51 protein-coding genes and 2 pseudogenes (1 of these 53 cut by a window edge) are annotated in these 57469 nt (G+C 59.6%); 29 read left to right on the top strand and 24 right to left on the bottom strand.

Translation table 11 applies throughout. The annotated features are described in order from the left end of the window. From Q674_RS22390 to gdhA, 5 genes are all read right to left on the bottom strand, one after another. Positions 1-1016 carry the beginning of a putative bifunctional diguanylate cyclase/phosphodiesterase gene (locus tag Q674_RS22390; protein WP_023007781.1) on the bottom strand. Its footprint begins 1114 nt before the window's first position, so 1016 of the gene's 2130 nt are visible here — the first part of the coding sequence; it begins with the start codon at positions 1014-1016; its stop codon lies off the left edge, out of view. A 247-nt stretch (positions 1017-1263) separates the two neighbouring features. Beyond that, positions 1264-1797: a response regulator transcription factor gene (locus Q674_RS22385; protein ID WP_022993387.1), complete on the bottom strand. Its 534-nt coding sequence runs from the start codon at positions 1795-1797 to the stop codon at positions 1264-1266. A gap of 2 nt (positions 1798-1799) precedes the next feature. Next, positions 1800-3071, bottom strand: coding sequence for a sensor histidine kinase (locus Q674_RS22380; RefSeq protein WP_022993386.1), 1272 nt, complete (start codon positions 3069-3071; stop codon positions 1800-1802). Positions 3072-3120: 49 nt separating this feature from the next. Next, a complete protein-coding gene (locus Q674_RS22375) occupies positions 3121-5709 on the bottom strand; it encodes a PEP/pyruvate-binding domain-containing protein (RefSeq protein WP_023007780.1) in 2589 nt (862 codons plus the stop codon). Positions 5710-5716: 7 nt separating this feature from the next. Then, positions 5717-7066, bottom strand: a complete 1350-nt coding sequence (gene gdhA, locus Q674_RS22370) for an NADP-specific glutamate dehydrogenase (RefSeq protein WP_011783856.1) — start codon at positions 7064-7066, stop codon at positions 5717-5719. Between the two features lie 251 nt (positions 7067-7317). Between gdhA and Q674_RS22365 the strand changes: the two genes are divergently transcribed. The 3 genes and pseudogenes from Q674_RS22365 (at position 7318) to Q674_RS41555 (ending at position 13834) form a co-directional block, all read left to right on the top strand. Then, complete coding sequence (locus Q674_RS22365) at positions 7318-9363, top strand: TonB-dependent receptor domain-containing protein (protein ID WP_023007779.1); 2046 nt, start codon at positions 7318-7320, stop codon at positions 9361-9363. A 188-nt stretch (positions 9364-9551) separates the two neighbouring features. Then, the gene (locus tag Q674_RS22360) at positions 9552-10607 is read left to right on the top strand and encodes an efflux RND transporter periplasmic adaptor subunit (RefSeq protein ID WP_023007778.1); all 1056 of its coding nucleotides are present in this window, start codon (positions 9552-9554) and stop codon (positions 10605-10607) included. After that, positions 10604-13834, top strand: a pseudogene (locus Q674_RS41555) (efflux RND transporter permease subunit). The gene Q674_RS22360 and the pseudogene Q674_RS41555 overlap by 4 nt, the downstream one beginning before the upstream one ends. 14 nt (positions 13835-13848) lie before the next feature. Here Q674_RS41555 and Q674_RS22350 read toward each other — a convergent pair. Continuing rightward, positions 13849-14295, bottom strand: a complete 447-nt coding sequence (locus Q674_RS22350; RefSeq protein WP_022993376.1) for a potassium channel family protein — start codon at positions 14293-14295, stop codon at positions 13849-13851. 114 nt (positions 14296-14409) lie between these two features. On the opposite strand from Q674_RS22350, the gene Q674_RS22345 reads away from it, so the two are divergent. The 5 genes from Q674_RS22345 to Q674_RS22325 are packed head-to-tail and all read left to right on the top strand — an operon-like array spanning position 14410 to position 22846. Beyond that, positions 14410-15651 (top strand): efflux RND transporter periplasmic adaptor subunit, encoded by a 1242-nt coding sequence (locus Q674_RS22345; protein WP_023007776.1) that lies wholly within the window; start codon positions 14410-14412, stop codon positions 15649-15651. Beyond that, positions 15648-18800 carry an efflux RND transporter permease subunit gene (locus Q674_RS22340; RefSeq protein ID WP_023007775.1) on the top strand — a complete coding sequence of 1051 codons (3153 nt, stop codon included), beginning with the start codon at positions 15648-15650 and terminating at the stop codon, positions 18798-18800. The genes Q674_RS22345 and Q674_RS22340 overlap by 4 nt, the downstream gene beginning before the upstream one ends. Positions 18801-18815: 15 nt before the next feature. After that, positions 18816-19499 carry an ABC transporter ATP-binding protein gene (locus Q674_RS22335; protein ID WP_023007774.1) on the top strand — a complete coding sequence of 228 codons (684 nt, stop codon included), beginning with the start codon at positions 18816-18818 and terminating at the stop codon, positions 19497-19499. A gap of 6 nt (positions 19500-19505) precedes the next feature. Then, entirely contained in the window at positions 19506-21767 is a 2262-nt protein-coding gene (locus Q674_RS22330) for an FtsX-like permease family protein (protein ID WP_023007773.1), read from the top strand. Continuing rightward, positions 21764-22846, top strand: coding sequence for a lipocalin-like domain-containing protein (locus Q674_RS22325; RefSeq protein WP_023007772.1), 1083 nt, complete (start codon positions 21764-21766; stop codon positions 22844-22846). Before Q674_RS22330 ends, Q674_RS22325 begins: the two co-directional genes overlap by 4 nt. Before the next feature lie 11 nt (positions 22847-22857). Here the strand turns inward: Q674_RS22325 and Q674_RS22320 are convergent, their stop codons facing one another. From Q674_RS22320 to Q674_RS22285, 8 genes are all read right to left on the bottom strand, one after another. Beyond that, complete coding sequence (locus Q674_RS22320) at positions 22858-24066, bottom strand: ammonium transporter (RefSeq protein WP_011783865.1); 1209 nt, start codon at positions 24064-24066, stop codon at positions 22858-22860. 229 nt (positions 24067-24295) lie between these two features. Further along, entirely contained in the window at positions 24296-25213 is a 918-nt protein-coding gene (locus Q674_RS22315; protein ID WP_023007771.1) for a flagellar motor protein MotB, read from the bottom strand. A 2-nt stretch (positions 25214-25215) separates the two neighbouring features. Further along, the gene (pomA, locus tag Q674_RS22310) at positions 25216-25992 is read right to left on the bottom strand and encodes a flagellar motor protein PomA (RefSeq protein WP_014420230.1); all 777 of its coding nucleotides are present in this window, start codon (positions 25990-25992) and stop codon (positions 25216-25218) included. A gap of 90 nt (positions 25993-26082) precedes the next feature. Next, positions 26083-26478 carry a YkvA family protein gene (locus Q674_RS22305; protein ID WP_023007770.1) on the bottom strand — a complete coding sequence of 132 codons (396 nt, stop codon included), beginning with the start codon at positions 26476-26478 and terminating at the stop codon, positions 26083-26085. 75 nt (positions 26479-26553) lie between these two features. Further along, the gene (locus Q674_RS22300) at positions 26554-27189 is read right to left on the bottom strand and encodes a tRNA-uridine aminocarboxypropyltransferase (RefSeq protein ID WP_023007769.1); all 636 of its coding nucleotides are present in this window, start codon (positions 27187-27189) and stop codon (positions 26554-26556) included. Positions 27190-27191: 2 nt separating this feature from the next. Continuing rightward, on the bottom strand, positions 27192-28835 hold the full coding sequence (locus tag Q674_RS22295; protein WP_023007768.1) for a phytoene desaturase family protein: 1644 nt from the start codon (positions 28833-28835) through the stop codon (positions 27192-27194). Then, on the bottom strand, positions 28826-29317 hold the full coding sequence (locus Q674_RS22290) for a DUF6231 family protein (protein ID WP_011783872.1): 492 nt from the start codon (positions 29315-29317) through the stop codon (positions 28826-28828). The genes Q674_RS22295 and Q674_RS22290 overlap by 10 nt, the downstream gene beginning before the upstream one ends. After that, positions 29314-30636 carry a DASH family cryptochrome gene (locus Q674_RS22285; protein WP_023007767.1) on the bottom strand — a complete coding sequence of 441 codons (1323 nt, stop codon included), beginning with the start codon at positions 30634-30636 and terminating at the stop codon, positions 29314-29316. Before Q674_RS22285 ends, Q674_RS22290 begins: the two co-directional genes overlap by 4 nt. A 196-nt stretch (positions 30637-30832) precedes the next feature. Between Q674_RS22285 and Q674_RS41635 the strand changes: the two are divergent. The 3 genes and pseudogenes from Q674_RS41635 to Q674_RS22275 all read left to right on the top strand — a co-directional run. Beyond that, a pseudogene (locus Q674_RS41635) lies at positions 30833-31594 on the top strand (PAS domain-containing protein); the annotation flags it as partial. Next, complete coding sequence (locus Q674_RS41630) at positions 31568-32134, top strand: methyl-accepting chemotaxis protein (protein WP_264650060.1); 567 nt, start codon at positions 31568-31570, stop codon at positions 32132-32134. The pseudogene Q674_RS41635 and the gene Q674_RS41630, both read left to right, overlap by 27 nt. Positions 32135-32221: 87 nt before the next feature. Next, a complete protein-coding gene (locus Q674_RS22275) occupies positions 32222-33334 on the top strand; it encodes an S-(hydroxymethyl)glutathione dehydrogenase/class III alcohol dehydrogenase (RefSeq protein ID WP_023007765.1) in 1113 nt (370 codons plus the stop codon). Between the two features lie 60 nt (positions 33335-33394). Here the strand turns inward: Q674_RS22275 and Q674_RS22270 are convergent, their stop codons facing one another. The 4 genes from Q674_RS22270 to Q674_RS22255 are packed head-to-tail and all read right to left on the bottom strand — an operon-like array spanning position 33395 to position 37022. Then, the gene (locus tag Q674_RS22270; protein ID WP_023007764.1) at positions 33395-34183 is read right to left on the bottom strand and encodes an alpha/beta fold hydrolase; all 789 of its coding nucleotides are present in this window, start codon (positions 34181-34183) and stop codon (positions 33395-33397) included. Positions 34184-34207: 24 nt separating this feature from the next. Beyond that, positions 34208-35410, bottom strand: coding sequence for a 3-oxoadipyl-CoA thiolase (pcaF, locus tag Q674_RS22265; RefSeq protein ID WP_023007763.1), 1203 nt, complete (start codon positions 35408-35410; stop codon positions 34208-34210). A gap of 8 nt (positions 35411-35418) precedes the next feature. Continuing rightward, a complete protein-coding gene (locus Q674_RS22260; protein ID WP_023007762.1) occupies positions 35419-36207 on the bottom strand; it encodes a CoA-transferase subunit beta in 789 nt (262 codons plus the stop codon). Further along, a complete protein-coding gene (locus Q674_RS22255; RefSeq protein WP_023007761.1) occupies positions 36207-37022 on the bottom strand; it encodes a CoA transferase subunit A in 816 nt (271 codons plus the stop codon). The genes Q674_RS22260 and Q674_RS22255 overlap by 1 nt, the downstream gene beginning before the upstream one ends. Before the next feature lie 196 nt (positions 37023-37218). Between Q674_RS22255 and Q674_RS22250 the strand changes: the two genes are divergently transcribed. Then, a complete protein-coding gene (locus Q674_RS22250) occupies positions 37219-37998 on the top strand; it encodes an IclR family transcriptional regulator C-terminal domain-containing protein (RefSeq protein WP_023007760.1) in 780 nt (259 codons plus the stop codon). On the opposite strand, the gene Q674_RS22245 is transcribed toward Q674_RS22250, so the two are convergent. Further along, complete coding sequence (locus tag Q674_RS22245; protein WP_023007759.1) at positions 37999-38901, bottom strand: LysR family transcriptional regulator; 903 nt, start codon at positions 38899-38901, stop codon at positions 37999-38001. 106 nt (positions 38902-39007) lie between these two features. Between Q674_RS22245 and Q674_RS22240 the strand changes: the two genes are divergently transcribed. The 9 genes from Q674_RS22240 to Q674_RS22200 all read left to right on the top strand — a co-directional run bounded on the left by Q674_RS22240 (position 39008) and on the right by Q674_RS22200 (position 47961). After that, positions 39008-40129 carry a muconate/chloromuconate family cycloisomerase gene (locus tag Q674_RS22240; protein ID WP_023007758.1) on the top strand — a complete coding sequence of 374 codons (1122 nt, stop codon included), beginning with the start codon at positions 39008-39010 and terminating at the stop codon, positions 40127-40129. 33 nt (positions 40130-40162) lie between these two features. Next, the gene (catC, locus tag Q674_RS22235; RefSeq protein ID WP_023007757.1) at positions 40163-40453 is read left to right on the top strand and encodes a muconolactone Delta-isomerase; all 291 of its coding nucleotides are present in this window, start codon (positions 40163-40165) and stop codon (positions 40451-40453) included. Between the two features lie 68 nt (positions 40454-40521). Next, complete coding sequence (catA, locus tag Q674_RS22230) at positions 40522-41463, top strand: catechol 1,2-dioxygenase (protein ID WP_014420246.1); 942 nt, start codon at positions 40522-40524, stop codon at positions 41461-41463. A 118-nt stretch (positions 41464-41581) separates the two neighbouring features. Then, positions 41582-42955, top strand: coding sequence for a Rieske 2Fe-2S domain-containing protein (locus Q674_RS22225; protein ID WP_014420247.1), 1374 nt, complete (start codon positions 41582-41584; stop codon positions 42953-42955). Then, positions 42952-43443: a benzoate 1,2-dioxygenase small subunit gene (benB, locus tag Q674_RS22220; RefSeq protein ID WP_023007756.1), complete on the top strand. Its 492-nt coding sequence runs from the start codon at positions 42952-42954 to the stop codon at positions 43441-43443. The genes Q674_RS22225 and benB overlap by 4 nt, the downstream gene beginning before the upstream one ends. Positions 43444-43463: 20 nt before the next feature. Next, positions 43464-44495, top strand: coding sequence for a benzoate 1,2-dioxygenase electron transfer component BenC (benC, locus tag Q674_RS22215; RefSeq protein WP_014420249.1), 1032 nt, complete (start codon positions 43464-43466; stop codon positions 44493-44495). Continuing rightward, complete coding sequence (gene benD / locus Q674_RS22210; protein WP_023007755.1) at positions 44492-45271, top strand: benzoate diol dehydrogenase BenD; 780 nt, start codon at positions 44492-44494, stop codon at positions 45269-45271. Before benC ends, benD begins: the two co-directional genes overlap by 4 nt. 51 nt (positions 45272-45322) lie before the next feature. Next, a complete protein-coding gene (locus Q674_RS22205; protein ID WP_023007754.1) occupies positions 45323-46669 on the top strand; it encodes an MFS transporter in 1347 nt (448 codons plus the stop codon). Positions 46670-46794: 125 nt separating this feature from the next. After that, positions 46795-47961 carry a benzoate/H(+) symporter BenE family transporter gene (locus tag Q674_RS22200; protein ID WP_014420252.1) on the top strand — a complete coding sequence of 389 codons (1167 nt, stop codon included), beginning with the start codon at positions 46795-46797 and terminating at the stop codon, positions 47959-47961. 34 nt (positions 47962-47995) lie between these two features. On the opposite strand, the gene Q674_RS22195 is transcribed toward Q674_RS22200, so the two are convergent. Further along, positions 47996-48679 (bottom strand): type 1 glutamine amidotransferase domain-containing protein, encoded by a 684-nt coding sequence (locus tag Q674_RS22195; protein WP_023007753.1) that lies wholly within the window; start codon positions 48677-48679, stop codon positions 47996-47998. A gap of 181 nt (positions 48680-48860) precedes the next feature. Here Q674_RS22195 and Q674_RS22190 point away from each other — a divergent pair, with 181 nt between their 5' ends. Both Q674_RS22190 and Q674_RS22185 read left to right on the top strand, forming a co-directional pair. Further along, positions 48861-49631, top strand: a complete 771-nt coding sequence (locus tag Q674_RS22190; RefSeq protein WP_023007752.1) for a substrate-binding periplasmic protein — start codon at positions 48861-48863, stop codon at positions 49629-49631. Between the two features lie 100 nt (positions 49632-49731). Further along, a complete protein-coding gene (locus tag Q674_RS22185) occupies positions 49732-50415 on the top strand; it encodes a cytochrome b/b6 domain-containing protein (protein WP_023007751.1) in 684 nt (227 codons plus the stop codon). A gap of 10 nt (positions 50416-50425) precedes the next feature. Here the strand turns inward: Q674_RS22185 and Q674_RS22180 are convergent, their stop codons facing one another. After that, positions 50426-50887 carry a c-type cytochrome gene (locus Q674_RS22180; RefSeq protein WP_011783880.1) on the bottom strand — a complete coding sequence of 154 codons (462 nt, stop codon included), beginning with the start codon at positions 50885-50887 and terminating at the stop codon, positions 50426-50428. A 134-nt stretch (positions 50888-51021) separates the two neighbouring features. Between Q674_RS22180 and Q674_RS22175 the strand changes: the two genes are divergently transcribed. Both Q674_RS22175 and Q674_RS22170 read left to right on the top strand, forming a co-directional pair. Then, positions 51022-51447 carry a hotdog fold thioesterase gene (locus Q674_RS22175; protein ID WP_014420257.1) on the top strand — a complete coding sequence of 142 codons (426 nt, stop codon included), beginning with the start codon at positions 51022-51024 and terminating at the stop codon, positions 51445-51447. A 283-nt stretch (positions 51448-51730) separates the two neighbouring features. Then, a complete protein-coding gene (locus Q674_RS22170) occupies positions 51731-52459 on the top strand; it encodes a substrate-binding periplasmic protein (protein ID WP_227501161.1) in 729 nt (242 codons plus the stop codon). A gap of 16 nt (positions 52460-52475) precedes the next feature. On the opposite strand, the gene Q674_RS22165 is transcribed toward Q674_RS22170, so the two are convergent. Continuing rightward, a complete protein-coding gene (locus Q674_RS22165) occupies positions 52476-53432 on the bottom strand; it encodes a GGDEF domain-containing protein (RefSeq protein ID WP_023007749.1) in 957 nt (318 codons plus the stop codon). A 139-nt stretch (positions 53433-53571) separates the two neighbouring features. Here Q674_RS22165 and Q674_RS22160 point away from each other — a divergent pair, with 139 nt between their 5' ends. After that, positions 53572-54042 (top strand): YchJ family protein, encoded by a 471-nt coding sequence (locus tag Q674_RS22160; RefSeq protein WP_226610104.1) that lies wholly within the window; start codon positions 53572-53574, stop codon positions 54040-54042. A 5-nt stretch (positions 54043-54047) separates the two neighbouring features. Here Q674_RS22160 and Q674_RS22155 read toward each other — a convergent pair whose 3' ends face one another. Continuing rightward, the gene (locus Q674_RS22155) at positions 54048-54428 is read right to left on the bottom strand and encodes a rhodanese-like domain-containing protein (protein WP_014420261.1); all 381 of its coding nucleotides are present in this window, start codon (positions 54426-54428) and stop codon (positions 54048-54050) included. Between the two features lie 144 nt (positions 54429-54572). Between Q674_RS22155 and rarD the strand changes: the two genes are divergently transcribed. Together rarD and Q674_RS22145 are read left to right on the top strand one after the other, a co-directional pair. Next, complete coding sequence (gene rarD / locus Q674_RS22150) at positions 54573-55469, top strand: EamA family transporter RarD (protein WP_023007748.1); 897 nt, start codon at positions 54573-54575, stop codon at positions 55467-55469. Then, positions 55466-55723, top strand: coding sequence for a DUF3565 domain-containing protein (locus Q674_RS22145; RefSeq protein ID WP_023007747.1), 258 nt, complete (start codon positions 55466-55468; stop codon positions 55721-55723). The genes rarD and Q674_RS22145 overlap by 4 nt, the downstream gene beginning before the upstream one ends. Here Q674_RS22145 and Q674_RS22140 read toward each other — a convergent pair. Further along, entirely contained in the window at positions 55702-56583 is an 882-nt protein-coding gene (locus Q674_RS22140) for a LysR family transcriptional regulator (protein ID WP_014420264.1), read from the bottom strand. The two genes, Q674_RS22145 and Q674_RS22140, sit on opposite strands and share 22 nt — an antisense overlap. 92 nt (positions 56584-56675) lie before the next feature. On the opposite strand from Q674_RS22140, the gene Q674_RS22135 reads away from it, so the two are divergent. After that, positions 56676-57449 carry a cation diffusion facilitator family transporter gene (locus Q674_RS22135; protein WP_014420265.1) on the top strand — a complete coding sequence of 258 codons (774 nt, stop codon included), beginning with the start codon at positions 56676-56678 and terminating at the stop codon, positions 57447-57449. Positions 57450-57469: the final 20 nt, after the last annotated feature.

Raw genomic sequence — 57469 nt, 5'->3', positions numbered from 1 at the left:
GTATCTCCGCTGCGGAGACTTCTGGTGAGCCGTTCCGCCACCATGCGGAGGGCCTCGTCGCCGAAATCGTGGCCGAGTTCATCGTTGATGCCCTTGAATCCGTCCAGGTCAAGATAGCAGATGGCGAGTGAGCGTTTCTGCCGGTCCGAGTGCGCCTTGGCGGATCGCAACCGCTCTTCCAGCAGCTGTCGGTTGGGCAGACCGGTGAGGTCGTCGTAATTCGCGGCCCGGTCGAGCTCTTTGGCGTGATTCTTCAAGGCTGTGATATCGGAGAACGCCGCCACATAATAATGTTTGCCGGGTTCTTCCAGGTGCACCCGGCTGATGGATAGCAGTTCCACATATTCCTCACCGTTTTTGCGGCGATTCCACACCTCTCCGCGCCAGTGGTCGGTCTTTTCGATGGACTGCCACATGGAACGGTAGTATTCCCGGGAATGGCGGCCAGAGCTCAGAATGGAAGGGTTGAGGCCGAGTACTTCCTGACGGCTGTAGCCGGTAATCCGGGAAAACGCAGGGTTTACATCGATAATGTGGTTGAGGTGATCGGTGATGACAATCGCCTCGTGACTGCGATCAAAGACGCTGGCAGCGATGCGCAGGCCGCGTTCACTGTTTTTCCGGTCAGAAATGTTGGTCTGGATCACCACGAAGCCGGGTTCAACGCCGTCCGCGCCATCCACCGGTGTGCAGTAGGTGTGTACCCAGTAGGGTTCGCCGCTGGCGGTATAGTGCAGGATGTCTTCTTCAAACGCCTCGCCCCGGAACAGGTGGCGGTATATTCGGCTGACGGTATCAGGATCCGTGTCCGGCCCGGCCAGAACCTGGCTGGGAAGCTTTCCACGTACTGCACTCAGCGAGTAGCCAGTATGCTCCTCGAACGCCTGGTTGACCCATTCGATGCAGCCGCCGGCATCCAGTATCAGTGCCATGTTACGGCTGGCGGTGGCGACCAGGGCCAGTCGTTTCGGATCGATATCCGAAGCAGGCTGGGGAGAGTCCGGGGTGTTGGGCATAGATCAGGTGTTCCGGTTAACGGTGGCTTTCGGCTTCCTCCTCTCCATGTGAGAACTGTTCGCGGGAATGGCAATGATGGCTACCCGCAACCTCCGCATTTTCCGTGTACTTGTTATCCGTATATTGCAATGAGAGGTGCGAGGGATGCTACCTCATCCGGGGCTGGAAGGCATTCGACCTTGGTTTCAGAGAATTGATCATCGTCAATTCGTAACGACTTTTTACGGTTCGATGACAATCGAGGCACTATTGCCGCCAGCGGGAATGTTTTTGCAGTTTGCGCTGAAGTGTACGCCGGTGCATGTTCAGGGCCCGGGCGGTTGCTGATATGTTGCCTTCATGCTCATTCAACACCCGCTGGATATGCTCCCACTCCATTTCCTCCACCGACGGCGGTTCCTGGCGCAGTTCGGGGGCGCCTTCAATGGGCTCAAAACCGTGAATCAGCTGGCTTACGGTGACCGGTTTGCACAGGTAGTTCATGGCGCCACGGCGCATGGCTTCTACCGCTGTCGCGATACTGCCGTAACCGGTCAGCACCAGGACCTCCAGATTGTCATCAACCTGCAGCAGTTCTGGCAGTAATTGCAGGCCGCTCTCACCCGCCAGATTCAGGTCCAGCACGCAGCGGTTAAAGTGCTTCTCGCCAAGGGCCCGGAGCGCATCCGCCCGGTTACTGGCCGTCGCGCTCTCCACGCCCTGTCGTGCAAGAGAGCGACTTAGTACCTGCAGAAAGCTCTCATCGTCATCAATCAGCAACCAGCATTCGCCGTCTGTCATGTTCAGATAACTCCCGTAGAAGGTGCGTCAGACATCGGAAGGTCGATCACCATGGTGGTGCCCTGATCGCTCACCCGGGCACGAAGGTGGCCGCCCAGTCGCTGTATGGTGGCGTTGGACAGAAACAGCCCCACACCCAGGCCGTTGCGGGAATCCACCACGTCTTCGCCCGGCGCACCGGCAAAGGCACTTTCCAGACCATCGCCGTGGTCTTCGACGATGATCTCGACCCGTGCATTGTCGGCCCTCTGGCAACTGACGGCGACCCATTGCGGGCTGGCGGTGAGGGCGTTGGCGAGCAGGTTCAGTACCGCCTGATCGAGGGTGGCATCTACCGCAACCATGGCCTCGGGACAATCGTCTGCCCAGCGTATCGGCCCGGCGGGCCAGAGCAAGGTTGCAGACTCCCGAAGCCGTTTGAGCCAGGCGGACACCGGCAGGTTTTCCAGTTTTGCGTTGCGGGCTTCGACGGCCGCCTGGGTCAGCTGCTGGAGATGGCCACTGCACAGTGCCAGCTGCTGTTGCATCATGCTCAGATCATCCTCCAGATGCTTGTCGCCCTGATTAGAAGTGGCAGAGCGAATTTCATCCAGCAGTAACGTCATGGTGTTCAGGGGCGTTCCGAGACGATGGGCGACGGCCGCGGCGGACAGGCCCAGAGAAATAATCTGTTCGTCGCGAAGCCGGTTTTCCCGGAACTGTCCAAGCTGGGATTGCTGTGCTCTGAGCTGGCGGGCCAGAGTGCCCACTACCAGGAGCAGGATGGTGGCAGTCAGGGCAAAGGTCACCCACATACCCACCAGATGTAGCTGGGCCAGGTCGCCGCCGTGATGCTGATGTTCAATGGCGGGCGTATGCCAGAGCACCAGGGCGGTATACACCAGAACGCCGGATACTGTCAGGACGATACTGTGGCGCCCAGGCACCAGGATAATGGCGACCGCAATCGGCAGCAGCAGGAGCGAGACCAGAGGGTTGGTGTAGCCTCCGGTAAGGTAAAGCCAGAACCCGATCAGTACCAGATCGGCTGCCAGGGTAAGGCTGACAAAAACCGCCGAGGCGGGCGGGCGTCGGCTGAACCATAACCATCCGAGCGTGGCCAGTACACCGTATAGCAGGCACAGCAGCAGCGCCTCGGCCCGATGAGCAAGGGTGATGGTGGTTTCGGCAACCGCGACCGCCACCAGCAAGGTGACAATAATGGCCAGGCGCATGCCCAGAAGGTAGCGGGCGGCCTGCCGAAAACCGGTCTGTGAGTGTGTCAGCCATTCCATGAGGGCATTCTAGCAGCGTGTTGTCGGTGCCGGGGCGAAAAACCTCTGGCTATTGCTTCGGGTCAACCGGCCGGTAGCACACCAGTTCCTGCCGAACCACATCACCGGTCAGTTGCAGGGGTGTCTGGTCGGTGACATATACCCGGACGGCGCGCTCAATGTCACTGGCGTTGTCAGGCTGGGAGATTTCGCCGGGCAGAAGGTCAGGTCGGTAGCGGCACTGGTCTGATTCAGGAAACAGCGCCACATAGGCAATACCGGTTTCCACCAGATCCTGGAAGAAATGGGAACCGTAGGACAGATCCGGCACCATGTCGCCGGCATTCTCCGATACCTCCACCAAGGCACTGACGCCGGCAATATCGGCAAACCTGACCGGAACGCCCAGCTCCGGGCTGCTGGTGCCCCAACGTCCGGGACCGATCAGCAGGGTGCTGGCGCTGGATTCCCGAACCACCTCGCCGACACGTCGGGCCACATCGTAACGCTGATTGATATTCAGGTTGGCGTAGATCGCCGCATCTATACGGATAATCCGCGTAATCGCCAGATTGATGTTGCCGCCCATGAAGTGGCCCTGGGTGCGGAAAATCTCTCGCTCCGCGGGCAGATGTTCCGGCAGTGTGACCGGACCGGTTTCACCAATCGTGGCCAGTGGCCGGCACTGAACCAGATTGAAGGAGGGTTCGCCCTGTTCATCAATATGCAGGGTGAACTCGACATCCACGGGATGCTGATAGCCGGCCTCCAGGGTAGATAACAGAGATGACAGCCGCTGAATGAATGAGCTGAACTGAACCAGCGGCCGGAAGGTCAGTCGCCAGACCGGCCCTGGCAGCCCAATCTGTTCCGCCCGGGTACTGGCGGCCCGGTCGATTTCGCCCATCTGGGCCATGGGCAGATCTTGAACGGTGTCCAGTAACTGGCTCAGGGGTCGGGTTTCCAGATGGCCCTCCTGCAGGTCGAGCAGGTCCACCAGATGTTGGGAGAATCGATAGTGTTCGTCCGGGTTGCGGAAAGGTTGCCGGCCGGGATGATCCAGCGCCATCACGCAGGCGTGGTCGCCTTCAATCCGGTCTACGGCCCGGGTGCCCAGCCCCATAACCAGGCGGACCATGCCCGCTTTCGGGTTCATGGTGCTGTCCCAGGCAAAGGTGTTTCTGGACACGCCAACGCCCGCGGCATCGGGCAGGTAATAGCGGCCATGGAAACGGCCATTTACCCGCTGGATCAGCAGGGCCATGGGTTCCTCGCGCTGATCCAGGCCTCTTTGTTTACGGTACACCAGAGCGTCGTCACTCATGGACGAGGCGTAGACCTGGCGGATGGCATTTTCCAGCTCCGCCAGTCGCTGTTCCGGTGCCCCCTGGTTGATCAGGAAGACACTGTCGTATTTGCCGGCAAAGGCGTTGCCGAAACCATCCTCCTGCAGGCTGGATGAGCGCACCAGGATGGGATACTGGCCGTAATGGTCAAGCAGGCGTTCCAGCTCCGAACGGACTTCCGCCGGGAATTGCCCGGTCAGGATGGCCTTGCGAAGAGAGGGTGCTTCACTGAGATAACCTTCTGGTGAGCGTTGTCGCATGATTGCCGGCCACAGGCCGTTGTGGACCAGAAATGCGTAGTAGGCGTCGGTGCCCAGGTAGCTGGAATCGTGGGGTTCCAGATTCGGCTGCCAGAGTTCAGGCGCATCTTTCAGCAGAATGTTCCGGGCAATCAGCATGCCTGTGGCCTTGCCGCCAATATAACCGCTGCCAACCAGACGGCTGCGAATGGTGAGCAGATCCTCCAGAGTCAGGTAGCGCCGGGCCAGTTCCAGAATCTTGGGGTCGCGGCTGATCATCACCTGCAGAACCTGCTCCTGCAGATCAGGCATGCAGGTCTGGTCCTGTTCAAAAACGGCCCGGCTGACTTCCTGGAACAGTCTGTCCCAGTAATCCAGCAGTGGCTGGCGATGCAGGTGCCCGGATTCCAGCGAGGCCTGCAAGCGGGTGGCATCGCTGCTGTCGGTAATCGGCCAGAACTGGCCAGCCTGTTCCCGATGGGGCAGGAACATGGTCGGTGATTGCCGGCGCCAGGCCTTGATGGGATGAATCTGCACATCGTCGCCGTGGCGGTGTACATCAATCAGCACCTGGGTGGTCTGGCGAATCCGGTCCAGGGTCATCCGGGAGTGTCGGTCCGGGTGCAGGGTGAACCAGGCGACGGTATCCAGTTCGAACAGGAAGGGACACACTACCCGGAAAAAATTGCCCACCATGGCGTCGGTGGCCCAGGCATTGAGTAGCTCACTCAGGCTGTCGCAAACGTAGAAGGCGCCGCGGCCATGTTGTTCGATCAGGTGCCAGACCCGGCTGGTAAAACTCTCGAAACCGCCGAGGGCATCAATAGTGATGGTGCGCACCGCAGGGTGCTGGTCAATGATCGGCGGATGCTCGCCGAAGCGGAGATAGATGATCTGCCGGCCGGCGTCGGCGGCAGCATCCAGAAAGGGAAGAACGAATCGGCGGTAATCGTCCAGATCGGAGACCCGCCAGACAACATTGTCGCCGATTCGCAGGCCATCCAGCACCTCATCCAGACCGGGCAGTCCGGTGGACACCCGGTCTGTGGTCTGCTGAGGCTGCTGGTGCGTCATGGCGTGATCAGATCACGCCCATGGCGGTCATAGCCTTGGCTACGCGAAGGAACCCGGTGATGTTCGCGCCCAGCACATAGTTACCCTGAGCGCCAAACTCTGCGGCGGTCTCGTAACAGTTCTTGTGGATATCGATCATGATTTCCTCAAGGCGCTTCTGGGTGTAATCGAAAGTCCAGGAATCGCGGCTGGCGTTCTGCTGCATTTCCAGGGCGGAAGTTGCAACACCACCGGCGTTAGCGGCCTTGCCCGGGCCGTAAGCAATCTTGGCGTCCTGGAAGATGATGATGCCTTCCGGCGTGGTCGGCATGTTGGCGCCTTCGGCAACTGCGATACAGCCGTTTTCCACCAGGGTCTTGGCATCGCTGCCGTTGAGTTCGTTCTGGGTGGCGCAAGGCAGGGCCACATCACACGGAACGCTCCAGATGTTGCCGTCTTCCACGTACCTGGCGTCTTTGTGGTATTCAGTGTAGGCGCTGATGCGGCGGCGCTCCACTTCCTTGATGCGCTTGACCGTCTGCAGGTCAATGCCCTTCTCATGCACGATCATGCCCTGGGAGTCGGAGCAGGCAATTACCTTGGCGCCCAGTTCGTGGCATTTTTCGATGGCATAGATGGCTACGTTGCCGGAGCCTGACACCACCACGGTCTTGCCTTCCAGGGAGTCACCACGAGCCTTGAGCATTTCGTGGGTGAAGAACACGGTGCCGTAACCGGTGGCCTCGGTACGGGCGCGACTGCCGCCCCAGTCCAGGCCTTTGCCGGTGAATACGCCGGATTCGTAGCGGTTGGTGATGCGCTTGTATTGGCCGAACAGGTAGCCGATCTCGCGGCCACCGACGCCGATGTCACCGGCGGGAACGTCGGTGTACTCGCCCAGATGGCGGTACAGTTCGGTCATCAGGCTCTGGCAGAAACGCATGATTTCGTCGTCCGACTTGCCTTTCGGGTCGAAGTCGCTGCCGCCTTTACCACCGCCGATGGGCAGTCCGGTCAGGGCATTCTTGAAGATCTGTTCGAAGCCCAGAAACTTGATGATGCCGAGGTAAACAGATGGGTGGAAACGCATGCCACCTTTATAGGGGCCAAGAGCACTGTTGAACTCGACACGGAAGGCTCGGTTGATGTGGATCTCACCGCTGTCGTCCTGCCAGGGCACACGGAAGATGATCTGGCGCTCGGGTTCGCAGATGCGCTGGATGATCTTCTTGTCCGCGAACTCCGGGTACTTCACCAGCACGGGCCCCAGGGTTTCCAGTACTTCGTGAACCGCCTGGTGGAATTCTTTCTCACCCGGGTTGCGATGAAGTACGTCCCGAAAGATCGGTTCCAGCTTTTCGTCGAGTTTTGCAGTCATGGTGTCATGCCCTCGGAATACGCGTATTGAAGGTCGCAGGGAAATGCGGTGCCCAAAAAAAGGGCAGTGATTGCACCACAGCGGTGCGGTAGTTGGCAAGTGAATCCGCTGCAAAGCCCGGCGGCCTGCCCGACGGAGATACCCCCAAGGGGGTGCGACATTGTGTCTCAAGCCAGTGAAAAAGAAGCGGCATACAATTCCGGCTAATTCACGAAACACCTGATCCAAACGCTCCAAGGACCCGCCACACCATGATGAGAAAGACCCACCTGGCTCGCTGTATCAGCCTTGTGATGGCCGGCTGTGCTGTCGCCCCTCTTGCCCATGCCCAGTCTGAAACCGATGCCCTGATGTTGATCCGGGTGACCGAAGGTCAGTCGGCCGAAGCCGCCCGACTGTCGGCGGCGGCCGTTCAGACCGAGCCAGTACAGCGGTTGTCCTCGGATGCCGGGGTTTCGCTGTCGCGCATGGGTGGCCGTGGTCTGGACCCGGTGATCCGTGGCCAGAACGAAGAACGGGTTGAGGTGCTGCTTGACGGCATGCGGGTGGAAGGTGCCTGCCCGAGCCGGATGGATCCGCCCACCAGCCGTTTGAGCACAGCGCTGGCGCCGGTGCTGGAAGTGCGCACCAGCAACCGCACCCTGCGCTGGGGCCCGATTGCCGGCGGCCAGGTGGTCGCCACCACCGCCGCCCCGGAATTTGCTGATGACAACCGCACAACCGGCCACCTGACCGTCGGCGGTGCCGACAATGGCGAAGGCAAGCTGGTGAATGGCAGCGTGGCGGTCGGTGACAAGGAAACGTTTATCCGCCTCGCTGGCGGCTACGACGAAGCCGACGACTATGAAGACGGCGACGGTAACGAAGTCCGTAGCGCCTACAAAAACTCTGAAGGCCGGGTGGATGCTGCCTGGACCGCTGATAATGGCTTCTACATCAAGGGCCTGGTCAGCCGCCAGGAAGAGCGGGATGTAAAGTTTCCCGGCCGGGGTATGGATGCACCGAAAACGGATACCGACCTGTACCGGCTGGAGCTGGGAGCGCCGGTCGCCAGCGGCGGCTGGAACCTGATGGCCTGGCAGGCAGATGTGGATCACGTGATGGATAATTTCAGCCTGCGTGAGCCGCCGGTAAATATGGGTATGCCCATGAAAATGCAGACCAACTCGGAAACCCGTACCCGGGGCGCCCGACTGGTGCTGGATCAGACCATCAACTACACCAAAGATATTGCCTTTGGTGTGGATGTGGAAAGCAATGAGTGGGACGCCACCATGTACAACGGCATGAATCTCGACCACGAGGCCTCTTTGATGTGGCCGGGCGTTGAGCGAGACCGGGTAGGTGTGTTTGTGGAAGCCTTCCACCAGATCCGCGCCAACGCCCGCCTCGGTGCCGGCATCCGTTATGACCGTGTGGAAATGGATGCCACCCGCGCCGATCAGACGTTTACTCCGATGGCCGGCGGTATGATGACGTTCTCCCCTTCCGGGCTTTACGCCTCGGCCTATGGTGCAAGCGATACCGAAGCCAACGATGACAACGTAAGCGGTTTCCTGACCGGAGAATGGCGTGTTTCTCCGGTCCAGGCCCTTGAGGTTACGGCCAGCCACAGCGTGCGCTCCCCCAGCGTGAATGAGCGCTATGTTGCTCGAAAGACCATGAAAAGCAGTTGGATCGGGAATCCGGGTCTGGATACCGAAAAACACCACAAGCTGGAAGTCAGCCTGCCCGGCAACCAGGGAGAGTGGAGCTGGCGCCCGGCTATCTGGGTGGACCAGGTGGATGACTATGTTTACCGCTTTGACATCCGCAATCCCAACAACACCACGGATACCCGCTACGAAAATATCAGCGCCCGCCTGCTCGGCGTAGAGGGCATGCTGGGATGGACCAACGGTACCTGGAGCAGCACCAGCAAGCTGGCCTCGGTGCGCGGCGAAAACCGCGATGCCGACAAGGCGCTGCCGCGGATTCCGCCCATCCAGTTTATCCAGACGCTGGGCTGGCACTACCAGGGCCACACCCTGGAAGCCGAATGGCAACTGGCCCGTCGCCAGGATCGGGTAGACCTGGAATCCGGACTGGACCCCAGCACTTCACCGGGATACGGCGTATTCAACCTGTCCGGAACCCATCCGCTCATGGCCAATCTGAGCCTGACCTGGGCAGTGGATAACCTGTTCGACAATACCTGGGCGAACCATGTCAGTAAGGACAACCTGGCCGACAGCGGGGTGTTCCGGGTCAATGAGCCGGGGCGCACCTTGCGCGCAGCGCTTACGGCCCGGTGGTAAAAGGATTATGGCGGTTGCCCGCTTCTCATAGCCGGCGGGTGACATTTATACCCCGGGTGGAGGTCACTCCATCCGGGGTTTTTTTGTCGTTGATCAAACCCGGTTCGCAAGGACAGCAACTAGACTGAAGGGTGTCAGGGGTAATGCTACACTTGGTTATCAAGTAATTCTTTAAAGGAATAATGAAGATGGGTAAGTGTGTTCAGGCGATCCGGGGGCTGCTTCTGATACTGATCAGTTCCGCTTTATCGGCTGAGACCGTGGAAACGCAGGCGGTAACGCGGGCCACCCTGCAGGAAACCGCCCTTCTTGATGGTGTTATTGAAGCGGTTCAGCAGAGTACCGTATCCGCCCAGACCAGCGGTACGGTGGTGGAGCTGCCCTTTGATGTGGATGATTCCGTTGCCGCCGGTGATCTGATCGTGCGCCTGGAAGACAGCGAACAGCAGGCCCGGCTCAACCAGGCCGAAGCCGGACTGCAGGAAGCCCGTTCCGGATTGGAGGATGCCCGTCAGCAGTATCAAAGAATCGAAGCCATTCATGAACGGGGCCTGGTGTCGCGGCAGGAATTCGACCAGGCTCGCAATAATCTGAGCGCTGCCCAGGCCAGGGTGGAAAGGGCGGAAGCGACCGTGGCCGAAGCACGCAAGCAGCTGGACTACACTCGTATTATCGCCCCCTATGGCGGCATTCTCACCGAACGGCATGTCGAGCTTGGTGAGTCTGTGAGCCCCGGCCAGCCTTTGCTCAGCGGTCTGTCCCTTGAACAACTGCGGGTGGTGGTGGACCTTCCCCAGAAATACGCCGATGTTGCACGCAGTCAGCGCCAGGCCACCGTGACCCTGCCCGATGGCCGGGTGCTGGAGACCGGCGAGATGACGTTCTATCCCTATGCCAACCCGCAAACCCATACCTTCCGGCTGCGGATGCGCCTGAGTGAGCCCAATGGTTCCCTGTTTCCGGGCATGCTGGTGAAAGTCAGTGTGCCGGTTGCCAGCCGGAAGGCACTGTGGGTGCCGGCCAGCAGCCTGATTCAGCGCAGCGAACTCAGGGCCGTCTTTGTACTGGACAATCAGGATCAGCCCCGCCTGCGCCAGGTACGCACGGGGATGCGGGATAACGGCAGGCTCGAGATCCTGGCCGGCCTCAGCGAAGGCGAGCGTGTGGTGTCGAACCCTGCCGAACTGGTGGGCAGCGATCGTCTGAATCCGGTTGAAGACTCGGGCGAGGAGTCGAATCCGTGAGCAGTGATCTGCCGCCCGTTGGTCCATCCGGTGCCATTGCCCGGGTTTTTCAGAATAACCACCTGACACCACTGCTGGCTATCCTGGCAATCATTCTGGGCATCCTGGCCGTGGTGGTCACACCCAAAGAGGAAGAACCCCAGATTGACGTCACTATGGCCGATATCATGGTGGCGTTTCCGGGCGCCAGCACCCGGGAGGTGGAAAGCGCGATCGCCACGCCGGCCGAACAGGTGATGGGCGAGATCAAGGGCGTCGAGCATGTCTATTCCGTGTCCCGCCAGGGCCAGGCGGTGATCACGGTGCAGTTCGAGGTGGGCATCCCGCGGCAGGAAGCCCTGGTCAGGCTCTACAATCAGGTGTATTCCAACCAGGACTGGTTGCCGCCCAACCTGGGCGCTGCCCAGCCGGTGGTCAAGCCCAAGGGCATTGATGATGTCCCGGTGATGACACTCACTCTCTATGATCCGGTCAACGGGCATACGGGGGAGGAACTGACTCGCCTGGCGCACATGCTGGAAGTCGCCCTGAAACGGGTCCCCGGCACCCGGGATGTCTATACCACCGGCGGGATCCCGGATCGGGTCGATATCCGGTTCGATCCGGCGTTGCTGGCGGGGTTCAACCTCACCATCGATGACATCCGGAACGCCCTGATGGCGGCCAACACCAGCAGCCAGGAGGCACGGATTGCCCGGGACAACCTGTCGATACCGGTCCAGGCCGGAACGCTGCTGGAAACCGTGGAGGATGTCCGGCGCCTTGTCGTGGGCATGCACAATGGCTCCGCGGTGTACCTGGAGGACGTGGCGCAGGTCCGCCGGGGAGGCACCGTGGCGGACCAGAGTGTAATGACCGGATTCGGGCCGCCCCGGGAAGCCGGCGTGGCTGGCCAGCCCGGCGAGGTTTATCCGGCAGTTACCCTGGCCATCGCCAAGAAGCCGGGCGAGAACGCCATCAATATCACCACGGCCATTGAAGAGCGTCTGGACCAGCTGCGCAACCGGGCCCTGCCGGAATCGGTGGAAGTGCTGGTCACCCGGGACTATGGCGTAACCGCCTCCCAGAAAGCCCGCAAACTGATTACCGATCTGATCTCCGCCACTTTGTGCGTTGTGCTGCTGGTGCTGGCGGCCATGGGCTGGCGCCAGGCCCTGATTGTCGGCATCGCGGTTCTGATTACCCTGCTGCTGACCCTGGTGTTCTCCTGGGCATGGGGATTTACCCTGAACCGGGTGTCCCTGTTCGCGCTGATATTCTCCATCGGCATCCTGGTGGACGACGGCATCGTCATCACCGAGAACATCAATCGCCGGATCCAGAACTCCCGTCGTGCGGTCAAGGACATCATCCCGGTGGCCGTGGATGAAGTGGGCACGCCTACCATCATGGCCAGTCTCACCATCATGGCGGCGCTGATTCCGATGGCGTTTGTCAGTGGCCTGATGGGCCCCTACATGAGCCCGATTCCGATCAATGCCTCCGCGGGTATGGTGCTGTCCCAGGTTGTCGCCTTCGTGGTGGCCCCCTAGCTGGCTTTCAGGCTTCTCAAACACAAGAAGGGGCAGCAGGCTGCCGAAGCCGAGGAGGCGTCCAGCTCTGCGGATGGCGTCAGCCCGTTATCCCTGCGAATTTTCCGGACCGTGCTCGGGCCATTCCTGGGGGATCATCCCTGGCGGCGCCGTTTGCTGGCACTGGGGGTGGTGGGTCTTACCCTCGTGGCTTCGTCATTGCCGGTGTTCCAGGCGGTGATCCTGAAGATGCTGCCGTTCGACAACAAGTCGGAACTTCAGGTTGTGGTCGACATGCCCGAGCGCACGCCCATGGAGCAGACCCAGCGGGTGTTGCTGGATATGGGCAGCTACCTGGAAACGGTGGACGAAGTGGCCAACTGGCAAACCTACGCCGGCACCGCCTCACCCATCAATTTCAATGGCCTGGTGCGGCAGTATTACCTGCGTGGCGATCCCTACCACGGGGATATACAGATCAATCTCATGGATGAAGAGAGTCGGGACCGGTCGTCCCATACGATTGCACAATCCCTCCGGGACCCACTGACCGAAATCGGTGACCGGTACGGAGCCAGTGTGAAGATTGTCGAAGTGCCACCCGGGCCGCCGGTACTCTCACCCGTGGTGGCCGAGATCTATGCGGTGGATGAAACCCGCCGGGCAGAGCTGGCCCGGCAAGTGGCCGAAGGCATGACCAGCGTCGATGGCTTGGTGGATATCGACACCACCCTGGAGGCACCCACACGGCAGTGGGAAGTGGTGGTGGATCGGGACCGTGCGGCACGCCTTGGTGTTTCCCAGGCCCAGGTGGTCGGTGCCCTGCAGACCGCCCTGGGGGGAACCGGGGTCAGCTTCCTGCATGATGATCATGCCAAATACCCTGTTCCGATACGGGTGATTCTGGGTGAAGGCGACAAGGCCCAGCCATCGGTGCTGTTATCGCTGAAGGTGCGGAGCCGCAGCGGCGCACTGGTCCCCCTGGCAAGCATTGCCGACGTTCGCGAAGCCGACTGGATGGGCGCGATCTACCACAAGGATCTGCTGCCGGTGACCTATGTGACGGCGGACATGGCGGGGGAGATAGATTCGCCGCTGTATGGCATGTTTGCCATGGTCGAGCGTCTGAACCAGCAAGCGGGGGCCCCGGAGCAGTATTTCATCGACCAGCCCCCATTGCCGGAGAAGGGCACCCTGAAATGGGACGGCGAATGGCAGATCACCTACGAAACCTTCCGGGACATGGGCGCGGCTTACAGCGTGGGTGTGTTTATGATCTTCGTTCTGCTGGTGGCGCAGTTCCGTTCCTATATTCTGCCGCTGGTGATCATGGCGCCCATACCGCTGACCCTGATCGGCATCATGCCCGGCCATGCGCTGCTGGGGCGCGAGTTCACCGCCACCAGCATGATTGGCATGATTGCCCTGGCCGGGATCATCGTGCGCAACTCGATCCTGCTGGTGGTGTTTATCCGGCAGCTGATCGACGAAGGCGTAGAGCTGGACGAAGCGGTGGTCCTGGCGGGCGCGGTGCGCATCAAACCCATCGCGTTGACGGCGATCTCGGCGATGGTGGGTGCTTACTTTATTCTGAACGATCCGATTTTTAACGGCCTGGCGATATCGCTGGTCTTTGGCCTGGCCATGTCCACTTTGCTGACGGTTCTGGTGGTTCCGCTTCTGTACTACACACTTGCGCGTTGCCGGTGGATTTGACGCCGGGTCATTTGCTACCGGGTTGGCCAGTAGCGCTGCATTTCCAGGAACAGGAAGGACGCGCTCCAGGTAATCAACAGAAAACCAGTAAGCGCTTCAATGCCAGTAAGGTACCGGAGTTGGCCAATCGCCTCGATATCGCCATAGCCCAGGGTGGTGAAGGTGGTGAAAGAAAAATAGGCACAGTCCAGCATGGTGCCGCTGAAGTTGCCTGTTAGCTGGCCCCAGCCCTCGGCATGGTGCATGAAATAAAAGGCCGTGGCAAATATCCAGACCTGAAGAGCATGGGCGGTAAGGCAGCCGAGCACTGCGACGATCAAGCGGAAGTGGTGGCTTTGCCGCATTCGTCCCAAGAGGCTACTCAAACGGATCAGGACTTCGTTATGTATCACTACAACGGCACACACCAGAAGGATGTTCAGCAGGGTGACGTTGATCAGAGTATCGTGAGTGGCGTCCAACGGAGTCGGTCCTGAAGCCGGGAAACCTGCCGGAGTAATCCGGAACCTGTTGAAAATTGTATAGTAAATTCGTTGCCTTCGCGCACTTTCATTTAATCAGAGTATTGACTGTCCATGTCCAGAAAACTGCTTCCCCTGTTGATGATCGCCCTGGGTATTGCCGGCTTCCTGCTTTTGAAGGCAACCCGGCCGGAACCGGCGGAAGTATCCGCCACCGAGCGTAGCTGGCTGGTGCAGGTGCAGAAGGTCAAGCCCACTCGAGCGACCCCGGTGTTGCCTCTGTATGGTGAGGTAGTAGCGCCGGATCTGCAGACCATCACCGCCACTCTGGCCGGGCGTATTGACCGGTTACCGGTACGGGAAGGGCAGCAGGTGAGCGAAGGTGACTTGCTGATCGCGCTGGATTCCGCCGATATCGAGCCGGTACTTGCCCAGGCCCGGGCCCAGGTCGCCGACCTGGAGGCGCAGGTGCGGTCCGAACAGGTGCGATACCGCAACGATCAGCGATCCCTGGAGAGTGAAAAGGCCATTCTGGACAACGCCCGTCGCCAGTTTGAGCGTATTCAGTCGCTGGTTGAGCGTAACCTGGCCTCCCGCGAAAGCCTTGAGGCTGCCACCGATGCGCTGGCGAGGGCGGAGTTGACCCTTCGTATCCGGGAGCGGGCCATAGCCGAGCATCCGGCCCGGCTGCAAAGCCTGGAAGCCCGGTTGTCGCAGGCCCGGGCCAGTCTGACCACGGCAGAACTGGACGGTGAGCGGGCGGTATCAACAGCGCCTTTTGACGGTATGGTCACCAACCTGCAAGTGGCGGCTGGCGATCAGGTATCCCGCAATCAGGCGTTGTTGAGCATCTATCCGATACAGGGGCTGGAAGTCCGGGCGCGGGTGCCGCAGATGTATCTCGGCGAGTTGGTGGATGCCCTGGCCAAGGGGGCAACACTAACGGCTACCACCGAGGATTCCGGCCAGCGCTTTGAGCTGGTCCGGTTTGCTGGCCTGTCTGATCCGGCCGGTACCGAGGCGGTGCTGGAGCTGAACGGGGAATCGGGAGCCTTGCGGCCCGGGGCCTTGCAGCCACTGCTGCTGCAGCGGCCAGCAAGGGACAACCTGATTCCCATACCCTTCAGTGCACTGTACGGGGCCGACAGTGTTTACATCATGACTGATGATAACAGGATGCAGCGGGTGACGGTGCAACGGGTTGGCGAGGCACTCAGCGAGAATGGCGAGCGCCGGTTGTTGATAGCCAGTGAACACCTGAAACCGGGCATGCGCCTGATCACCACCCACCTGCCCAATGCGATCACCGGCCTGAAAGTAAAGCTGGCGGATAGCAAGGGAGCACCGGCCTCATGAGTCGCAAAAAGGGTGTGATCGGCTTTTTTGTCCATCACCGGTTGGCCGGCAATCTGGTGATGCTGGTGATGTTGCTCGGTGGCGTAATGGCCCTGACTCGCATGAATATCCAGTTCTTCCCTACTTTCGCCCTGGATGTGGTCAGCGTGCGGGTGGTGTGGAGTGGTGCGTCGGCCGAGGATGTGGAGCGCGGTATTACCGATCCGCTGGAGCAGCGTCTGCGCAGCGTCGACGGCCTCAAGAAGATGACCTCCACGTCGGCGCAGGGGGTGTCGTCCATTACCCTGGAATTCCATGAAGGCACCGACCCGATACAGGCAGTGGATGACGTGCGCCAGCAGGTCGACGAATTCAACAACTTGCCGGCGGATGCCGAAGAACCGCAGGTGGCCAGGGTCGAACGGTACGAACCGGTGGCCCGGCTGCTGGTTTACGGTGATGTCGACCGGGCCGAGTTGCGCCAGCTGGTGTACCGGTTTGAGGACGAATTACTGGACCGGGGCATCGACCGGGTCACGCTCCGGGGCCTGCCGGAGCAGCAGATCAGTATTGATGTGCCGGTGGAGCGGCTGGAATCCCTGGGCCTTTCGCTGGAACAGATTGCCGATCGGGTGGCGTCGCTGTCCCGTGACCTGCCGGCGGGGATGATGGCTCAGCAGGATGCCACCCGAGAGCTGAGGGCGGTGGAGCAGCGACGCAGCCCCCAGGCCTTCGAGACCATTCCGGTGCTCAGCGGTGATCGCATCCGCATGCAACTGGGTGACATAGCCATCATCCGCCAGGAAGCCCGCGAAAACCAGACGGTCATGGAAAACAACGGCATGCCCGCCGTAGAGCTGCAGCTTCAGCGGGCGGAAAACGGCAACTCCCTGACCGCCGCGCGGGTGTTTGAGTCCTGGTTGACGGATACCCGCCCGACCTTGCCGGCCACCGTAAATATCAAGGTTTACGACGAAACCTGGCAGTTGATTGAAGACCGGATTTCCCTGCTGGTGAATAACGGCCTGGGTGGTCTGGTGCTGGTGGTGGGGCTGCTCTACCTGTTTCTTCCCGGGCGGGTCGCCGCCTGGGTGGCGGTGGGTATTCCCACCGCCTTTCTCGCCGCCCTGGGGGTGCTATGGCTGATCGGCGGCTCCATCAACATGATTTCACTGTTTGCCCTGATCATGGCCCTGGGGGTGATCGTTGACGATGCCATCGTGGTGGGGGAGGACGCGGACGCCCATGCCCGTATGGGAGAGCAGTCCATCTATGCCGCCGAAGGCGCTGCCAAGCGTATGGTCTGGCCAGTACTGGCTTCGTCCCTGACCACGGTGGCGGCGTTCATGCCACTGCTGGTGGTGGGAGGTGTAATAGGCAATATCCTGGGCGATATTCCGGTGGTGATGATCTGCGTGTTGATTGCCTCTCTGTTGGAGTGTTTTGTGGTCTTGCCAGCCCATCTTCGCCATGCCTTTGTCCGCAAGGTTTCCGAGAATCAGCCAGAGCGACGCCCTCACGCCGTGGCCCGTTTGCGCCGGGAATTTGAGCAACGGTTCGATACCTTCCGCGACGGCCCTTTCCGCCGGTTCTCTCGCTACAGCCTGAAGCACCGGGGCATGACCGTAGCCTCGGCACTGGCGTTGGCTATTGTCACCGTCGGCCTGCTGGCCGGTGGACGGCTTGGGTTCAATTTCTTCCCGACGCCGGAACCATCGGTGTTCTACGCCAATGCCAGCTTTGTGGCGGGCACGGATAAGGACACGGTGGCGCGCTTCATCCGGGAAATGCAGCGCTCACTCACTGAAACGGAGGAGGCCCTGGGTGGCGATCTCGTACTCCATGCCGTGACCACCTACGGCGCTACTCAAGGGGCTGAGGGCAGTTCCCGGAACGATGACGAGCTTGGCTCCATGCTGGTGGAGCTGGTGCCTTCGGACAGCCGTTCTGTGCGCAATGCCGAGTTCATTCGGGAATGGCGCAGCCGTATGACGCTGCCGGCCGGACTCGATGCCCTGAACATCAACGAGCGTCAGGCCGGCCCGCCCGGGCGAGATGTCAATGTGCGACTGACCGGTGATGACGCAGAGGCCCTGAAGCGGGCAGCGGATGAAGTGGCACAGGCACTGGATACCCTGCCGGGCGTGCTGGATGTGGAAGACGATATGCCCTGGGGCCGGGAACAGTTGCTCTATCAGGTCAGCCCTTATGGTGAGGCTCTAGGGCTGACCACTGTGGATCTGGGCCGACAGTTGCGGGCGGCATTTGATGGCCGGATCGCCCAGATCTACCAGGATGGTCGCGATGAGGTGGAAGTCCGGGTGCAGTTGCCGAGGGCGCAACGGGAACAATATTCCACCCTGGAGCGCATGACCATCCGCATCCCCGATGGCCGTTTTGTACCGCTGACCCAGGTGATGAACCTGGACCACCGCCAGGGATTCCAGGCCCTGCGCCATGCCGATGGCAAGCTTGCGGTGGAGGTCACCTCGGCGCTGAATACCCGGGTTGCCACCACCGACCAGATTCTTGAAAGCCTGCAGTCCGGGCCTTTGCCGGAGATCGCCAGTCGCCACGGTGTGCGCTACAGCTTTGAGGGCCGCTCGGCCGATCAACGCGAAACCATGGCGGACATGCAAACGGGGCTGCTTATCGGCCTGGCCCTGATGTATGTGGTGCTGGCCTGGGTGTTTGCATCCTGGAGTCTGCCCCTGATCGTCATGGCGATTATTCCCTTTGCCCTGGTCGGTGCCCTCCTGGGCCACTGGGTCATGGGGCTGCAGCTCACCATACTGTCGCTGTTTGGGTTGTTCGGCCTGTCCGGTATCGTGGTGAATAACGCCATTATTCTGGTGGCTTTCTACAATCAGCAACGGCAGAAGGGGCTGGACATCACGGATGCCCTGAATGAGGCCGCCGTGCAGCGGGTTCGCGCGGTGCTGCTGACGTCCTTGACGACCATCGGGGGGCTGACACCGCTGCTGTTCGAAACGTCGTTGCAGGCCCAGTTCCTGATTCCCATGGCAACGTCGATTGCCTTTGGCTTGGGACTGTCCACCTTCCTGGTGCTGCTGGTGATTCCAGCGCTGTTGTCCTGGGTCGAGCAATTCCGGGAATGGCGTGCCCAACGCAGGAACGGTGCGGCAGAACCTCTGGGGGCTGCCGACTGAATACCGGGAGAAAACATGGCCGATAACCTGATCAGTGTCACCGGTCTGAGTAAACAGTTCGAGAGCGGCGACCAGCATGTGACCGTGTTGCGGGAACTGAGTGTGCATCTGGGGCGAGGCGAGTCGCTGGCGCTCACCGGCCCGTCCGGTTCCGGGAAAAGCACGCTGCTGAATGTTCTTTGTGGTCTGGAATCTCCCGGTTCCGGTCGGCTGGCGATGTTGGGACAGCCTTTGGCCGGGGATGGCGCGCCAACGGGCAAGGCCCTGGAGCGGACCTGGTGCGAATTGAGGCAGAGCCGACTCGGCGTGGTCTTTCAGGATGCCAACCTGATGCCGACCCTGTCCCTGCTGGATAATATCCGGTTGCGAGCGCGCCTGGCTGGCCGGGACGACACCAGCGCTGGCGACTGGCTCCAGAGGTTGGGCATTGGTGAGCTGGGCCAGCGTTATCCGGATCAGGTTTCCGGTGGCCAACGCCAGCGGGCTGCGCTGGCCATGGTATTTGTTACCCGGCCGGCACTGATTCTGGCGGATGACCCGACCGGTAGCCTGGACCGGAGGACGGCTGAGACTGTCGCCGATGAGTTGTTCGAACTCCAGGCCCGCCATGGTTGTGGGCTAGTGCTGGCTACCCACGATGCGGACCTGGCAGCCCGTTGCCTTCATCAGTTGGACCTCGGGCACCAGGGCGGGCCCTGAAGACCTATGTCTCCCCGCATCGCATTGTTCAGTCATTATCGTCGTCACCCCCTGCAGCTGGCCGCGCTGGCCGCCATGATCCTGCTTGCCACCGCGCTCTGGACTGGAATACATCACCTCACCAGCCAGGCCAGGGCCAGCCTTGAACAGAGCGAGAGCGCTGTCGCCGAGCGCCAGCAAGTGGTGCGTGAGGACGGCCAGCCGGTCTCGGTGCAGGATTTTGTCACCCTTCGACGCCAGGGCCTGTGCGTGATGCCATGGCAGGAAGTGCTGGTACCGGGGCGCGGCCGGCTGGTGGGCATTGATCCGCTGGCGGCCCATTGCTTTGCCGAGCCGGAACACACGCCAGCACCCTGGCAGGGCGAACTCGATGGCAAGCCCTTCGTCGATATCAGCGAAGCCGCCGCCCAGGCCTCAGCCGAAGCATCGGCCCTGGTTCTGCTGGTGTCGCAAGCCGACGGTCAGACGCCACCACCGGCGGGCTACCGCTATCAGGCATTCGCCGTTGCGCCGGACACGGCAGAGCTGGGTGACAGTTTTCTGCTCAACCTGGATGCGCTCGGAGTGCTGGTCCTGCTGATTACCTCGTTGTTGTTGCGCAGTGTGTTCCTTCTGGGTCTGGCTCAACGCCGGGAAAGCCTGGCTTTGCTGTATCGCTATGGCGTGAACAGGAGCCAGCTCAGCCGACTGTTGCTGGTGGAAAACCTGCTGCTGGCGTTGGTGTGCATACTGCCCGGGGTTTGGTTGGGGCGGGCGCTGTCACTGGTTTTGGCAGATGGCTTTGGGCAGGCCCTGGAAGGCCTGTTCGACCGTCCGCTCTATGCCGGTGGAGGGGAGGACTGGTGGCTGCCAACCCTGACCATGGTGGCGGTGATCGTGGCCGCTTGCCTGGCGGGCGTTCGGGACTCGTTGGGGTCGCTCCTGACTCGGGTGCAACCGGCATTTTTTGCGGTGCTACTGGCCCTGGGGCTGGCAGTATCTCTGTGGGCACCAACTCTGATCTGGCTGTTCCTGGCGGTGGCACTGGTTTTTCTCGCTGCCGGTTGGCTGGCCCCGCTGGCGATTGCCGGGGTTGTCCGCTGGCTGGCCCGTAACACCGGGGATCCGCTGATTCGCTGGCGTCTACAGGAAGTCGCAGTCCTGGTGCGTCGGCTGGCGTTACCGCTGGTGGCCCTGCAGTTTGCCTTGGCACTGGTGCTGGCGGTTCATGCCCTGGTAACCACGTTCGAGGACACCTTTGACCAGTGGCTGGGGCAACGGCTGGAAGCGGATTACTACATTGAAGTACCGCAAGGGGCGGATATCACCGCTGCCGTAAGCTGGCTGGCGGCAAAGCCGGAGCTGGTGAGCCCGGAATTGTGGCATCAGGTGATTCGTGGGCGGGCCAGCGTGCAGGCAGCATCAGGCAGGGAGCCGGTGCCTGTCGATGTGTTTGCGCTCGGGCCGGTCAGTCACCTGGTGCAAAACTGGCGCCTGCTGGCGCAAACAGAAACGCCCTGGCAGGCGTTGGCGAGGGGTGAGGGGCTAATGGTCAATGAGCAGTTGGCCAGAAGGCAACAGCTTGCAGTAGGCGACCGTCTCATTGTCAGGCTTGGCGCCCGTCGGTTACAGGCTCCGGTGCTGGCCGTTTATCCGGATTACGGGCGGCCCTCCGGTGAGGTGCTGGTGCCGGCGAGTCTCTTGCCCGAGGACTTTGAAGCCCGCTTTCGAAGCCTGTCGATAAGCGCGGGCATCGAAGAGATCAAAGTGGTTGAGGCGCAACTGGCCCGGCTTTGGCATACCCCTCAGCTGACCGTGAGGGATAACCAGGCCATCCGGACCCTGGCCACTGATGTTTTTGATCAGACCTTCTTGCTGACCCGGGCCATGACTACCCTCACGCTGATTCTGGCCGCCGCCGCGTTGTTGCTGATGGTGTGGGTCTTTCTCTCTACTCGCGCCTGGTATTTTCGCCTGCTGATCGTCTGGGGTATGCCCCAACGCCAGGCCGCGACTCAGCTCACCCGGGTCTCCCTGGCTCTGATTTTTGCGGTATTGGTTTGTGCACTGCCACTTGGCGTGTGGCTCACCTGGATTCTGGTCCAGCGCATCAATCCGCTGGCTTTTGGCTGGTCACTGCCGATGGCGGTGTACCCGGGGTTCTGGATCGAGCTGGCCGTGTTGGCTCTGATCATCGGCCTCAGCATTGCCTTGCTGATGCGCCTGCAGCTGCGTCGCCCGGCCTCGGCGCCGGAGTCCGCACACGGGCTGCAGGGAGGGGAACGATGAATCGTTTCGTTATCGTACTTCTGGCGCTGCTACTCACCGCCTGTGATCGAGCAGAACAGCCGAGCGGATTCGCAGGCCTTGCCGGTGTGGCGGAATCTGAGCATGAGATTCAGTTCCTGCAGCCCGGGCCCGGAGACCGGCTGTCCTTCCCCGCCGATTTCGGCCCTCATCCCCAGCACCGCATTGAATGGTGGTATCTCACCGCGAATCTGGAAACCGAAAACGGCGGGCCGCTGGGTCTGCAATGGACGCAGTTCCGGCAGGCCTTGACCCCGAGGTCCGTTGAATCCGAACCGCCGAAGCCGGCACTTTGGCCTCTGGAGGCTGCCTGGATGGCTCACGCAGCGGTGAGCTACAGCGGTCAGCACCGCTTTGCCGAAAAGCTGGCCAGGGGTGACGTCGGGCATGCCGGGGCCACCGCCCAACCCTTTTCAGTCTGGCTGGATCACTGGCACCTGAGGCCAGCGAGCGGACACGTTGGCTGGCGGCTGTCGGTCGCTACAGAACACTGGTCCTACGATCTGTTGTTGCAGCCGCAAGGTGATCCTGTGGCTCATGGTGACGACGGTTTCAGCGCCAAATCCGCCAGTGGCGAAGGCTCCATGTACTTCAGCCTGGTAGATCTGAAAATTGAGGGAACGGTTACCCTTGAGGGTGACACGTTGACGGTGGCGGGCACTGGGTGGTTCGACCGGGAGTGGAGCAGCCAGTTTCTCAAAGCCGGACAGCAGGGCTGGGACTGGTTTGCCCTGCATCTGGATTCGGGGGACAAGCTGATGCTGTTCCAGTTGCGGGAAACACAACAGGCGTTCCGCTCGGGTACTTGGATTCCAGCCACGGGCGAGCCGGTGGCGCTGGGGCCGGAACAGATCGGGCTGACCTCTGTGGGCCAGCCAGCCGGTTATCCGCGCCGTTGGCAGATAACCCTTCCGGCTTTCGACGTGAACCTTGAGGTCTCCGCGCCGGCAGGGGATTACCGGAATTCCGGGCTCTATCCGTATTGGGAGAGCCCGGTTTCCGTCACCGGAAGCCATTCCGGCGTGGGTTACATGGAGCTTACCGGTTACCAGGCACAATAAGGCCCGGAAACTCACTCAACGGCATTGGCACCGATACGGTGAATGCTGAGGTCGGCACCGTTGAACTCTTCTTCCTCTGTCAGTCTCAGGCCGCTAATGGTTTTGATGGCACCGTAAACGATGAGCCCGCCGGCAAAGGCCACGATCACACCGGCCACCGAGCCAATAATCTGCGACATCAGGCTGACGCCACCCAGGCCCCCGAGCGCTTCCTGGCCGAAGATACCGCAGGCAATGGCGCCCCAGACACCGCATACGCCATGCAAGGGCCAGACACCCAGAACATCATCCAGCCGCTCGATTTTCGCCTGTGCCCACTCGAACAGGTAGACAAAGATGGCGCCGGCCACGCCCCCGGTAATCAGGGCGCCGACGGGGTGCATCAGGTCTGAGCCGGCGCACACCGCCACCAGTCCGGCCAGCGGACCGTTGTGAATGAAGCCAGGGTCTTTGCGGCCGAGCAGCATGGAAACCAGAATACCCCCCACCATGGCCATCAGGCTGTTGACCGCAACCAGGCCACTGATGCCGTCCAGAGTCTGGGCCGACATGACGTTAAAACCGAACCAGCCCACGGTCAGAATCCAGGCGCCGAGGGCGAGAAACGGAATGTTGGAAGGGGCAAAGGCCACGACCCGACCGTTGCGATAGCGACCGGTGCGGGCGCCGAGCAGCAGCACCGCAGCGAGAGCAATCCAGCCACCGACAGCATGCACCACAACGGAGCCGGCGAAATCATGGAAGGACGCACCAAACTGGTTCTCCAGCCAGGCCTGGAAACCAAAGTTCCCGTTCCAGATCAGGCCCTCAAAGAAAGGATAGACGAAGGCCACGATCAGGCCCGAGGCAATCAGCATGGGGTAGAAGCGGGCACGCTCTGCGATACCGCCGGAAACGATCGCCGGAATGGCCGCGGCGAAGGTCATCAGGAAGAAAAATTTGACCAGTTCATAGCCGTTGGCGGAGGTGAGTTCGGCGGCGCCATTGAGAAAGTGCCCGCCATAGGCGATGTAGTAGCCGATGAAAAAATAGGCGACTGCGGATATGCCGAAGTCGGTCATGATTTTAACCAGGGCATTGACCTGATTTTTATGGCGAACAGTGCCCACTTCCAGGAACGCAAAGCCGGCGTGCATGGCCAGCACCATAATGGCGCCAATCAGAATGAAGAGCGTGTTGGCGCTCTCGGTCAGGGTGTGTACGGCACTCGTGATATCCACGGGTTTTTCTCCTGAGTGTTTTGATTACGCGGCTTCTGATGAGCCGTTGTGCATTGTTGGGGTGCGACTTAAGCAAGTGCTGTTCCAAAACAATGCATATCAAGTACTGCAGGGGGGTTGGAGAACCTGAGGGCGCCGAGGGAGGTATTTATCTGCGTCAAAGCGCACCAGAGGCGTGCGCATCAAGGGCTTGTGCACCAATCTGGATAGGGCGCGAGGCAAGGTTTTACTACCAGGTAATCTCGCTGGGCGTATCCCGACCGGGCTCAATGCCAATAATGGCTTCCTGCGACTCGCTTTCGGAACGAATCAGCTCGCGAAGGCGCAGTTCCTGCTCTTCCATGGGCTCTGACAGATCGATAACGATTTCAACCCGTCGGTTCTTGGCTCGGTTTTCCGGCGAGGTGTTGGGTACCCGTGGTTCGGTGTCGGCCAGACCGGTCACCCGGATGCGGTCCGGAGTCACCTGCTCCCGAGCCAGCAGAACATTAGCCACCGCGGCGGCACGGGCTGCGGACAGGTCCCAGTTACTGTAGAAACGTTCGGTGCGGATGGGCACGTTATCGGTATGGCCTTCAATGGCGAGGTCTCCGGGCATGTCGGCCAGAACCTCCGCCATATCCAGAAGCAGGCCTTCGAATTCCCAGGTCAGTTGGGCTGAACCTGAGGCAAACGAGCCCTTCTCCTCAATGCGAATGATGATGCGGCGCTGATCTTCCGAGACGTTGATCCGGCCATCCAGAATCGCCGGTTCCAGCACTTCAAGAATCCGGGCCATGTTGGCGTCCATCTGTTCCTGGATGGATTCCTCAATGGCTTTCTCTTCGGGGCTTTTCAGAGTCTGGATTTCGGGCTGTACGTCGGTGGTGGTCTGTTTGACTTCATTGACCACAGTGGGCTCTGGCGGCGCCGGCGAAAACTTGTCGAAGATCGGGCTGGTGCCCTGAGGGATCTCAAGCGCAGGCACTTCCCGCTGCACCCCGAAGGCCTTGGAGAGTTCACCGGCGATCTGTTTGAACTTCTGGGCGTCGATTTCCGAAAACGACAGGAGCAATACGAAAAAGCACATCAGCAGCGACATCAGGTCGGCAAATGTGACAACCCACGCAGGAATCCCGGGCTTTTCCTCTTCTGGCAAATCATCCATGTTTAACCGCCTGCCGTTTCCGCATCGCCGTTTCTGGCCCGCTCTTTGGGCGAAAGATAGCTGGACAGCATCTGCTCGATAATGCGCGGGTTGGTGCCTTCCTGGATGGCGACGAGGGCATCAATATAGAGCGATTGCATGCGGGCCTCCTCCGTCATGCGCAGGGACAGCTTGTCGGCAATGGGGGTAGCGATCATTGTGGCGATCATGGCGCCGTAGAGCGTGGTCAGCAGGGCTACGGCCATGGCCGGCCCGATAGACTTGGGATCTTCCATGTTGGACAGCATCTGCACCAGGCCAATCAGCGTGCCAATCATACCCATGGCCGGAGCCACATCTGCCATGGCGGTGAACACTTTTGCGCCCGACCGGTTGTGTTCCAGTGTCATCAGGCGTTCCTTGTTGAGGAGCTGCTTGATGGTGTTGCCGTCCTGTCCGTCCACCAGCATCTGAATACCCTGGCCCAGGAATGGACTACTGACCTCCCTCCCTTCGATACCAAGAACGCCCTCTTTTCGCGCGATGCTGGCAATCTCCACCAGTTCTTCGATGCTGGCCTGAGTTTCGGGCAGTTTGAATTTGAACGCTCGGGCTGCCACCTTGAAGGCGTCAAAAAACTGGGCAAGACTGAACTTGGCCAGTACTACCAGCAAGGTACCGCCAATCACAATCAGCAGGGATGGCGGATTGATGAACATGCCTGGCGATGCGCCCAGGATAATGGCCGAAGAAATCAGAAGAATGGCGCCGACGAGGCCGATAAGGGTGGCGAAATCCACAGTAACTCCAGAACTGTGCAGGTGACGATTAAGGGGGCGGGAGAATACTCCCTGGTTGATTATTAATCAATGCCCGGTTGGTCCCTCATCCTATGATGAGTGAAGCTCCTTCCATGCAGCGTAGCGGTGCAGATCGGATTCGACCAGTTTAAGGCACAAGGCAACCACACCGGCATCATCAACCAGGCCGAAGCCGAAGATCAGATCCGGAATCAGGTCCAGCGGATTCAGCACGTACAGCAACGCTCCGGCTACCGCAGCGATGGACTTCCAGGGTATGGCCCGGTAGTGGCCGTACCAGTAATCGCGAATGAGCGAGAACATCAGCTTGATATCGGTAGAGAAACGATTCAGCCTGCCGCTGTTTTTGACTTTCTCTTCAACGGCCTTCTGTCGTTCAAGCAGAACCTCAAGGTCGCCTCTGTGAACCTTGGCACTTTGCTCTTTCAACTCGTTTGCAGCCGTTTTATCTGAGATCCATGCCATACATTGTCACCACTTTGCTCAGCGATTGCCTCAACATAACGAAATCGTGCTGGTTCGTCACCTTCCCAGGCCATTTCAATAATTCGTGAGACTTCCTGGGAGTTCAGGATCGGGCGCTTCATGGTCTTTGGTTTTGTGGTGGTCCGGAACGAAGGCCAGCCGTTTTCGAATCAGTACGTCCTGAGCTCTGAGTAATGGCTCGGTATCTGTGGCCGGCTCGGTCAATGTAAAAAGGTAGGCGACGGCTTCTGCGGTTGAGAGTTGCCCGGCCTTTGGGGCCTTTCGGATACGGTAACGCGAAGCCGGTGGATCAGCGAAATGAAAGCAGGGCAACTGCCGGAGCTGCGGGTTCAGGTGCAGGATTTTAGCGGCTTTACGCCAGGTGCCGTCCAGAACCAGCCACTGGTCGATCTGGGCTGCCGCGTTGCTCTCCACGGGCTGACTGTCAGCACATGGAAACAGCAGTCCGGTGCGGGTTCCGGTTAACAGGCGCTCCAAGCCTTGACCGGAAAACGACTCAGGGCTCTCGCCGACCAGTACCTCCAGCCGGGTCAGACACTGCTGAAGTACTCGCACAGTACCCTTGCTGTGACCGACTTCTGACGGGTGCTGCAAAATGATGACGCGATGGCGGTTGTCGACCTGCTCGCAAACCTCGCATACGCAGGTGTTCGGGTGCAGGCCGCAGCGGGTACACAGTGCTCTGGCCACGCTTAACCCACGAAAATGCGCTTGGCCAACCCCGCGCCTTTCAGGCCGCGAACGGCCAGGGTTGTAACCAGCCCGCCGATCATTGCCCCGACCACGCCACAGGTAAGAATATCCTGCCCGGTCAGGTACAGTCCGGGGATGTCGGTTTTCGGCCTCAGCCAGCGTTGCTCGAAACGTTCTGGCGTGTGGTCCAGCCCGTACAGCTCACCCTGCTCATAGCGGCAGAACCAGGCGGTCGACAGTGGTGTGGAGGTTTCCACATAGTCTACTTTACCTCGAAGCTGGGGCAGTTTTTCGTACATGACTTCCAGAAGCTGCTCGGTGATCCGAGCCTTCAGAGCCGCATAATCCTCGCCCCGTTTGCCCCAGGTGGAGCCCTGCCACGGCTCGAACATTTCCCAGGTGGTGGGCGCCACAATCTCGATGGTGGAGGTTCCGGGCCAGCGGTTCTGGTAGTCCGGGTCTTTGGCTGCCGGGAACGAGATGTAGACTACCGGGAAAGAGGTGTTCCGGGGATCTTTCAGGAATTGCTCCACGTTGCCATCGTGGTCGGCGCTCGGATAAATCCAGAAGTTGGTGCGCGGCAAGCCGAGCTGGTCGGGCGTGCCTTTCAGGCCTATATACAGGCCGATATGGGGCATTGAGGGTTTGATGTGTTCCCGGCTGCCAGGATAGCCAATGCTGTCTGCGACAGACTCGGGTAAAAGCCGTTCGAAAGTATTGATCACACCGGCGTTGCTGATCACCAGCGGCGACCGGATATCATGGCCATCGGCCATGCGCACACCCACGGCTTTGCCCTTTTCGACCAGGATCTCTCTCACGTCGGCGTAGGTGAGCACGTCACCACCGCCGGACTGAATCACCGGGATGATGGTTTTGGCAATTTCCGAGGCACCGCCCACCGGGTAGAAACCACCGTACAGGTAATGTTTGGCAATGAGCGCGTGCACCATGAAGCTCGACTGTTTCGGGGTCACCCCGCAATCGCCCCACTGACCGGTAATGGCGCCAATCAGCTCTTCGTTGGCGGTGAGTTCCCGCAATACGTCATAGGTGGTGCGGTTGAAACAGTCCGGCAGTACCGTTTTCAACCCTCTGGAAACCAGTGGCGCAGCCAGCGCGGGCGAGAGTTTGGACAGGGTATACCATTGCATGCCATCGGCCACTTTGCCGAGCAGAGCCAGGTAACGGTCGATGGCCTCTTCTTCGTCCGGGAAGGACGCCAGTAGCGAGTGCCTCAGGCCTTCCTTGCCGGCCCTGAGGTTGACCACTTTGTCGCCCAGAAAGAACCGGTCGTAGTTCTCATCCATCGGAGCCCATTCGAGCTTGCCGTCGGTGATGTAATCGAACAGCCGGCGGCCGAGGGTGTGGCGCGCGCCCATGTCGCCTATGTAGTGCACGCCCACATCCCACTCGTAGCCATTACGGGCGTAGCTGTGGGTGTAGCCACCGGCGGTGTAATGCTGTTCCAACACCAGTACTTTGTAGCCGGCTTTGGACAGGCAGGCGGCGGTGGTCAGACCGCCGATACCGGAGCCGATCACTACCGCATCATAGGGCCCATCGAGCCGGCTCGCACGGTAACGGGTACCGATTCGGATTGTACTGGGCTTCAAGGATTTCGAATTTGTATCTACCACCACGCTTTTCCCCACATTTCCGGATTGGCCCAGTTATCGGGATTGTTCCAGGCCCGTTTATGATTGTAAGTATCCAGATTGTAGGTATAGAGCGTGAGTGCGCCGTTCTCGCTTTCGATATCGGCATGACGCTGAAAGCCCAGGGCGATGAAGTCGGTAAAGCCCCAGTCTGTGGTTTGGGGCACCAGTACCGCAATCTGGTGGGTGCCATAGTTGCGTAACTGTCCCAGTAAAAGCGCCCCTTCTTCGTAGGGGAGATGTTCCAGGGTGTCGGTGATAATGGCCAGGTCGGGCACGGAATCCAGTGGCAGCCGGGCGTTCGGGTCCGCGGTGTCCAGCGCCAGCAAGCGAACGGCTTCCCGTTGCCCGTGCCACACCTCGCTGACCCGGCTGGCGGTGTCGCCGCAATACAGAAGGGTGTCTGGCTGGCTGGTATCCAGAATCCGGGCCAGTACTCTTTCTGGTTGGCTAACAGGTATTGTCATGATATTGGCCAGTCTGCTGCGTCTACGGTATGCAGGCCCACTGGTTGTTGAGCCTCTCCCTGCCAACGATGTGCGAAGGCTCCCTCAGGATCGTACTGTTGCGCCTGCTTGTCCAGATTGAACTGCCGAAGCCCGCGGGGATCGGCGCCGACGCCGGCCAGATACTGCCAGTTTCCGTAGTTACTGGCCACGTCGTAATCCACCAGTTGCTGTTCGAACCAGGCAGCACCGTAACGCCAGTCCAGTTCCAGTTCATTGATCAGGCAGCTGGCCACCAGTTGGCGTGCGCGATTACTGATGTAGCCGGTTTCCCGTAACTGATTCATGGCCGCGTTGACTATCGGATACTGGGTATTGCCCTCGCACCAGGCCTTGAATCGATGGCCATAGAAGGTCACCGGGCGGCGTTTACGTTGCACGCCATCGCGGCTAAACAACCGCCCCCCGTGTTTAAGGGCATACCAGTAGAAATACTCGCGCCAGAGCAGCTCAAACCAGAGCCAGTAGGTCGAATCGTTACGGGTGTGCTGACGTTCGTATTGTTCGATGGCGGCAACCACCTCCCGAGCTGACAGGCAGCCGTTCGCCAGCCAGGGGGAGAACTTGGAGGATGAGCCCCAGTCGTCCAGCGCATTGCGGGTTTCCTTGTAGTTGGCAATGCGATGTTGTCCGAATACGAAGGCTTGCAGCTGTGCCAGGCCGGCTTCCTCACCGCCGGTGAATGGTGACCGATGTATCGGTTCCGGTATCGGCGGGCACTGGCCCCGGTTATCTTCGGGGAATCCCGGGGGTGGTGGCAGTGCGCTGACGGTTCGAATCCTGAGGGTGTGGTCCGGTTGCTCAGCTTTCTCCACCTGCTTGCGGAATTGCGAGAAGGTATCGGGCAGCTCTGCCAGTTCCATGGGAAGCTGGCCTTCCGAAAACATGCCCAAGGTTTCGAACTGCTGAAACGTCACTTCCGGCAGGCGGGTTTTGAGGGCCTGCCACTGCGCGGCTTCTTCGGTGCCGGGTAGGCGTGAGCGGATCAAACGCTGCACGTCGTGCTCCCGGGCCAGCTCTGGCAGAACGATTTCCGGTTCGCCCCAGGCGATATGAAGTCGTTGCCCCAGGGGCCGCAGGCTCCGTTCCAGTGCCATCAGACTTTGCCACAGGAAGCGCCAACGATGATCACCCAGTGCACGGCACTGAAACCGGTCACCGGTAAACCAGCGCGGGTCTACGACAAAGACACACAACAGCATGTCGGAACGGGCCGCGGCCAGCAAGGCCGGGTTGTCGTGCAAACGAAGGTCTCGGGTAAACCAGTAAAGTGTATGCAACGTAAATGCCCCTCTGAATACGACTGACTGTACGGATTTTTACGTCTGCGTGCGGATTTGGTTTCCCTGAATAATGCACGCATGCATATGCGTGTCGGTACGAGAACGATTCTCCGGAACGTGCCGCCCAAAACGAGCTTCTAACCCACAGAACAGGATGTCCGTGGCTTTTTGACCTGTGCAAGAGTAAACGACGATGTTCCTGACCCGAAAGAAAAAGCAAGACATGGCCGATTGCCAGGCGCTTGCCAGCCAATGCCAGGCTGTATACAGCGCTATCCGCCACGCGGTGGCGACCATTGAATTTACCACGGACGGGTTGATCGTGGATGTAAATGACCGTTTCCTTGAGGTGGTGGGCTACCGCCGGGAAGAGGTGGTGGGAAAACACCACAGCCTGTTCTGTGATCGTGAAGTGGCAAACTCGGCGGAATACCGGAAGTTCTGGGATGCGCTCCGGGCCGGCCAGGCGCAGACGGATACCTTCCGGCGCCGGCGCAAGGATGGCCGTCAACTCTGGCTGGAGGCAACCTATTTTCCGGTGCACGGGGATGATGGCCGGGTTCAGCGGGTAATGACAATTGCCTCGGATGTCACTGAGAAACAGGAGCACTTGCGGGACCAGCAGGCGGTCTTTGAGTCCGTCGACCGCTCAATGGCGATCATCGAGTTCGAGCCGGACGGTACCATCATCACCGCCAATGCCAATTTCCTTGCCGCGACCGGTTACCGTCTGAGTCAGGTTGAGGGCAAGCATCACCGGATGTTCTGTGATCCCGGTTTTTACCGGGAAAATCCCGATTTCTGGAAGCAGCTAGCGAGTGGCCAGTTCCGCAGTGGTCGTTTTCACCGTCTGCGCTCAGACGGCAGTGATCTGTGGCTGGAAGCCAGCTACAACCCGATAATGGACGAGGGTGGTCGTGTCATTAAAGTGATCAAGTTTGCCAGTGACATCACCGAACGGGTGGAAAAGGCACTGCAGACCCAGGATGCGGCAGCGGTGGCGTCATCCACTGCCACCCAGACCGCCAACATCATCGGCAAGGCGGATGAGGCGCTTCGACAGTCGAAAACTACCGCCGAACGCATTGAAGCGGGCGTGGATAAAGCCCGGGCCCTGATTGCCGACCTGAATGAGCGGTCGCAAAGCATCGAGAAAATGGTCGATACCATTGCCGGCGTCGCGGATCAGACCAACCTGTTGGCCTTGAATGCGGCCATTGAGGCCGCCCGGGCCGGAGAGCATGGCCGCGGCTTTGCCGTGGTGGCCGACGAAGTGCGAAAGCTGGCGGCCAGAACAGGCACCGCCACCGATGAAATTGCCGATGTGATTCACACCATTCTGGAGCTGTCTGGTGGCGTGGAAACCCAGATTGCCGAGGTTCTGGATGTGGCGGTGGAAGGTCGCCGGCAATCCGAGGATGCCGAGGCGGTGATCGCCGAAATCCGCGATGGCGCCAGAGCGGTACTGGCCGCTATTGATGACATAGGACGCTAAAGCCCGGACGGCTCTGAGCCGTGCTAGAGTTGTGAACAGTATCAATGTCGGCGCTGGCCGACCGAACCGGACGACAGGAGAGTGAACGTGATCAAGTCCCGCGCAGCTGTGGCGTTTGAGGCCAACAAACCGCTGGAAATTGTGGAAGTGGATGTGGCGCCGCCCAAAGAAGGCGAAGTACTGGTGAAGATCGTGGCCACCGGCGTGTGCCATACCGATGCCTACACTCTGTCCGGCGCCGACCCCGAAGGCCTGTTTCCGACCATTCTCGGCCACGAGGGCGGCGGCATTGTTGAAGCCGTAGGGCCGGGTGTGACCGACCTGGAAGTGGGTGACCACGTGATCCCGCTGTACACCGCCGAATGCGGTAAATGCAAGTTCTGCACCTCCGGCAAGACCAACCTGTGTGGCGCGGTGCGCGAAACCCAGGGCAAGGGTGTGATGCCAGACGGCACCTCCCGGTTCTCCTACAAGGGCCAGCTGCTGTATCACTACATGGGCTGTTCCACGTTTTCAGAGTACACCGTACTGCCGGAAATCTCCCTGGCCAAAATCCCCAAGGAAGCCCCGCTCGACAAGGTGTGCCTGCTGGGCTGTGGGGTAACCACCGGGATTGGCGCGGTGCTTAACACTGCCAAGGTTGAAGAAGGCGCCACGGTCGCCATCTTTGGCCTGGGCGGCATCGGCCTGGCGGCCATCATCGGCGCGACCATGGCCAAGGCCGGGCGCATCATTGCGATCGATATCAACCCCGGCAAGTTCGACATTGCCAAGCAGTTGGGTGCTACCGATGTGGTTAACCCCAACGACTACGACAAACCGCTCCAGGAAGTCATCATCGAGATGACCGACGGCGGTGCCGACTATACCTTCGAGTGTGTGGGCAACGTGAAGCTGATGCGTGCGGCGCTGGAAGCCTGTCACAAGGGATGGGGTGAAAGCACCATCATCGGAGTGGCCGGTGCCGGTGAAGAAATCAGTACCCGCCCGTTCCAGTTGGTAACCGGCCGGGTCTGGCGCGGTTCCGCTTTTGGTGGCGTGAAAGGCCGTACCGAGCTGCCATCCTATGTGGAAAAAGCCGAGAAAGGTGAGATCCCGCTGGATGTGTTTATCACCCACGAAATGAAGCTGGAAGACATCAACAAGGCGTTTGACCTGATGCACGAGGGCAAGAGCATCCGGTCGGTGATTCACTTCTGACCTGGCATGGGACAGAAGTGAACCAGAGTTCCCGGGGAGCGGGCGTTCGCCCGCCCCCGGTTAATCCAGGCTTTGCAGGAGTTGCGAGGCGAGAATCAGAGGGCATTCAACGGAAGGCACGTGCCCGATACCGTCCAGAATAACCGGCTCTGGCGCGCCGCTGAACTGGGCCAGTGCTTTCAGGGACTCCGGCGGTGTTGCCAGATCCTCTGAACCACCAATCAGCAATAAGGGTAACTTGTGGCCCCGTAGCCTCTCCCGGAAGTCGGCTTTACCCAGCATTTCGCACAACAGGGCATAGCTGTTGGCGTCGCCCCGCCCCATGATGACTTTCCAGCCGTCCAGCAGCGCCGGCTGTTCCCGGCTGGCGTTCGGTCCGAACCAGCGGGGCACGATCTCTCCGGCCATGGCTGCCAGGCCTTTCTCCCGAACATTGGCAGCGCGTTGTCCCCATGCTTCCGGTGTGCCAATGATGGCGCCGGTGTTGGTGAGAACCGCGGAAATCAGCCGGTCAGTGTGCTCGGCAACCAGCTGCTGGCCGATAACGCCGCCTATGGATGTGCCGGCAAAATGAAAACGGGTGCTGCCCGCCTCTTTTGCCAGAACCAGGGCTTCCTGGGCCAGGTCTTCCGGGGTGATGTCTCCGGCGGATTGCGGCCAGGCAGCACTGGCGCCATGGCCCGGCAGATCCCAGGTCAGTACGCGGAAACGCTCCAGCAGTGTCGTGAGCATGTCGTCCCACACCCCCTGGGTCATGCCCAGAGGGTGTGCCAGCACCAACAATGGCTTTTCGCAATCACCGAGCAGGCGATAGCAAATGGTGCGATTGTTGTAATTCAGAAATGCCATGTTTTCTCCTCAAGCCGGGCCCGGTCAGACCCGTTCGATCAGTGTAGCAATACCCTGACCCACACCCACACACATGGTGCACAGGGCATAGCGACCACCGGTGCGCTGCAGCTGGTGCGCCGCAGTCTGCAGCAGGCGCGCGCCAGACATGCCCAGCGGGTGGCCAAGGGCGATGGCGCCGCCGTTCGGGTTTACCCGGGGGTCGTCATCGGCAATGCCCAGTTCACGCAGCACGGCCAGGCCCTGGGCGGCAAAAGCTTCGTTGAGCTCGATCACGTCGATGTCATTCAGGCTGATGCCCTGCTTCTTCAGCAGCTTCTGAACCGCCGGTACCGGGCCAATGCCCATGATGCGTGGTTCCACACCGGCCGTGGCCATGCCCAGGATTTTGGCCATGGGCTTGAGGCCATGCTGCTTAACCGCGGCTTCGCTGGCGACCAGCATGGCGGCGGCGCCGTCGTTGACGCCAGAGGCGTTGCCGGCGGTCACACTGCCGTTCTCCCGGAACGGCGCGGGCAAGGCGGCGAGTTTTTCAAGAGTGCTGGCGCGGGGATGCTCGTCGGTGTCAAACACCAGCGGGTCTTGCTTGCGGCGTGGAATAGATACCGGCACGATCTCTTCGGCAAAGACGCCTTCCTGCTGTGCCCGGGCGGTCTTCTGTTGGGAGCGAAACGCGAACAGATCCTGATCTTCGCGGGAGATGTTGTACTGTTCGGCCACGTTCTCCGCCGTCTCGGGCATGGAGTCCACACCGTACTGTTTTTTCATCAGCGGGTTCACGAAGCGCCAGCCGATGGTGGTGTCTTCGATTTTCTGGCCGCGGGAAAAGGCGCTGTCAGCCTTCCCCATCACGTACGGAGCACGGGACATGGACTCCACGCCACCGGCCAATACCAGCTCCATTTCACCGGCGCGGATGGCGCGGAAGGCGGTGCCCACGGCGTCCATGCCGGAACCGCACAGCCGGTTCAGGGTGGTGCCGGGTACGGAGGTGGGCAGGCCTGCGAGCAACGCCGACATGCGGGCGACGTTGCGGTTATCTTCACCGGCCTGGTTGGCACTGCCCATCATCACTTCGTCGATGGCGACGGGGTCCAGTTCCGGAGCCTGCTCAAGCACGGCCTTGAAGATATGCGCCGCCAGGTCGTCCGGGCGCACGCTGGCCAGGGTGCCGCCAAAGCGGCCGATGGCGGAACGGCGGGGGTGGCAAAGAAATACGTCAGTCATGGTGCACCTTACTGTTGGCCAGATTGAGTTGAAGCGTGATGAGCATTGGTGCGAGCTTTCAGGTCTCGCAGTACTTCCAGTTCTTCGGCAGTTGGTGCCGGGGTGGTTTCCAACTGGTCCGCGAAGCGGATTTCCCAGCCGGTGGCCTCGATCACGTCTTCCCGGGTCACATTCGGGTGCAGGGAGGTGACCACCAGCTCCTTGGTCTCCGGATCCGGCTTGAGGATGCACAAGTCGGTGATCACCACGGTGGGGCCGCGGCCGATGTTCGGTACCTTGTCCCGGGCCTTGCCGTCACGGCCGAAGCCGACGGTGGTCACGAAGTCCACGTCCTTCACGAAGGTGCGCCTGGAGTGCTTCACGGTAATGAACACTTCCTTGGCGTTAGTGGCAATCTCCGGGGCGCCACCGCCACCGGGCAGGCGAATCCTGGGCTCGCGGTAGTCGCCGATCAGAGTGGTGTTCAGGTTGGCGTAGCGGTCGATCTGTGCGGTGCCCAGGAAGCCGACGCTGATATGGCCGCCCTGCAGCCAGTAGCGGAACATTTCAGGTACGGAGACGGTGGTCAGGGCTGATTCGCACAGCTCGCCGTCGCCGATGGATAAAGGCAGCACGTCCGGCTTGGTCTGCAAGGTGCCGGATTCGTAGATCAATGTGACATCCGGGGCGTGGGTCAGGCGCGCCAGGTTGGCGGCCTCGCTGGGCAGGCCGATACCCACAAAGCAGGTCATGTCGTTGGTCAGCGCCCGGGCAGCGGTGACGCTCATCATTTCGGAAGCGGTAAATTCAAGGCTCATCACGCAGCTCCTTTCTCGAAAACGTTCTCTTTCAGCCAGGCCTGGAAGGTCTCGCGGTCGCGGGCGATGCCGTCCCAGTCCTTGTAGAAAGCGTTGTCACGGTCGTAGTAGCCCAGGGCATAGGACGGCTTGGCGCCTTGGGGGGCCTCGGCAATGGCGGTGATCGCCCAGGACGGGAGCACGCAGGCATTTACCGACGCGCCCAGGTCGTCCACGATTTCCTCAACGGTGACGATGCTGCGCCTGGCGGCCAGGACGACCTCTTTCTGAATGCCAACAATGCCTTCAATCAGCACGTTGCCCTTGCGATCAGCCCGCTGGGCGTGGATTACCGCTACATCCGGGCGAATGGAGGGTATCGCTGCCAGGCGCTCTCCGGTGAACGGGCATTCGATGAACTTGATCTGGTCATTCACCTTGGGCAGGTCGCTCCCCACATAGCCGCGCAAGACGGCCAGCGGCAGGCCGGCCGCTCCGGCTTCATAGGCGTTGGCCATGGCGGCGTGGCTGTGCTCCAGGATCTCCAGCTTGTTAGGCCAGCCTTTTTCCACCGCGTCACGCAGTCGATGCAGGGAACCCACGCCGGGGTTGCCGCCCCAGGAAAAAATCAGCTTTTTCGCGCAGCCGGCGCCGATCATCTGGTCGTAAACCAGGTCCGGGGTCATGCGGATCAGAGTCAGATCGCGCTTTTCCTGGCGGATGATTTCGTGGCCCGCAGCAAACGGTATCAGGTGAGTGAAGCCTTCCATCGCCACGGTGTCACCGTTATTGATGTATTTGCTCACCGCTTCCTTGAGGGGAAGAAACTCGGCCATCGCAGTGCCTCCTGTGTCACTTCTGTGATTAGTTCGTAACACGAACATAAGTTTAATATGCGAACATAATGGCGCGATTGGTTTTGGGTCGTCAAGTACAAATTTTCACCAGTTGGCAAAAATGCACGGATGTTCGGAGTGCGAACCAGCTGTTACCATGCTCGGATATCGAGCTTTGCAGGGCGAAGGAGCCGGAATGGACGAATCGATACTGAAGCCGGGGGACCGGGATTATGTTGGAGCGCTGGCCTCGGGGTTGGAGGTGCTGCAGGCATTTGACGCCGACCACCCCAGAATGACCCTGAGCGAAGTGGCGGCGCGTACGGATATGGATCGCGCCAAGGCCAGACGGTTTTTGCTGACCCTCCACGCTCTGGGATTTGTGAAGCGTAGCGGCCGGCAGTTCGAGTTGACGCCCCGGGTACTGCAGCTGGGTTATGCCTATCAGGCCTCCAATCAGTACCGGGCGGTGATCCAGCAGTACCTGGAAGACATCACGGCGGAGCTGGGAGAGTCGTCTTCGCTGGCGGTGCTGGATGGCGATGAGGTGGTGTATGTCGTGCGTTCGGCCGCGCGCCACCGGCTGATGGCGATTACACTGTCGGTGGGTACCCGACTGCCAGCGGCCTATACCTCTATGGGGCGGGTATTGCTGGCGCAGTTACCGGAACCGGAGCTTGAAGCCTGTCTTGAACGGATCAGGCTTGAACGCTACACCTCGTCGTCGCTAACGGACAGGAACGCTTTGCGTGAAGAAATCAGCAAGGTGCGCGAGCAGGGCTATGCCATTGTGGATCAGGAACTGGATCTGGGCCTGAGATCGGTGGCGGTGCCTGTGTTTACCGCCAGCGGAGAACTGTTGGGTGCGTTGAATATCAGTACCAACGCGGCCCGTGTCGATATGGATACCCTGCTCAATACCTATTTGCCCAGGCTGCAGTTGGTGGCCGACAAGGTTCGGCAGACGGCTCGCTGATTACGGGTAACGGCCGGTCAGCCGGTTCTCAACCAGTTCTGCCAGTATGGTGTTGGTCAGGCGCATGACCGCATTCGGGTTCTCGCCGCGCCGACGGGAAGCGATCACCGGCGTGGTGATATTGTCGTCTTCCAGCGGCATGTAATCCACACCTTCCCGTTGCAGACGGCGCACCTGCTCTGGCACCAGGGTGAAGCCCATGTCAGAGGCCACCAGCGACAGCGCCGTCTGAACATCATTGACCTGTTGTATCACATTCACCCTGAGGCCGCGGCGGTGAAACAGGCCCTGGGTAATGTCTGAAAAGTTCGGCCCGGCACCCGCTGGAAAGGTGATCATAGGCACCTCTGAGAGCTCTTTCATTGAAGGTGGATGCCGAGTAAGCGGATGGTCGGCTGGCACCGCTGCAATCATCGGTTCGTCGAAGAGAAGTTCCTGCTCGACGTCCGGGTCCTGAATGTTCAGACGGCCAAAGCCGATATCGATCTTGCCCGCTTTCAAGGCTTCAACCTGTTCCCGGGTTTTCAGCTCGTGCAGCACGATTTCCAGATTCTTGTTCTGCCGCAGCCGTCGCACCATCAGCGGCAGCTGGCCGTAAAAGACTGAGGGCACGAAGCCAATCGAAAACAGAGTTTTCCGGTGCCGCGCAATCCGGCGGGTGTCATCGACGGTGGCGTTAACCTTGTCCAGCACTTGCTTGGCCTGTTCCAGAAAGTATTCACCCCCGGTGGTCAGCTCCAGGCCGCGGGGCTTGCGAATGAACAATTCCACGCCCACTTCTTCTTCCAGCTGCTTGATGGCCCGGGTCAGGGGTGGCTGGGCAATAAACAGTTTTTCGGCAGCGCGGGTCAGGTTGCCGGCTTCGGCCACTGCGACGAAGTAGCGCAAGTGTCTCAGCTCCATCCATACCTCCAGGGTATCGGTTATTACTTAATCAATATTGGTTCACGCTGGTGAAACTTCGTAGTGTTCGAATCACAGGATTTTTACCTAGCGATTCGGAGCAGCCATGTCAGCCACCATTCAGTCCATCGAAGCGATCCTGGTCGATATCCCGACCATCCGCCCGCACAAGCTATCCATGACAACCATGGGGGTTCAGACCATGGTGATTGTGCGGGTGAAGGATTCTGATGGCCTGGAAGGTCTCGGTGAGGCGACCACCATCGGTGGTCTGGCCTACGGCCCGGAAAGTCCCGAAAGCGTAAAGCTTACGATTGAAACCTATTTCAAACCGCAACTGATTAACCAGCCTGCCGGCAACATCAATACCCTGAGGGTAATGTTAGACCGCTCGACCCGCGGTAACAACCTGGCCAAGTCAGCCATCGAGACCGCGCTGCTGGACCTGCAGGGCAAGCGATTGAATCGCCCGGTCTCAGAACTGCTCGGCGGGGCCCTGCATCAGCATGTTCCGGTGCTCTGGACCCTGGCCAGCGGTGATACCCGAAAAGACATCGAAGAAGCCCTGGGGCTGATCGAAACCCGTCGTCACTGTGACTTCAAGCTCAAGATCGGTGCCCGTCCGGTGATGGACGATGTGCGTCATGTGGCGGCTATTAAAGAAGCCGTGGGTGACAGCGCCAGTGTCCGTGTGGATGTCAACCAGGCCTGGGACGAAGCGACTGCGGCCAAAGGCATGGCCGAATTGCAGTCGGCTGGTATCGACCTGGTAGAGCAGCCAACGCCGATGAAGGATCACGCCGCGCTGGTGCGTCTGTCTGAGAAATTCCATCTGCCCATTCTGGCCGACGAGGCCGTGGCCGATGCCAAAGATCTTTACAACCTGGCCGCTGCCGGTTTCTCCGGTGCCGTGGCCATGAAAATCGCCAAGGCCGGTGGACCGGTACAGGCACTGAAACAGGCCGCGGTGGCCCAGGCTGCCGGTATTGGACTGTACGGCGGCACCCTGCTGGAAGGCACCATCGGCACCGCCGCTTCTCTGCATGCCTGGTCGACCCTGGAAACCCTGCACTGGGGCACCGAGATGTTCGGCCCGCTGTTGATGAAAGACGACATCGTGGCCAAGCCGCTGCATTTCCATAACAACGGCGTTGACCTGCCGCAGGGCCCGGGCCTCGGCATCGAAATCGATGAAGACAAGCTGGCCCGGTATCGCCGCAAGGCCTGAGCCGACAAAGATTCAGTAAACGGAGGAATGCACATGCTGTTCAAAGTCGAGATGAAGGTGAATATCCCTCACGACATGCCCGCCGACGTGGCGGCAGACGTCAAGGCCCGGGAGAAAGCCTACGCCCAGGACCTGCAGCAGCAGGGCAAGTGGCGTCACCTGTGGCGGGTGGCTGGCAGCTACGCCAACGTCAGCATTTTTGATGTGGCCGACAACGCCGAGCTGCAGGACCTGATCAGCAACCTGCCTTTGTTCCCCTATATGGACATCACCGTCGCGCCCCTGTGCCGGCACCCGTCGTCGATCCATGAGGATGATCGCTGAACGCAAACACACCGTTGCCATCTGATGACCTGATTTGAGCAACAAGAATAATACTGAGGAGAACCACCATGACCGTTAAAACCATGCAAACAGCCGATGTGAAGGACCTGCTGGAGAAAGTCGCCGGCTTCAACCAGGACGGTGGAAACGAGCGGGTGAAGAAGATTGTTCACCGTTTCATGCACGATGTTTTCCAGCTGATTGAAGACTTCGATGTGACTCCGGAAGAGTTCTGGCAGGCTGTGTATTACGTTGGCGACCTGGGTAAGAACGGCGAGGCGGCCCTGCTGGCCCCGGGCCTGGGTATGGACAAATACCTGGACATCCGCATGGACGCCGAAGACGAGCAGGCCGGCCTGGCGGGCGGCACGCCGCGCACCATCGAAGGCCCGCTGTACGTGGCCGGTGCGCCCATGAGCGAAGGTTTTGCCCGCATGGACGACGGCTCGGATGAAAACGCCGAGACCATGATCCTGACCGGCCAGGTGACGGACGAGAATGGTAATCCGCTGGTCAACGCGGTGGTGGATGTCTGGCACGCGAATACCATGGGCAACTACTCCTACTTTGATCAGTCCCAGAGCGAGTACAACCTGCGCCGCCGTATTCGCACCGATGAAAACGGCCGTTACACCGCGCAGTCCATCATCCCGGCTGGCTACGGCTGCCCGCCCGAAGGTTCCACCCAGGCGCTGCTGAACCTGCTTGGTCGCCATGGCAACCGCCCGGCCCATATCCACTTCTTTATCTCCAAGTCCGGCTTCAAGCACCTGACCACCCAGATCAACCTGGCGGGTGACGAGTACACCTACGACGACTTTGCCTTCGCAACCCGCGAAGAGCTGGTAGTCGAAGCCAACCGCATTGACGACCCGGCGCAGGCCGAGGGGTATGGCCTGAACAAACCGTTCACCAAAGTGGAATTCAACATCCAACTGGTCTCCACCGACAAGCCAGAGCTGCAGAGCCGCCACGAGCGCAAGCGTGCGCTGGAAGGCGAAGCCGCTTAAGCCATCAACCTTTAATTGACACGTTTTGTGATCCGACCGGCCCGTACATGCGGGCCGGCACCGGGGCCCCTCGCGCCCGAAAAAACGGTAGTCACAACAACAAGAGGGAGTGACGAACATGACTCGCCAACTCGACAGACTTGAAAAGCAGATCCGTGGGGCGGTAGAAGCCGACCCGACCACCGGCCACTACCGCTGTGATCGCAGCATCTTCACCGACGAGGAGCTGTTTGAGCTGGAGATGAAACACATCTTCGAAGGCAACTGGATTTTCCTGGCTCATGAAAGCCAGATTGAGAATCCGGGCGACTACTACACCACCACGGTGGGTCGTCAGCCGGTGATCATCACCCGGACCAAGGATGGCGAGCTCAAGGCGATTCTGAACACCTGTACCCACCGCGGTGCCACCCTGTGCCGCAAAAAGCGCGGCAACAAGACCTCCTTCACCTGCCCGTTCCACGGCTGGACCTTCAAGAACGACGGCAAGCTGCTGAAGGCCAAGGATCAGAAGAAAGGTGGTTACCCGGACAGCTTCAACGTGGACGGCTCCCACGACCTGAAACAGCTGCCGAAGTTTGAAAACTATCGCGGCTTCCTGTTTGGCAGCCTGAATGCCGACGTGCTGCCGCTGGAAGAGTATCTGGGCGAAACCACCAAGGTGCTGGATGCCATCGTCGACCAGGCGCCGGAAGGCCTGGAGATTCTGCGCGGCGCGTCTACCTACACCTACGAGGGTAACTGGAAGCTGACTGCCGAAAACGGCGCCGACGGTTACCACGTCAGCACTGTGCACTGGAATTACCTGTCTACCATGGGCCAGCGCAACTATGAGAAGGGTGGCACCGAGGCGGTGGACGCCAAGAGCTGGTCTAACGAAGGCGGCTTCTACTCCTTCGACAACGGCCACATGATGCTGTGGACCCGCCTGACCAATCCGGAAGTACGCCCGGTCTACAACCAGCTGGAGCGCCTCGAACAGGAAGTGGGTGAGGCGAAGGCTGACTTTATCGTGCGCACCACCAAAAACCTGTGCCTGTACCCGAACGTGTACGTGATGGACCAGTTCTCCACCCAGATCCGGGTACTGCGCCCGATCGACGTTAACAAGACCGAGATCACCATCTACTGCTGGGCGCCCAAGGGTGAATCTGCCGAGAACCGTGCCAAGCGCATTCGCCAGTACGAAGACTTCTTCAACGTCTCCGGCATGGGCACCCCGGACGACCTGGAAGAATTCCGGGGCTGTCAGGAGGGTTACTACGCCAAGGGGGTGAAGTGGAATGACATGAGCCGTGGTGCACAGCACTGGATAGAAGGTGCCGACGACTGGGCCAAGCGCATCGATATGAAGCCGATTCTCAGTGGCGCCAAACCGGAAGACGAAGGTCTTTACGTCACCCATCACCAGCACTGGGTGGAGGAGATGACCAAGGCCATTGAAACCGAGCGCGCACGCTTTATTTCGCTGTCAGAGGAGGCTTCCGCATGAGCATGTCATACGAGCAGATCCAGGCCTTTATCTACCGGGAAGCCCGTTTGCTGGATGACCGCCAGTGGGATGAGTGGCTGAAGTGCTACCACGAAGATGCCACCTACTGGATGCCGGCCTGGGACGACAACGACGAGTTGACCGAGGACCCGCAGGCTGAGATCTCGCTGATCTACTACCCGAACCGTAACGGCCTGGAAGATCGCGTCTACCGACTGAAAACCGAGCGTTCCGGCGCCAGTTCCATTCCGGAACCGCGCACCGTGCACCTGACCAGCAACCTCGAAATCCTGGAGCGGGACGGCGACACCGTGAAAATCCGGTTCAACTGGCAGACCAACAGCCACCGCTACCACAAAACCCAGAGCTTCTTCGGCGTGTCTTTCTACACCCTCGACTGCAGTGGCGAACAGCCGCTGATCACCGGGAAGAAAGTGGTTCTGAAAAACGACTACATCAATCAGGTGATTGATATCTATCACCTGTAATTGATGGGGAGAGCATCATCATGAGTTACAACATCGCGCTTAATTTTGAAGACGGCGTTACCCGTGTGATCACCTGCAACGAAGGTGAAACCGTACTCGACGCCGCCTACCGGGCCCAGATCAACCTGCCCATGGACTGTTCCGACGGTGTCTGCGGAACCTGCAAGGGTTCCTGCCACCAGGGCGAGTTCGATATGGGTGACGAGTACATCGACGAGGCGCTGTCTGACGAGGAAGCCGAGCAGGGCATGGTGCTGACCTGTCAGATGGTGCCCTCCAGCGACTGTGTGGTGGAAATTCCGGCCGCTGCATCGCTGTGCAGCAAGGCCGGTAACGAGTCCGTGACCGGTACTGTGGGCGAGGTCAACCTGATTTCCCCGACCGCCATCGAGCTGAAGATCACCGCAGATGCGGATATCGGCTTCCTGCCGGGCCAGTATGTGAACATTCAGGTGCCGGGTACCGAGGAAACCCGCGCCTACTCGTTCAGCTCCCGCCCCAGCAGCCGCGAACTGAGCTTCCTGATCCGCAACGTGCCCGGGGGCCTGATGAGCTCCTGGCTGGTAGGCAAGGCCAAGACTGGTGACAAGGTCACCCTGACCGGCCCCATGGGCGTGTTTTACCTGCGTCCGGTGCAGCGCCCGGTGCTGATGCTGGCCGGTGGTACCGGCCTGGCGCCGTTCCTGGCCATGCTCGAAAGCCTGAAGGAAAAGGGCTGCGAGCAGCCCACTCACATGATCTACGGCGTCACCAACGACGATGACCTGGTGGGACTGGCAGCTTTGGAAGCATTTGCCGAAGCCATAGACAACTTCACCTTCAAGACCGTGGTGGCCAGCGACGAAAGCATGCACCCACGCAAGGGTTATGTGACCAACCACATGGAAGACGCCCCCATCAACGATGGTGATGTGGACGTTTACCTGTGTGGGCCACCTCCGATGGTCGATGCGGTGCTGGGTTATTTCCGGGAACAGGGAATTGAGCCCAACTCGTTCCACTACGAGAAGTTCACCCCCAGCGTATCGGCCGTTGAGGAGAAAGTGGCATGAGCCCGCGCTTCACCGACAAGGTGATGGTAGTGACGGGGGCCGCCCAGGGCATTGGCCGGCGGGTGGCCGAACTGGCCGCCGACGAAGGTGCCCGTCTTGTACTGGTGGACATCGCGGACTACGTGCAGGGCGTTGCTGGCGAGCTGCGCGACCAGGGAGTTGAAGCCCTGGCCGTGCAGGCCAACCTGGTAACCTGGGAAGGCGCAGAAAGGGTGATGGCCCAAGCCCACGAGCAGTATGGCCGCATCGACATCCTGATCAACAACGTCGGTGGCACCATTTGGGCTCAGCCCTTCGAGCATTACCAGCCGGAGCAGATTCAGAAGGAAATCCAGCGTTCGTTGTTCCCGACCCTGTGGTGCTGCCGCGCCGTTCTGCCCTACATGGTGGAGCAGAAAGGGGGTGCCATCGTGAACGTGTCATCGGTGGCCACCCGTGGTCTGATGCGGGTGCCCTACGGCGCCGCCAAGGGTGGGGTGAACGCCATGACCGTGAACCTGGCGTTTGAGTATGCCGAGCACGGCATCCGGGTGAACGCCACCGCGCCGGGTGGCACCGAAGCACCTCCCCGGCTGACGCCACGGAACACCGAGGCGCAGGGCGAACAGGAAAAAGTCTGGTATCAGACCCTGATTGACCAGACCAATGCCAGCAGCTTCATGCACCGCTACAGCACCCTGGATGAGCAGGCGCAGCCGATCCTGTTCCTGGCATCCGATGCTGCCAACTATATCACCGGAACCATCCTGCCCGTGGCCGGGGGCGACTGCGGCTGACGGGCATTCAACCCAACCTCCGACAAAAACAAGATATGGAGTGACAGACCCATGAGAAATATAGACGTCAACGACGTTATCGATAACGCCACCTTTACCAGATTCCACTGGAAGGTGTTGTTCTGGTGCACCCTGATCATCATTTTTGATGGCTATGACCTGGTGATCTACGGCGTGGTACTGCCACTACTGATGGAGCAGTGGAACCTGAACCCCTATGTGGCCGGGCTGCTGGGCAGCAGTGCCCTGTTTGGCATGATGTTCGGAGCCATGGGCTTTGGCATGCTCTCTGATCGGCTCGGGCGCAAGAAAACCATCCTGATGTGTGTGGTGCTGTTCAGTCTCACCACCGTCATTAACGGCTTCGCCACCACGCCCTGGCAGTTCGGTATTCTACGCTTTATCGCCGGTTTGGGTATTGGCGGGGTGATGCCCAATGTGGTCTCGCTGATGAGCGAGTACTCGCCTAAAAAGAGCCGTAGTACCCTGGTGGCACTGATGTTTTCCGGTTATGCCCTCGGTGGCATGATGTCAGCGGGTCTGGGCATCTGGATCGTGCCGAATTTTGGCTGGGAAATCATGTTCTATCTCGCTGCGGTGCCCCTGCTGCTGTTGCCGCTGATGATGAAGTTCCTGCCGGAATCCGTGGCTTTTCTGATGGCACAGAAGCGTGAAGGGGAGGCTCGCAGCATCCTGCAGAAAGTGGCACCGGTACACGACATCAGCGAAATGGATACCCTGACCGTGCCGGCTACGACCGAGAGCAAGGCGCCGGTTCTGGAATTGTTCCGGGGCGGTCGTGCCTTCAGCACCGTAATGTTCTGGATTGCCTTCTTCTGCTGCCTGCTGATGGTCTATGCTCTGGGCTCCTGGTTGCCAAAGCTGATGTCTCTGGCCGGCTATGAGCTGAGCTCCAGCCTGATGTTCCTGATGGTGTTGAACATCGGTGCGATCTTCGGCGCTGTGGGCGGCGGCTGGCTGGCAGATCGATTGTCCCTGCGCACGGTGCTGGTCAGCTTCTTTATTCTGGCCTCGGTGTCGCTGGTCATGCTCGGCTATGAAAGTCCGATGTGGTTTCTGTATACCCTGATGGGCGTGGCCGGTGCCACCACCATTGGCTCGCAGATCCTGCTCTACGCCTATGTGGCCCAGTACTACCCCACCAGTATCCGCTCCACCGGTCTGGGCTGGGCATCGGGCATTGGCCGTAATGGCGCCATTGTCGGGCCCATGATTGGCGGTACGCTGCTGGCTCTGGCCTTGCCGCACCATATGAATTTCCTGGCCCTGGCGATTCCCGGCGCCATTGCCACCGTCGCTATTGCCCTGGTGGGCCGGCAATTTGGCCCGGCGCGGGAGCGTGAGAACGCAGAGGTGAGCCTGGCAACCAGTAACTGATGAATCAGCGTTGAGGTTTGAGGGACAGTCAGTCATTCGGACCCCTCTTTGCCCCGGCACGATCGTGACCGGGGCTTTTTTGCTGTTACACAGCTCAAACAGAACTCAATAACAAGGAGCTGAACATGCCCCAGTTGTTTCGGGACTTGTCTGTGTCTGCGGTTGCCGCAGGATTTCTGGCGGTGCTGGTGTCCTATGCCGGGCCTTTGGCGATTTTCTTCCAGGCCGGAGCGGCAGCGAATGTGTCGCCGGAGATGATGACCTCCTGGGTCTGGGCCATCTCCATGGGAGCGGCGGTTTCGGGAATTTTCCTGTCGATATGGCTCAAAGCACCTATAGTCACGGCCTGGTCGGCGCCGGGTACGGCGCTGCTGGTGGTGCTGTTTCCGGAGCTTTCGCTTAACGAAGCCGTGGGGGCGTACATCACCGCCGCGCTGATTATCTTTGTCATTGGTGTTTCCGGCACCTTCGATGCGTTTGTGCGCGTCATTCCCAAAGGGGTGGCGGCGGGTATGATGGCGGGCATCCTGTTTCAGTTTGGTCTGGGCGCCTTTGCTGCCATTGAAACCACGCCGGCCCTGGCCATCGGCATGCTGGTTGCCTATGTGGTGTTTCGTCGCTTTACACCGAAATACACTTTGGTGCTTTTGCTGATGGCCGGGATCATCCTGGCGGTAGTGCTGGAGGATGCCTCCCTGGCCGGTGTACGCCTGAACCTGGCGGTGCCCAGACTCATCACACCGGAATGGAGCTTTGGCGCGACCCTCAGCCTGGCCATTCCCCTGGTGCTGGTGAGCCTGACGGGCCAGTTCCTTCCCGGCATGGCCATTCTCCGGGGCGCCGGCTATCGGGTGAAAGCCAAGCCGGTGATTGCGGTGGCCAGCCTTGTGTCCCTGCCCATGGCGCTGTTCGGCGGCATTACCACGGTGGTGGCGGCCATTACCGCCGCGATCTGCACGGGCGAGGATGCTCATGAAAACCCGGACAAGCGTTATGTGGCCGGGGTATTTAATGGCGTGTTCTATCTGGTGGGAGCACTGTTTGCCGGCACCATTGTCGCCTTGTTTACTTCATTGCCTTCGGCCTTTGTGGCGGTGCTGGCGGGCCTGGCATTGCTGGGGGCTATTGCCAATAACCTGTTTGCCGCACTGGAGGAGGTCAGTCACCGGGAGGCGTCGCTGATCACCTTTCTGGTGACCGCGTCCGGATTATCGCTGTTCGGATTGTCGTCGGCGTTCTGGGGGGTGGTGATCGGTTACGGTTGTTACCGGGTGCTCAACGGCGGGAAATAGAATTGGGCTGGCAGGCGCCAGCCCAATCGGGACGTCAGTCTTGCTGCAGGGCCTGCAGCACAGCCTTGGCAGCGCCTTCGGAAGACGCCGGGTTCTGGCCGGTAATCAGCTTGCCGTCCACCACAATGTGCGGTGCCCAGTCATCGCCCCGGCTGTAACGGGCGTTGTTCTGCTTGAGCATGTCTTCCAGCAGGAAGGGCACAATATTGGTGAGCTGCACAGCGTCTTCTTCGGTGTTGCTGAAACCGGTGACTTCGCGGCCGCCCACGATGTTCTGGTCCGGTTTTATGAACACATTCTTGAACACGGCAGGAGCATGGCATACGGCGCCGATCACCTTGTCCTGCTCGTAAGCGGTTTTGATCAGGGCTATCGACTTGTCGTCCTCGGCCAGATCCCACAGCGGGCCATGGCCACCGGGGTAGAAGATGGCGTCGTACTGATTCATGTCCACGTCGGCCAGTTTTCTGGTGCTGGCCAGCATTTCCCGGGCATGGGTGTCTTCACTGAACCGCCGGGTGGACTCGGTCAGTGCATCTTCAGCCTCGCTGTTCGGGTCAACCGGTGGCTGGCCGCCTTTAGGGGATGCGAGGGTGATGTCGGCGCCTGCGTCTTTGAATACGTAGAACGGCGCAGTGAATTCTTCCAGCCAGAAACCGGTTTTATGGCCGGTGTCGCCCATCTGGTCGTGGGAGGTTAGTACCATCAGAATCTTCATACCAGTCGACCCTCCTGTCGGGAGTCCGGGTGTATTTCGTTCGTCTCACTACATCAAATTGTGATGATCGCTCGGTTTTCAACCGTCAGTACGTTAGCACTGGCATATTGGATGCTCATTAACGGCTATACTGCGAGGGTAGTTATCGCACATGTAACGTCATGGACCAGGACGGATTTATATGAGGTGGATTGCCTTGAAAGGCGTGCTTGCCGGCATTCTGATGCTGCTTTGGGCGCCTGGTGTTCTTTCACAACAGGGCACTGAAACAGTAGAGCCACTGACGGTGACCGTTGGCGTTGACCACTCGCCGCCCTACCGTATTCTCGAGCCGTCGCAAAAATCCGGTCTTTATCTTGAGCTATTCGAAGAAATTGCCGACCGGCTAGGCTGGCGTGTGCAGTACCGGGAGGCGCCATTCCGGCGCATCCTGCTGCTGATGCGCAGGGGTGAGGTGGATGTCATGCTGGGGCCGCTGCGTACCGAAGAACGGGAAGAATTCATGACCTTCGTGGCTCCGGCTTTTCCGCCGGAGCGGCGTCTGTTTTTCTACGTGAGCGAGAGTAACCGTATTGAGCGATACAGCGATCTGCCGGGAAAAGTCATCGGTATTCTGGAGGGCGCCCGTTACTTTACCCGGTTTGACAACGATCAGGCTCTGCATAAAGAGTCTGCGGCCCACTACGAAAACCTGATGATGATGCTTCAAAGAGGGCGGGTTGATGTCGTGGTGGCCCCCGAGCTGGTTGGTTTGTATACGCTGAGAGCCCAGGGTATAGAAGCGAACATTTCACCGTTCTTCGTGCCGGGTGACCGCTCCTGGATTGCGGTTTCGAACCAGTCTCCTGCCCGCCGGTATGCAGAAGATATAAGGGCAGCCCTGAAATTGATTGAACGCGAGGGGATTCGGGAAGACCTTGTGCTGAAGTACCAGGAACAAAAAGCCTATTGATCGATTTCCATGGTTTATACCGATGCTCCCCTGCTAAAAGGAACTTAGGGTGCTTACCTTTGTCTGTGATCGTTTGACAGGTTTTGGCAAAGGAACTGGTATGAAGACGATTCGATTGTGGGATCTCCCCACCCGGCTGTTCCACTGGTTGCTGGTAATTGCTGTGGTTGGGGCAGTGGTGACGGTCAAACTGGGCGCTGGCTGGATGGCCTGGCATGAGCGTTTTGGACTGGCGGTTGTTGGCTTGCTGGCGTTCCGGGTGGTCTGGGGGCTGGTGGGCTCCACTTACGCGCGCTTCAGTCAGTTTATATCGGGGCCAGGGGCGATGATCCGTTATCTTAGGGGCCAGTGGCAGGGCGCAGGCCACAATCCCCTTGGTGCCTGGTCGGTGCTGTTGTTACTGGGACTGTTCGGTTTTCAGGCTGTTACCGGTTTATTTTCCAATGATGAAATTGCCTTTAACGGCCCACTCTACCGGCTGGTGTCGTCGGGCTGGAGCGATACCCTGAGCAGCTGGCACCGTCTCATGGAATGGGGGCTGTACGCCGTGGTTGCCCTTCATGTCCTGGCGGTGCTGTTTTACACCCACGTGCGTAAGGATAATCTGGTAAAGCCGATGGTGACTGGCCGAAAGCAGGTTCAGAGCTCAGAGCTGAAAGACGCCAGCGGCGGTGGCTGGCTGGCAATGATCATTGCACTGGCGATTGCCGTTGCTGTGGTCTGGGCGGCTAGTGGCGGACTGATTCCGCCACCGCCGCCACCGCCCCAGAATCTGGGTTGGTAAGCCCCTTGGCCTACTTGGCGCGGAAGTTGTCGTGGCAAGCCTTGCAGGTTTCACCGACTTTGGCGAACTGGCGTGCAATCGCGGCTTGGTCGCCGGCTGCAGCCAGTTCCTGCAGTGCGTTGGCTTCACGGACGAAGCTGACCGCAATTTCCTGAACCTTCATCGGCTCCTCAAAGAAGTTGGGCTTGAGGCGGGTGTTCTCGGCCCGGTCATTGGCGCTGTCACGGCTGTAAAGCACGCTCATGCCGGAGTTGGCCACGGCTGCAATGGCTTTGGCGGCTGCGGCAACCTGGTTCTGGTCAAACGCTGCGGAGCCATCCACGGTCTGGGCCTTGATTTTGCCCATGTTCCAGGACGCAAACTGGTAGGCGGCCTGGCGGGTTTCGATCTGGTCTTCCACGCTCATCTGGGCCACGGTCGGGGTTGAGATCGCGGCCGCAAGCACCGCAACGGAAACAAAACGTTTATTCATTCCAGGTCCCTCTCTTGGTGTGATTGGTGATAATGCAAAAATGCTCTATAAAGGCGTGGTTATAAGCATGCTACCTGTATAGACTCATTCCTGACAGCTATAAGAAACGAAAGTTCAATCTGAGGAGTTGCACGATGTCGATCTGGACGGTTACCCCTAATCTTGAGCAAATGACAGAGGCCAGCAAAAACACCGCGGTCAGTCATATGGGCATTGAATACCTCGAAATCGGTGACGATTATGTGAAAGGCCGGATGCCGGTGGATGAGCGCACCGTCCAGCCATTCGGGATCCTGCATGGTGGTTCCTCCGTCGTGTTGGCGGAAACGCTGGGCAGCATGGCTGCCAACTGTTGCCTGAAAGATAAGAATACGGTCGCTGTGGGGCTGGATATTAATGCCAATCATATTCGGCCTGTTACCGGGGGATGGGTCTATGGCACGGCGAAGGCCATACACATCGGCAGTGCAACGCAAGTATGGGAAATCCGCCTGGAAAACGATCAAGGCAAGGTGACCTGCATTTCCAGGTTGACCATGGCGGTAACCCGCCGCTCGTAAGAAAACAGGGAGCGATGGCTCCCTGATTCCGACCTTGCGCGTCGATTTGCGAAATAAGCTCGCCATCCTTGATTAATATCAAAAGAAAATCGTTTGCCGGGACTGTCGCCCTGCTACACTTAAAATAGTTGAGGATGTTAACTAAATGCCATGAGGTTATTCCTCACGGGAAGGTTTCACTGTGCTGAAAATTCGTTGTAACAGGGTGTCTTCGAAAGCGCACAAGTTCTGGTATGCGTTGCTCTTTTTGCTATGCGCATCCTTTGGTCTGCGAGCTGCCCCTTTGTCTGAGTGTTCAACGCTGAGAGTGAGTGGTAATCCGGAGTATCCGCCTCTCCTATGGCCGAGCGTGGAGTCGCCGGATCTTTTAAATGGCGCGGTTCCTCATTTCCTGCGGGAGTTGGTGGAGCCCCTGGGTATCAAGGTCAATGTCCGCAATATTGGGTCCTGGGCGCGGGTGCAGCGGTTGGCAGAGTTGGGGGAGATCGATCTGGTGGCCGGGGCCTTTATCACGGCAGAAAGATTGGGCTACCTGGATTATATTCTGCCGCCAATGATGCACCTCGATACCAATGTCTGGGTGCCGCGGCGAAGGATGTTTGAGTATCGGCACTGGCCGGACCTGGAGGGGAAACAAGGCAGCACCCTGATCGACAACAGTTTCGGTGAGCGATTCGACAGCTTTGCCGCCGATCACCTGGATATCCTCGGCGTCCGCTCCATTCACCAGTCCTACCTGATGGCCGATATCGGTCGTATCGATTATGTACTGTACGAGTTGTTGCAGGGGCGGGCGAAGCTGGCCCGGTATGGCATGTCGAATGACTTTGTGGCGCTGGAGCCCCCTGTGAGCAGAGAAGGCCTGTTCTTCGCGTTTCCGAAGCTTTCCCGCTGCAATAGCAAAGCCTTGCGAGAGGCTTTTGCAGCCAGGTTGCTGGAGTTGACGGAGCAGGGCAGGCTGGAAGAATTGATTGAAGAGTATCTCATCCGGTATACCGAGGAGGGCCGTTAGCGAGGCCGTCCTGGGTTTAGGTGGCCAGTGTCACTCTGCTTCTTCCTCTGGCCTTGGACTGGTACATGGCCTCGTCTGCGCGACACATCAGATCTTCCAGTCTGCGGTCGCCGTTTCCCAGGCTACTGATTCCGATACTTGCCGACGGCGAGATTCTGCTTTTCTCGTAAGACACCACCAGATTACAAAGCAAGGCCAGCAAGCGGCTCGCCAACACGTGTGCCATCGTCATGTCGGTGTCCGGTAGCAGAATGGCGAATTCCTCTCCGCCCATTCTGGCCACAATATCGCAATCCCGAATCCGGGCTTTCAGTAGCCCGCTGACCTGCTTCAACACTTCATCGCCCGCCTGGTGACCGTAGGTGTCGTTGATGATCTTGAAGTGATCCAGATCCATCATGACCAGAGTCAGTGGTGTCTGATGCCTGGCAGACTGGTTCAGCAGTTGCTCTCCGAACTCGAAGAACGCGCGTCGGTTATACAGCCCGGTAAGTTCATCCTCCAGCGCTGCCGCCCTGGCTTTTTCGTGGGCTGCCCGCAGCTCCAGCTCCATCTGTTTACGTTCGGTAATATCAGTGGCAATCTCCAACCTCACCAGGCGGCCATCGGTCCAGCGGATCGCCTGGTCACGGCACTGGTACCATCGTTGGTCCAGTTGATTCTGGAACTCCCAGACATGGGGTTTGTTGGGCTCGCCCTGATCATTGACCAGCAGGTGATTGGTGCAGAAGCTGCACGGGCCGTCACCGTCCTGAAGCACTTGCCAGCATTTTCGGTTGCCAATGTCACCCCAGATCTGCCGGCCGTAAGCGTTCATGTACAGCAGATCGTGTGTTGTAAAATCGGAGACGTACACCAGGGCATCCAGATTATCGAGTACGGCCTGAAGACCTTCCGGGGGTGTTTCCTCGGTGGCTGGCGGTGTCTGATCCCGGTGAACGGGCAGATTCAGTGACGGAATGCCGGATTTCATGGGGTGTGCGCTGTCTGCTTTTTATTCAGTTTAATTTCCAGTATGGCTTTTGTCATACGATGCTGTCTGCAAAAGCGTGTAAGGTTTGCGGACATTACCTACGTTGGCCGGACAGCCGGGCCAACGAAATTCTGGCTTCATGAGGGTTTGGAAAGGGATGAAGGTGTCCGGGGAAAACTGCCCCTGCGGTAGCGGGAAAGCCTACCTGCTGTGTTGTCAGCCCTGCCATGCAGGCGCGCCTGCCACCACACCGGAGGCGTTGATGCGTTCCCGGTTCAGTGCCTTTGTGGTGAAGGATGCCGATTATCTGCTCGAGACCTGGCATCCGGAGACCCGGCCGGCGGAACTGGATCTTTCCGGCTCACCGGAATGGGTTTCGCTGCAGATACTCTCCTCCAGTGCCGGTGTCGACACGGGCCGGGTTCACTTCCGGGCGGTCTATCGTGCCGGTGGTGGTTGGGGTTATCTGGAAGAGCGATCAGACTTCAGCAAAGAGAATGGCCGCTGGTTCTACCGTGAGGGCGAAACCCGCGAGGGAGTGCTGAAGCCCGGTCGAAACGACCCCTGCCCCTGTGGCAGTGGTCGCAAGTTCAAGGCCTGTTGTCTTTAAACGTTCTATTCGAATTTCGGCAGATCCGGCTGAGCGACCTCTTTACCCGCTTCCAGCCAGGCGTCAAAGCCGCCTTCAATGGATTGTACGTTCATATAGCCCATCTCTTTCAGCGCTTTGGCGCTGAGTGCTGCACGGCCGGAGGTTTTGCAGTAGAGCACAATTTTCATCTGCCGGTTCTCCAGCGCGGGGTCGTTGGTGAACTTGAATTCGAGCATGCCCCGGGAAATATTCACGGCGCCCGGAATATGGCTGGAGCGGTATTCATCGGCGTCCCGCACATCCAGCAGCAAATCGGCATTTTTAATGGCCGCCTCGGCGTTGGCCAGCGGCACCTCCTGAATCTCTTTTTTGGCTTCGGCAACAAGGTCGTGGGCAGTCTTCATGGCAGTTCCCTTTGAGCGTGGGTGTGTCTTTTCAGGTTACGGCATTTACCACGGGTGAGTCACCTATAGGTTGTCTGTGACTAAGGCATGAGCCTTTGCCCAGCGGGTTTGTGCTAGATTGACGGGCCTGACAATGAGGAAGCTATGAAACCGCTGAATGACACCACCAAAGGCGTGGTCTACGGGTTAGGCGCCTACACCCTGTGGGGAAGCTTTCCCCTGTATTTTGCCCTGTTCAAGGGGATCCCTTCCTGGGAGGTGCTGATCCATCGGGTGATCTGGTCCTGCCTGTTTCTGGCCGTGGTCATCTCGATACTCAAGCGCTGGCCGCCGGTGGTGGCGGCACTGCGAAAGCCGCGCCGGCTGGGGTATGTGCTGGGTTGTGCCGTGTTTATTGCCCTGAACTGGGGTATCTATATTTATGCCGTGGAAACCCGCCATGTGTTGCAGGCCAGTCTGGGCTATTTCCTGACGCCGTTGGTAAATGTGGCCATGGGGCTGCTGATCCTGGGTGAGCGTATTTCCCGGCTGCAGGCCGCGGCGGTGGGTCTGGCGGCGGTTGCGATTCTCTATCAGCTGTTTCTGCTGGGCGAGCTGCCGTGGATTACGCTGGTACTGGCGTTCAGCTTCGGCACCTATGGCCTGATGCGCAAGAAAGTCGAACTTGATGGCCTTTCCGGTCTGTTTGTTGAAACGCTGTTATTGCTGCCGTTGGGCTTGCTGACCCTGGCCTGGCTGTCATCGCAGGGGCTGTCGCACTTTTCGGACAGCACCTACAGCGCATTGTTACTGGCCTCCAGTGGCGCGGTGACCGCCATCCCGCTGCTGGCTTTTGCCGGGGCTGCGCGCCGTTTGAAGCTTTCTACCGTGGGCTTTCTTATGTACATCAACCCCACGATCCAGTTTCTGATCGCGCTTTATATCTTCCATGAGCCGCTTAGCACCGCCAAACTGGTGAGCTTTGTGATGATCTGGGTGGCGTTGGCAATATACTCGTGGTCGGCCTGGGTGGGCCGATCGAACAGAGAGGTTTCGGCATGAAACAACCCATCAGCGGCTATCACAAAGACGGGGAAAACCACTGGGTAGCGCAGCTGGCGTGTGGCCATAACCAGCACGTGCGACATGATTCGCCCTGGGTAAACCGGCCCTGGGTTGTCACGGTGGAAGGTCGGCAATCCATGTTGGGGGTTAAGCTGGATTGCCGGAAATGTGATGACGATGCGCCTGCGGATGTCCGTCCGGAGAGTCCGGAAGGACCTCAGTCTCCCGATCAGGCCAGGGTTTCCAGATAGGCTTCCAGTTCGTTGGCGAGCCAGCCCACCACGGCGCCCCCTTGCGCCTGCTCCGACTCCAGCGCACTGAACACTTTCCACCAGCGGGCGCTGCGGTGGTGGATGGTTTTCAGCTGTTCCTTGCGCAATGCCTCAGCAATCAGGGGTAAGGGTAAATCCGCCCAGCCGGCGCCATCAATCACCGCATCACGCATCAGTTCGTATTGGGTAAAGGCGAGGTAGTTGGCGGTTTCCGGGGATTCGGCCACCAGTTGGGCATCGAGCATGTAGGCCAGGGTGATTTCCGTGTGGCTGACCAGGTCGTCCTGAGTGACCCGTTTCAGTTGGCTCAGGGGGTGGTCCGGAGCTGCCACGGTGAGCATGCGCACATCAGCCAGTTCCCGAAACCATTGATAACCTTCGTTCAGCAATTCCGGCATCAGGCCATAGGCCACATCCACGGACTGGCTGCGAACCAGCGGCGCCAGTTCCCGGGGCGAGGCAAGGTAAACCGACAGGCTGGTCTGGGGGAAGCGTTGTTTCAGCCGGCGCAGAATGTCGCGCCAGATATCTTCCGGAATGGCATCGTCCCGGGCAATGCGCAGGACCGATTCGGCACCACTCAGGTGGTGCTGGCAGCGAGCCCTGATCTGGCTGGCAACCTGGTCGAATCGCCGGCAGTCGGTCAGGATGGACTGGCCGATGGCCGTCAGGTGCAGTTGATTGCCGCTGCGTTCAAACAGCTCCACCCCCAGTTCATCCTCCAGGGACGCCAGCACGGTACTGACGGTGGTGCGGCTGCGGTTCAGCTCCCGGGCTGCCGCGGCCACGCTGCCATTGCGGACAACCGAGAGGAAGGTCTTGATCTGTGACGTTTTCATGGTTTGCTCTTTGCGACGGATTTTCCGTCGCTCAGCGACTCACACCTGTTGAATGATGCCGCTAATATGGCAGCAATTCTCAGGAGGTCAAAATGTTTACTTCTCTGGCGCGGGAAAACCTGGCGCTGACTTTATCAGCAGTGGGCGCGGGCCTGTTTGCGCTCGCCGGTATTACCTGGGGTCTTTGGGTCGATTCCCTGGTTATTCTCTTCGATGGTGCCTATTCCCTGATCAGCCTCGGGTTGTCGCTCCTGTCACTCTATGCCGCCCGCCTGGTTCGCCGGCCGGCCAATGACGATTACCCATTCGGGATGGGGGCCGTGGAGCCGCTAGTGATCGCTGTGAAAGGTCTGGTGATTGCAGTGGTGTGTATCTTGTCGCTGGTATCGGCAGTGGTGTCGCTGCTTCAGGGCGGCCGTGCCGTGGCGGCGGACATGGCAATGATCTTTGGTGCGGTGAACGTGGTGGGGTGTCTGGCGGTCTGGGCGTATCTACGGTGGTCAAGTCTGCGCAATGGTTCGGGGCTGGTGCAGGCGGAACAGCGCCAGTGGCTGATGGACAGTGCCCTAAGCGCTGCCGTAATGATTGGTTTTGGCGCGGCCTGGCTGCTGGAACGCAGTCATTGGGCGGAGCTGGCCGTGTATGCCGACCCGGTAATGATGCTGGTGATTTCGGTCTACTTTATGACGGTGCCGGTGAAGATGGTTCTGGAGTCAGTTCGGGAGCTGTTGCTGGCGGCACCGAAAGACGATGCACTGGACGACATCCATGAGACCCTGGAAGACCTGGGCCTGAATCCGGAACAGGTCCGGGTGGCCAAGCTCGGCCCGAACCTTCTTCTTGAGGCCCGCATGATCCGGATCTGACTAGTGTCCCTTAACAAAAG

Source organism: Marinobacter sp. EVN1 (assembly GCF_000475375.1).
Taxonomy (GTDB): Bacteria; Pseudomonadota; Gammaproteobacteria; order Pseudomonadales; family Oleiphilaceae; genus Marinobacter; species Marinobacter nauticus.
Note: the sequence above shows the minus strand (reverse complement) of the source record. Positions and strands in the feature narration are given on the sequence as shown.

Bases quoted from the DNA above. Each gene is read 5' to 3' on its own strand.
- Q674_RS22385 (WP_022993387.1), bottom strand. From the start codon at position 1,797: ATGACAGACGGCGAATGCTGGTTGCTGATTGATGACGATGAGAGCTTT.
- Q674_RS22380 (WP_022993386.1), bottom strand. From the start codon at position 3,071: ATGGAATGGCTGACACACTCACAGACCGGTTTTCGGCAGGCCGCCCGC.
- Q674_RS22375 (WP_023007780.1), bottom strand. From the start codon at position 5,709: ATGACGCACCAGCAGCCTCAGCAGACCACAGACCGGGTGTCCACCGGA.
- gdhA (WP_011783856.1), bottom strand. From the start codon at position 7,066: ATGACTGCAAAACTCGACGAAAAGCTGGAACCGATCTTTCGGGACGTA.
- Q674_RS22365 (WP_023007779.1), top strand. From the start codon at position 7,318: ATGATGAGAAAGACCCACCTGGCTCGCTGTATCAGCCTTGTGATGGCC.
- Q674_RS22360 (WP_023007778.1), top strand. From the start codon at position 9,552: ATGGGTAAGTGTGTTCAGGCGATCCGGGGGCTGCTTCTGATACTGATC.
- Q674_RS22345 (WP_023007776.1), top strand. From the start codon at position 14,410: ATGTCCAGAAAACTGCTTCCCCTGTTGATGATCGCCCTGGGTATTGCC.
- Q674_RS22340 (WP_023007775.1), top strand. From the start codon at position 15,648: ATGAGTCGCAAAAAGGGTGTGATCGGCTTTTTTGTCCATCACCGGTTG.
- Q674_RS22335 (WP_023007774.1), top strand. From the start codon at position 18,816: ATGGCCGATAACCTGATCAGTGTCACCGGTCTGAGTAAACAGTTCGAG.
- Q674_RS22330 (WP_023007773.1), top strand. From the start codon at position 19,506: ATGTCTCCCCGCATCGCATTGTTCAGTCATTATCGTCGTCACCCCCTG.
- Q674_RS22325 (WP_023007772.1), top strand. From the start codon at position 21,764: ATGAATCGTTTCGTTATCGTACTTCTGGCGCTGCTACTCACCGCCTGT.
- Q674_RS22315 (WP_023007771.1), bottom strand. From the start codon at position 25,213: ATGGATGATTTGCCAGAAGAGGAAAAGCCCGGGATTCCTGCGTGGGTT.
- Q674_RS22305 (WP_023007770.1), bottom strand. From the start codon at position 26,478: ATGGCATGGATCTCAGATAAAACGGCTGCAAACGAGTTGAAAGAGCAA.
- Q674_RS22290 (WP_011783872.1), bottom strand. From the start codon at position 29,317: ATGACAATACCTGTTAGCCAACCAGAAAGAGTACTGGCCCGGATTCTG.
- Q674_RS22270 (WP_023007764.1), bottom strand. From the start codon at position 34,183: ATGGCATTTCTGAATTACAACAATCGCACCATTTGCTATCGCCTGCTC.
- pcaF (WP_023007763.1), bottom strand. From the start codon at position 35,410: ATGACTGACGTATTTCTTTGCCACCCCCGCCGTTCCGCCATCGGCCGC.
- Q674_RS22260 (WP_023007762.1), bottom strand. From the start codon at position 36,207: ATGAGCCTTGAATTTACCGCTTCCGAAATGATGAGCGTCACCGCTGCC.
- Q674_RS22255 (WP_023007761.1), bottom strand. From the start codon at position 37,022: ATGGCCGAGTTTCTTCCCCTCAAGGAAGCGGTGAGCAAATACATCAAT.
- Q674_RS22250 (WP_023007760.1), top strand. From the start codon at position 37,219: ATGGACGAATCGATACTGAAGCCGGGGGACCGGGATTATGTTGGAGCG.
- Q674_RS22245 (WP_023007759.1), bottom strand. From the start codon at position 38,901: ATGGAGCTGAGACACTTGCGCTACTTCGTCGCAGTGGCCGAAGCCGGC.
- Q674_RS22240 (WP_023007758.1), top strand. From the start codon at position 39,008: ATGTCAGCCACCATTCAGTCCATCGAAGCGATCCTGGTCGATATCCCG.
- catC (WP_023007757.1), top strand. From the start codon at position 40,163: ATGCTGTTCAAAGTCGAGATGAAGGTGAATATCCCTCACGACATGCCC.
- catA (WP_014420246.1), top strand. From the start codon at position 40,522: ATGACCGTTAAAACCATGCAAACAGCCGATGTGAAGGACCTGCTGGAG.
- Q674_RS22225 (WP_014420247.1), top strand. From the start codon at position 41,582: ATGACTCGCCAACTCGACAGACTTGAAAAGCAGATCCGTGGGGCGGTA.
- benB (WP_023007756.1), top strand. From the start codon at position 42,952: ATGAGCATGTCATACGAGCAGATCCAGGCCTTTATCTACCGGGAAGCC.
- benC (WP_014420249.1), top strand. From the start codon at position 43,464: ATGAGTTACAACATCGCGCTTAATTTTGAAGACGGCGTTACCCGTGTG.
- benD (WP_023007755.1), top strand. From the start codon at position 44,492: ATGAGCCCGCGCTTCACCGACAAGGTGATGGTAGTGACGGGGGCCGCC.
- Q674_RS22205 (WP_023007754.1), top strand. From the start codon at position 45,323: ATGAGAAATATAGACGTCAACGACGTTATCGATAACGCCACCTTTACC.
- Q674_RS22200 (WP_014420252.1), top strand. From the start codon at position 46,795: ATGCCCCAGTTGTTTCGGGACTTGTCTGTGTCTGCGGTTGCCGCAGGA.
- Q674_RS22195 (WP_023007753.1), bottom strand. From the start codon at position 48,679: ATGAAGATTCTGATGGTACTAACCTCCCACGACCAGATGGGCGACACC.
- Q674_RS22190 (WP_023007752.1), top strand. From the start codon at position 48,861: ATGAGGTGGATTGCCTTGAAAGGCGTGCTTGCCGGCATTCTGATGCTG.
- Q674_RS22185 (WP_023007751.1), top strand. From the start codon at position 49,732: ATGAAGACGATTCGATTGTGGGATCTCCCCACCCGGCTGTTCCACTGG.
- Q674_RS22180 (WP_011783880.1), bottom strand. From the start codon at position 50,887: ATGAATAAACGTTTTGTTTCCGTTGCGGTGCTTGCGGCCGCGATCTCA.
- Q674_RS22175 (WP_014420257.1), top strand. From the start codon at position 51,022: ATGTCGATCTGGACGGTTACCCCTAATCTTGAGCAAATGACAGAGGCC.
- Q674_RS22165 (WP_023007749.1), bottom strand. From the start codon at position 53,432: ATGAAATCCGGCATTCCGTCACTGAATCTGCCCGTTCACCGGGATCAG.
- Q674_RS22160 (WP_226610104.1), top strand. From the start codon at position 53,572: ATGAGGGTTTGGAAAGGGATGAAGGTGTCCGGGGAAAACTGCCCCTGC.
- Q674_RS22155 (WP_014420261.1), bottom strand. From the start codon at position 54,428: ATGAAGACTGCCCACGACCTTGTTGCCGAAGCCAAAAAAGAGATTCAG.
- rarD (WP_023007748.1), top strand. From the start codon at position 54,573: ATGAAACCGCTGAATGACACCACCAAAGGCGTGGTCTACGGGTTAGGC.
- Q674_RS22145 (WP_023007747.1), top strand. From the start codon at position 55,466: ATGAAACAACCCATCAGCGGCTATCACAAAGACGGGGAAAACCACTGG.
- Q674_RS22140 (WP_014420264.1), bottom strand. From the start codon at position 56,583: ATGAAAACGTCACAGATCAAGACCTTCCTCTCGGTTGTCCGCAATGGC.
- Q674_RS22135 (WP_014420265.1), top strand. From the start codon at position 56,676: ATGTTTACTTCTCTGGCGCGGGAAAACCTGGCGCTGACTTTATCAGCA.